Below are 57,671 nucleotides of genomic sequence, written 5' to 3' on the forward strand. Positions count from 1 at the left end.
AGAGCGGTTCCGCTCAACCTAACCGTGCTAAGATCGCTGAGATCACATGGGAGCAGGTGAAAGCTATCGCTGAAGACAAATTAGTCGATCTAAACTGCTTTACTGTCGAGTCAGCCATGAGAATGGTTGCGGGAACAGCCAGAAGTATGGGTATCACTGTTAAAGGGACATTCCCGGGTAATAATTAATAAACTTCAATTGAGATGAGTAAACTTACAAAGAATCAAAAGTTGGCTTTGGGCAAGATTGAAGCTGGGAAAGCATATACATTGAAAGAAGCTTCAGCTTTAGTGAAGGAAATTACTACAACTAAGTTTGACGCATCCGTAGATGTTGATGTCCGTTTAGGTGTTGACCCCCGTAAGGCCAATCAAATGGTGAGAGGCGTGGTTTCATTGCCTCACGGAACTGGTAAGCAGGTTAGGGTTCTCGCATTATGTACTCCGGACAAGGAAGCTGAAGCTACTGCCGCTGGAGCTGACTATGTTGGATTGGATGAGTATATTAATAAGATTAAAGGCGGTTGGACTGACATTGATGTTATCATCACTATGCCTTCTATCATGGGTAAGATCGGTGCTCTTGGTCGCGTATTAGGCCCTCGTGGTTTGATGCCTAATCCAAAGAGCGGTACGGTTACCAATGAGATCGGAAACGCGGTGAAGGAGGTTAAGCAAGGTAAGATCGACTTTAAGGTAGATAAGAGCGGTATCGTTCACACATCTGTTGGTAAGGTGTCTTTCACTCCGGAACAGATTCGTGACAATGCTAAGGAGTTTATTTCAACTTTGATCAAGTTGAAACCTACTGCGGCTAAAGGTGCGTATATAAAGAGTATTTATCTTTCTAGTACTATGAGTGCGGGTATTAAAATTGACCCCAAATCAGTTGAAGAAAACTAAAAAACAATTGAACAATGAGAAAGGAAGATAAAGGAACTGTTATAGGTCAATTAACTGAAACATTAAAGGAATATCCTAATTTCTATTTGACGGATATCGAGGCGTTGGACGCTGAGAAAACCAGCAAATTGAGAAGAGAGTGTTTCAAGCGTGAGGTTAAGTTAGTCGTTGTAAAGAATAACTTGCTTAAGAAAGCGTTGGAGAACATTGAAGGTGACTTCTCTGATCTTAACGTGGCTTTGAAAGGCAATACGGCTGTGATGTTCTCACAAGTCGCTAATGCTCCCGCTCGCCTGATTAAGGATTTTACTAAGGACGCTAAAAAAGGTGTAGTCGTTAAACCGGCTTTGAAGGCTGCTTACGTACAAGAAAGCTTCTATGTAGGTGCTGAGAATCTTGAGGCATTAGTAAATATCAAGAGCAAAAACGAACTTATTGCCGATGTTATCGCATTGTTGGAATCTCCGGCGAAGAACGTTATCTCTGCTCTTCAGTCATCAGGACAAACTATCCATGGTCTGTTGAAGACTTTGGAAGAAAGATAATTTTTCATTAAAACATTACACAGATAAATAATCATTTAAATCATACAAAAATGGCAGATTTGAAAGCTTTTGCAGAACAATTAGTAAACTTGACCGTTAAAGAAGTTAGCGAATTAGCTACTATCCTTAAAGAAGAGTACGGTATCGAACCTGCTGCTGCAGCTGTTGCTGTTGCTGGTCCTGCTGCTGGTGGTGCTGCTGCCGCTGCAGAAGAGAAGACTTCTTTCGATGTTGTATTGAAAGCAGCTGGTGCTAATAAATTAGCTATCGTTAAGTTAGTTAAAGAATTAACAGGTCTTGGCTTGAAAGAGGCTAAGGATATGGTAGATAGCGCTCCTAGTGCAATCAAGGAAGGTATCGCTAAAGCTGATGCTGAGGCATTGAAGAAACAGTTGGAAGAGGCTGGAGCTGAAGTTGAGCTTAAATAGTATTTATAACCTGGTAATCAGGTGATTTGGTTAAGAGTCTCCCTTAAAGGAGATTCTTAACCTTTTTGTGTCTATAATTTCAATAAGTTCAATAAATTTTCCAGGTGATTTGGTTAAGAGTCTCCGACTACGAAGACTCTTAACCTTTTTGTGTCTATAATTTCAATAAGTTCAATAAATTCCTTACTAGATGTCTTCAACAGCTGAAAACCAAAGAGTTAATTTTGCTTCGATAAAGAATCAGTTCCCGTATCCGGACTTTCTCGAAGTTCAATTGAAGTCGTTCCAAGACTTTCTTCAACTTGACACTCCTCCTGAAAAGAGAAAGAAGGAGGGATTGTATAAGGTATTTGCCGAGAATTTCCCGATTGCGGATACCCGTAACAATTTTGTGTTGGAGTTCTTAGATTACTATATAGATCCGCCTCGTTACTGTATCGATGAGTGTATCGCTCGCGGGTTAACCTATAGCGTGCCTTTAAAAGCGAAGTTAAAACTGTACTGTACGGACCCGGATCATGAGGACTTCGATACGGTGATCCAAGATGTATACTTGGGTCCGATCCCGTATATGACGGACAGAGGTACTTTCGTGATCAACGGCGCCGAGCGTGTTGTCGTGTCTCAGCTGCACCGTTCTCCGGGCGTATTCTTCGGACAAAGCACGCACGCAAACGGAACGAAGTTGTACTCCGCACGTATTATCCCGTTCAAGGGGTCATGGATCGAGTTCGCTACGGACATCAACAATGTGATGTACGCTTACATCGACCGTAAAAAGAAATTGCCTGTAACTACTCTTTTGAGAGCTATTGGTTTTGAAAGCGATAGAGATATTCTTGAAATCTTCAACCTTGCGGAAGAGGTGAAGGTAACGAAAGCAAACCTGAAGAAGTTTATCGGACGTAAGCTGGCCGCTCGTGTTTTGAAGACTTGGGTGGAGGATTTCGTAGATGAGGATACCGGTGAGGTGGTTTCTATTGAACGTAACGATGTTATCATCGACCGTGAGTCTGTACTGGATAGCGACAATATCGAGGCTATCTTGGATTCAGGCACGCAAAATATCTTGTTGCATCGTGAGGACCAGAATTTGTCCGACTATGCTATCATATATAATACGCTCCAGAAAGACCCGAGTAACTCCGAGAAGGAAGCTGTGTTGTATATCTACAGACAGTTGAGAAATGCGGAACCGGCTGATGAGGCTAGCGCACGCGAGGTTATCACGAACCTGTTCTTCTCAGAGAAACGTTATGATCTGGGTGAGGTGGGACGTTACAGGATCAACAAGAAGTTAGGCCTTACTACAAGCGCTGATGTTAAGGTTTTGACTAAAGAAGATATTATCGAGATCATCAAGTACCTGATCGAGTTGATCAACTCGAAGGCTATCGTGGATGATATCGACCACTTAAGCAACCGTCGTGTACGTACGGTTGGCGAGCAATTGTATAACCAGTTCGGTATTGGTTTGGCTCGTATGTCACGTACAGTTCGTGAACGTATGAACGTTCGCGATAATGAGGTGTTTACTCCGATTGATTTGATCAATGCGAAGACGATTTCTTCCGTGGTTAACTCTTTCTTCGGAACGAATGCCTTGTCTCAGTTCATGGACCAGACGAACCCGTTGGCGGAGATCACGCACAAGCGTCGTTTATCAGCCCTAGGTCCGGGAGGTTTGTCTAGAGAGCGTGCCGGATTCGAGGTTCGTGACGTTCACTATACGCACTATGGTCGTCTTTGTCCGATTGAGACCCCGGAAGGTCCGAACATCGGTTTGATCTCTTCTTTATGTGTATACGCTAAGATCAACGATCTTGGTTTCATCTCGACTCCGTACCGTAAGGTGGCAGATGGAAAGGTCGACTTCTCTGAGGAAGGCTTGCAATACTACACGGCGGAGGAAGAGGAAGAGTTGACAATCGCTCAAGGTAACGCTCCATTGGATGATAACGGTAAGTTTATCCGCGATAAGGTGAAGGCTCGTTTCGAGGCTGACTTCCCTGTTGTCCCTCCTTCTGAGATTGACTTGATGGACGTGGCTCCGCAGCAGATAGCTTCTATCGCGGCTTCACTGATCCCGTTCTTGGAACATGATGACGCTAACCGTGCGTTGATGGGATCTAACATGATGCGTCAGGCGGTTCCTTTGTTGCGTACGGACGCTCCGATCGTTGGTACCGGTATCGAGGCGCAGGTTGCTCGTGACTCTCGTACTCAGATTATGGCTGAGCGTGAGGGCGAGGTTGTGTTCGTTGATGCTACTTGTATCAAGATTAAATATGACCGCACGGAGGACGAGGAATTCGTTAGCTTCGAGGATGCGGTTAAGACATATAATATCCCGAAATGGCGTAAGACCAACCAAAGTACGACAGTCGATTTGAAACCGACCTGTCATCGCGGACAACGTGTGAAAGCCGGCGATATCCTTACCGAGGGTTACTCAACCCAGAAAGGCGAGCTTGCTTTGGGACGTAACGTGAAGGTGGCTTACATGCCTTGGAAGGGTTATAACTATGAGGATGCTATCGTGTTGAACGAGCGTATGGTTCGTGAGGACTTCTTTACGTCTGTCCACGTTGACGAATACATCCTTGAGGTACGTGAGACGAAGCGTGGTATGGAGGAATTGACTTCCGATATCCCTAACGTCAGCGAAGAGGCTACCAAGGATTTGGATGAGAGAGGTATCGTTCGTGTAGGTGCTCGCATCGAGCCGGGTGATATCTTGATCGGTAAGATCACTCCGAAAGGTGAGTCTGATCCATCTCCGGAGGAAAAGTTGTTGCGTGCTATCTTCGGTGATAAGGCGGGTGATGTGAAGGATGCTTCCTTGAAGGCTACTCCGTCTTTGCGCGGTGTGGTTATCGAGACCGCTTTGTTCTCGAAGGCTGTCAAGAAACGTAAATCCAGATTGACTGATAAGGCGATCTTGCCGAAGTTGGACGAGGAATACGAAGAAAAGATGGCTAGCTTGAAGACTTTGTTAGTTGATAAGTTGTTAGTGCTTACAAACGGCAAGGTTTCTCAAGGTGTTAAAGACTATATGAATACGGAGATTATCGCTAAGGGTGCTAAGTTTACCCGCAAATCTCTGGAAGAATTGGATTATAACTCCATCCAAGTAAGCAAGTGGACGGCAGACGCTCAGAAGAATGAGTTGATCAAGCAGGTTATCTTGAATTATTTGAAGAAGTACAAGGAGCTTGACGCTGAGTTGAGACGTAAGAAGTTCGACTTGACGATCGGTGATGAGCTGCCGACAGGTATCGTACAGATGGCTAAGGTTTATATCGCCAAGAAACGTAAGATTCAGGTAGGTGATAAGATGGCCGGTCGCCACGGTAACAAGGGTATCGTATCAAAGATCGTTCGTCAGGAGGATATGCCGTTCTTGGAAGACGGTACTCCGGTGGATATCTGCTTGAACCCGCTGGGTGTGCCTTCTCGTATGAACTTGGGACAGATTTTCGAGGCCGTGTTGGGTTGGGCCGGACGTGAGTTGGACGTTAAGTTCGCTACTCCGATCTTCGATGGTGCGACTTTGGATGATTTGAACGAATGGACAGACAAAGCTGGTATTCCTCGCTACGGTAAGTCTTACTTGTATGATGGTGGTACTGGTGAGCGTTTCGACCAACCTGCTACGGTGGGTGTGACTTACTTCTTGAAGTTGGGCCACATGGTTGACGATAAGATGCATGCCCGTTCAATCGGTCCGTACTCTTTGATTACGCAACAGCCGTTAGGTGGTAAGGCACAGTTCGGTGGTCAGCGTTTCGGAGAGATGGAGGTTTGGGCACTGGAAGCCTTCGGTGCCGCTCATGTTCTTCAGGAAATTCTTACGATTAAGTCTGATGACGTTGTAGGACGTTCGAAGGCTTATGAGGCGATCGTGAAGGGTGATCCGATGCCACAGCCGGGTATCCCTGAATCTCTGAATGTATTATTGCACGAGTTGAGAGGACTTGGTTTGAGTTTCACTCTGGATTAATTCAATAACAATAAAGAAGTAGGTGGGCTACGGCCCGTCTACTTTATCTATTGATAACTCTTTATAAATAAATAATATGGCCTTTAGAAAAGAAAACAAGATAAAGAGTAACTTTTCAAAAATAACCATCGGTCTGGCATCCCCTGAGGAGATCCTAGAGAACTCCAGCGGTGAGGTTTTGAAACCGGAAACAATTAACTATCGTACGTATAAGCCTGAGCGTGACGGTTTGTTCTGTGAGCGTATCTTTGGTCCGATCAAGGACTATGAGTGCCATTGCGGTAAGTACAAGCGTATCCGTTACAAAGGTATTGTCTGCGATCGTTGTGGAGTGGAAGTTACGGAAAAGAAAGTTCGTCGTGAACGTATGGGACACATCCATTTGGTGGTTCCTGTTGCCCATATTTGGTATTTCCGTTCTTTGCCTAATAAAATCGGTTACTTGCTAGGTCTTCCTACCAAGAAACTGGATTCCATCATCTATTACGAACGCTACGTCGTGATCCAGCCGGGTTGCGTAGACACGGTCGGTGAGTTAGACCTATTATCTGAGGAGGAATATCTGGATATTTTGGATAGCCTTCCAAGAGAAAATCAATTGCTAGAGGATACGGATCCGAATAAGTTCATCGCTAAGATCGGCGCTGAGGCTGTTTATGATCTGTTGGCTCGCTTGGACTTGGATTCTCTTTCTTATGAGTTGCGTCACCGTGCGAGCACGGACACATCTCAACAGAGAAAGAACGAGGCCTTGAAACGCCTTCAGGTAGTTGAGTCTTTTCGTGCGTCCAGAGGTCGTAACAAACCGGAATGGATGATCATGAAAGTGATCCCGGTGATCCCTCCCGAACTGCGTCCGTTGGTTCCGTTGGACGGTGGCCGTTTCGCTACTTCTGACTTGAATGATTTATATCGTCGTGTTATTATCCGTAATAACCGTTTGAAACGATTGATCGATATTAAGGCTCCGGAAGTGATCTTACGTAATGAGAAACGTATGCTTCAGGAGGCCGTGGACTCTTTGTTTGACAACTCTCGTAAATCGAGCGCGGTTAAGACAGATGCCAATCGTCCGTTGAAGTCCTTGTCCGACAGTTTGAAAGGTAAACAAGGTCGTTTCCGTCAGAACTTGTTGGGTAAGCGTGTTGACTATTCCGCTCGTTCGGTTATTGTCGTAGGTCCGGAATTAAAGATGCACGAGTGCGGTTTACCGAAGAATATGGCTGCCGAGCTTTATAAGCCTTTCGTTATCCGTAAATTGATCGAACGCGGTATCGTGAAGACGGTGAAATCTGCCAAGAAGATCGTTGACCGTAAGGAACCGGTTGTTTGGGATATTTTGGAGTACGTAATGAAAGGTCACCCGGTATTATTGAACCGTGCCCCGACATTGCACCGTTTGGGTATCCAAGCGTTCCAGCCGAAATTGATCGAGGGTAAGGCTATCCAGTTGCACCCGTTGGCATGTACGGCATTCAACGCCGACTTCGACGGTGACCAGATGGCTGTTCACTTGCCGTTAGGTAATGAGGCTGTTTTGGAAGCTCAAATGTTGATGTTGGCTTCACACAATATCTTGAACCCTGCGAATGGTGCTCCTATTACCGTACCTTCTCAGGATATGGTGCTTGGTTTGTATTATATTACCAAGTTGCGCAAGGGTACACAAGGCGAAGGTTTGACTTTCTATGGTCCGGAAGAGGCTACGATCGCTTACAATGAGAAGAAGTTGGATATCCATGCTCCGATCCATGTTTACGTGGAGGATTTGGATGCGAACGGTAACTTGGTGAAGACGATGGTAGAGACTTCTGTAGGTCGTTTGATGGTAAATGAGTTTGTTCCGAAAGAGATTGGTTATGTAAACGAGGTGTTGGGCAAGAAGTCTCTTCGTGACATCATCGGTCGGGTAATCAAGGCTTGTGGTGTGGCTCGTACCGCTCAGTTCTTGGACGATATCAAGAACTTGGGTTACTATATGGCATTCAAGGGTGGTTTGTCCTTCAACTTAGCGGACGTTCTGATCCCGCCTGAAAAGGATGAGTTGGTTCAGAAGGGATACGATGAGGTTGAGCAGATCATGGCTAACTATAATATGGGTTTCATTACCAACAACGAGCGTTATAACCAGATTATCGATACTTGGACACACGTTAATAGTAACTTGTCTAATATCTTGATTAAGCAATTGACGGCGGATAACGATGGATTCAACTCAATCTATATGATGATGGATTCCGGTGCCCGTGGTTCTAAGGAGCAGATTCGTCAGTTGTCCGGTATGCGTGGTTTGATGGCGAAACCGCAGAAGAGTGGTGCAGAAGGTGGTCAGATTATCGAGAACCCGATCCTTTCTAACTTTAAGGAAGGTTTGTCCGTGTTGGAGTACTTTATCTCTACTCACGGTGCTCGTAAAGGTTTGGCCGATACCGCTTTGAAGACTGCCGACGCCGGCTACTTGACTCGTCGTTTGGTTGACGTCTCTCACGACGTGATCGTAAACGAGGAAGACTGTGGTACATTGCGTGGCTTGGTTTGTACGGAATTGAAGAATAACGAGGAGGTGATCGCTTCCTTGTATGAGAGAATCTTAGGTCGTGTATCTGTTCACGATGTGATCCATCCGATTACGGGCGAGGTTATCGTTCGTTCCGGTGAGGAAATCCGTGAGGATGCCGCTAAGGCAATCCAAGACTCTCCGATCGAGAGCGTCGAGATTCGTTCCGTATTGACTTGTGAGTCTAAGAAGGGTGTCTGCGCTAAGTGCTATGGACGTAACTTGGCTACGAACCGCATGGTTCAGAAGGGTGAGGTTGTCGGTGTAATCGCCGCACAGTCTATCGGTGAGCCGGGTACACAGTTGACGTTGCGTACATTCCACGTCGGTGGTATCGCATCCAACATCGCTACAGAGAATAGTATTACATCTAAATATGATGGTATTTTAGAGATCGACGAGCTTCGTGCTGTTGAGGCGGTAGACGAGGTGAGCGGAAAGAAACATTTGGTAGTAGTAAGCCGTTTGGCTGAAATGCGCATTGTTGATCCGAACACGAAGATTGTGTTGTTGACTCATAATATACCTTATGGTTCTAAGTTGTTCTTCAACAACGGTGACTCAATTAAGAAGGGTGACGTGATCATCGAGTGGGACCCGTTCAATGCCGTAATCGTGTCAGAGGTTTCCGGTAAGATCGAGTTCGAGAGTTTGGTAGAGAACGTGACTTACAAGGTTGAGAGTGATGAGACTACCGGTTTGAAGGAGAAGATCATCATCGAGTCTAAGGATAAGACGAAGGCTCCGGCCGCTCATATCGTGGATGAGAATGGTAATTACTTGAAGAACTACTCTTTGCCGTTGGGCGCTCACGTCGTGAAAGACAATGGTGATGTAGTGAAAGCTGGTGAGGTTTTGGTTAAGATCCCTCGTGCCGTAGGTAAGGCCGGTGATATCACCGGTGGTCTTCCTCGTGTAACCGAGTTGTTCGAGGCTCGTAACCCGTCTAACCCTGCTGTCGTATCTGAGATCGACGGAGAGGTAGGATTCGGTAAGATCAAACGTGGTAACCGCGAGATCACCGTAACGTCTAAGTTGGGTGAGGTTAAGAAATATATGGTTCCTCTGTCTAAACAATTATTGGTTCAGGAGAACGACTATATCCGTGCGGGTATGCCGCTATCAGACGGTGCTACCACTCCTTCGGATATCTTGGCGATCAAAGGTCCGACGGCTGTACAGGAATATATCGTGAATGAGGTTCAGGATGTATACCGTCTACAGGGTGTGAAGATCAACGATAAGCACTTCGAGGTTATCGTTCGTCAGATGATGCGTAAGGTAGAGGTGGTTGATCCGGGAGATACTCGCTTCTTGGAGCAGCAGATTGTTGATAAGTTGGAGGTAATGGACGAGAACGATCGTATCTGGGGCAAGAAAGTTGTTACCGATCCGGGAGATTCTCAGACATTGCAGGCCGGACAGATCGTGACTGCACGTAAGTTGAGAGATGAGAATAGTATGTTGAAACGCCGTGATCTTAAGTTGGTCGAGGTACGTGACGCTATTCCGGCTACAGCCAACCAGATCCTTCAAGGTATCACACGTGCCGCTTTGCAGACGAACAGCTTTATGTCCGCCGCATCTTTCCAAGAGACGACGAAAGTATTGAACGAGGCTGCTATCAACGGGAAGGTAGATCGTTTGGAAGGTTTGAAAGAGAACGTTATCTGTGGTCACTTGATTCCTGCCGGTACCGGTCAGCGTGAGTTTGATAAGCTGATCGTAGGCGCAAAGGATGAGTTCGATCGTATCTTCGCTAATCGCAAGAACGTGGTTGATTTCAATGCCATGGACAAAGATGATGAAGAATAGGAACGTTTAATAAACTATAAAGAAAGGCCGGCAGAGCAATCTGTCGGCCTTTTTTGTTCTTCCTTATTTGCTTAATAAATGGATAAACTTTATTTTTGCGAGGTAACAAAGACCATAGATAAATACTGAGACATATAAGAAACATATAATAATCAATATCATGAAGAGAATTTTACTTTGTTTAATGGTGGCTTTATTTGCCACTGGTTGCTTATTCGCTAAAAACAACGATGAGAAAATGAATGTAATGTCTTATAACATCCGTTACGATAATTCGGGTGATAAGGATAATCAATGGAAATTCAGAAGAGATTTCGCTGCTGATTTAGTGAAATTCTATGAGGCGGATGTGTTCGGTGCGCAAGAGGTCTTGAATAATCAGCTGAATGATTTGCTTAATCGTTTACCGGAATACGCTTATGTGGGTGTTGGTCGTGAGGATGGCAAGACGAAAGGGGAGTACGCTCCGATTTTCTATCGTAAGGATCGTTTCTCCGTTGAGAAAAGCGGTAATTTCTGGTTAGCCGAAGATATAAATGCCATTGGTAAGAAAGGTTGGGACGCCGCATGCGAGCGCGTAGCTACTTGGGCGATCTTGAAAGATAAGAATACGGGAAAGAAATTCTTCTTCTTGAATACGCACTTGGATCATATGGGGAAAGTGGCTCGTCATGAAGGAGCTTCATTGGTGCTGGAGCAAGCGAAGAAATTATCCGAGAATTTGCCTATAATCGTGACTGGCGATTTCAATGCCGTGCCTTCTGATGAGCCGATACAAGTATTGACTAATCCGAGTGATCCTCGTCATTTGACTCATTCCCGCACGATCGCAGGGTTTATTTACGGCCCGGAATGGACATTCCATGATTTTGGAAAGATCCCTTACGACAAGCGTGAATGGATTGATTATATCTTCGTGAAAGGGAATATCAAGGTATTGCGTCATGGTGTATTGACTGAAACGTTGAATAACCTGTTCCCATCCGACCATTGCCCGGTAATCAGTACGTTGATACTCGAATAAAAAAGCTTTGTGTGTATGGGGAAAGTAGACGTATTGAAGGAAACTACCCCGCTTTCATCAGAAGATTGCTTCTTGGTCATGCAACGCCCGAAATCGGGGTTTAATTTTCCGTTACATGTACACATGGAGTTTGAGTTGAACTATCTGGAGAATGCCGCTGGCGCTATTCGGATAGTTGGCGATTCGGTCGAGGAAATCGATGATCTGGATTTGGTGTTGATCGCGGGAGGAACGAAGCATGCTTACTCGAACCATAAGTGTCCGTGTAATGGGATCTTTGAGATAACGATACAATTTCATAAATCGTTATTTGATAGCTTAATCAATAGACGGCATTTCAAGACCATGAAGGATATGTTTGATAACGCTTCCAGTGGTCTTGTTTTCAGCCGGGAAATGATACTTGGCATTCAAGATAAATTAAGAATGTTGTCGAACGATAACAAGCCGGATTCTTTCAAGAACCTGTTGCGTTTGGTCGAGATTCTTAAGATTCTATCTTTGGATAAAGCAGCCCGTCGGTTGAATGCCGTGAACACGGTAAAGAACTATAATAATAACGATACCGATCGTTTAGATAGTATCATGTTATATTTACACGAAAATTATCAAAAACGTATCACCTTGTCGGAAGTGGCTAAGTTAACAAATATGAGCGATGCCTCATTGATGCGTTTCTTGAAGAAGTGGACGGGAAAGACATTTATCGATAACTTGAACGAGATCCGGGTAGCTGAGGTGGTATGCCGTTTGACCGATACAAGTGACAGTATTTCTGAAATATGTTACAGGTGCGGTTTTAATAATCTATCGAATTTCAACCGGGTATTCAAACGGCGTAGGGGGAGTACCCCTACAGAGTACAGGGAGAAATATTCCCGTTCGAGGTTTATAATTTAAAACATGATTTAAAGCATGTTTACATTGATTTGTGTCAAGTGTTGATGATATAGTATTATTTATTGCACATATAGTATTTGGTGGTCTTTGCTAAAGCCCTTACTTTTGTAAAGTTCAAGTGAAAGAGATTAGCACTTAGACAAAACAAACCTTAACTAAAACGCCAAAACCAATTATATCAAACACAAAAGGTATTTTTACATTGGTCTAAAGAATTGAGAATTAAAAACACAACTAGAAAACGACTGCCTGAGAAGGTAGTCGTTTTTGCATTTATAGTCTTCAACCCCTTTGTAACCCGGAATAAATATGTATATTTGTCTTCGCAATTTTTAATCACCATAAATTTAAAAGAAGAAAGTATGGAAAACAACAAACCTGCCAATAACGAGATTCAGATCGAGTTATCTGAAGAGATGGCACAAGGAACTTACGCCAATTTGGCTATTATATCTCATTCAAGCTCTGAATTTATCCTAGATTTTATCCGGGTGGTTCCGGGAGCTCCTAAGGCACAAGTCAAAAGTCGCGTAATCTTAACTCCGGATAACGCTCAACGTTTGTTATTCGCTTTGCAAGACAATATCAAGAAATTTGGGGAGCAACTTCAAGCAGGAAATAATAATAACAAAACAGCTAATTTTGAGGACTTCGCAGGTCCGACAGGAGAGGCTTAATAGATTTGTTTTCAGCCATAGAAAGAGTACTTTTCTACAAGAGTAGGGGAGTACTCTTTTATTGTTGGGATGGCTCGTTTACATTGAAAAACCTTGATGCCTATTCTTAGATGCTTACAATGGGCATTCTAAGGTGTTAAGAATGCCTGTTATAAACACCTGAGAATGCCCATCGTAAAGAATACCCTATCTCTCTATCCTAAAGATTAGATAATCCCATCAATATTTTCTTCAATACGGTTTGCGCGGAGATCTCACGGTTCGCGGCCTCGGGGATTACGATACTTTGCGGACTCTCTATCACGTCATCGGTAACGATCATATTGCGACGAACCGGCAAGCAATGCATGAAATAAGCGTTATTCGTAAGCGCCATTTTCTCTGCGTCTACGGTCCAGCTACGATCTGTGCTGATTACTTGTCCGTAATTCGGATCTTTATAAGCGGACCAGTTCTTTGCGTAAATGAAATCCGCTCCTTCAAAAGCCTTCTTCTGATCGTATTCCACTTTAGCGTTGCCTACGAATCTAGGATCAAGCTCATAACCTTCCGGATGAGTGATAACAAACTCATAATCTGTAGCGTTCATCCATTCGGCAAAGCTGTTTGGAACGGCTTGCGGCAATGATTTCGGATGAGGAGCCCAAGTCATGACTACCTTCGGACGAGCTGTTTTCTTATATTCCTCTATCGTGATCAAGTCGGCGAAACTTTGCAACGGATGGCGTGTCGCCGCTTCCATGCTAAATACCGGCCGGTCGGAATGCTCGATGAACTGACTCAATATCTTTTCGTTATAATCATCTTCTTTATTCTCAAAGCGTGCGAAAGAACGGACCCCGATCACATCGCAGTAACAGCCCATTACAGGAACAGCTTCCAGCAAATGCTCCGGTTTATCACCATCCATGATAACACCTCGCTCTGTTTCCAGCTTCCATGCACCTTGGTTAACGTCCAAAACGATCGTGTTCATACCTAAGTTCATGGCAGCCTTTTGGGTGCTTAAGCGGGTACGTAGGCTTGAGTTGAAAAATATCATCAACAACGTCTTGTTTTTTCCCAGTTCACTAAACTGGAAACGATCTTTCTTGATCTCGAAAGCTTCATTAAGCGCTTGTTTCAAGTCACCTAAATCCTGTACGCAAGTGAAATGTCTCATATCTGTTACAATAATATTTTGTTAAAGGCAAAGATAATGACTACTTGTCAATTATCCTTTAGAAAGACCAAGGAATTGTTTAAGAGATCGTATCCGGAGGTGTTATGGGTAGTTTGAAACTGAAGGTAGAACCTTTCCCTTCCTCCGAGTTCACCCAGATGGTACCTCCCATGGCGGTGACCAGACCTTTACAGATCGAAAGCCCTAACCCGGTGCCCGGCTGGAATTCGTTCAATTGCACGAATCGTTCGAAGATATGTCCCAGTTTGTCCTTCGGGATGCCGTTACCTGTATCGGACACGTAAAATTGCACGCTGACCGGATACAACGATTGGTATCCGAAATGAATTTCTCCTTTCTCCGTATATCGGAGGGCGTTAGAAAGTAGTTTTTTCAAGATAAGCATAAGCTTATGTTTATCCGTGTGAAGAGATACGTTTGGAGAATCATCCAAGATTAACCGTACGTTTTTGGATATGCGGGGAGAGGCGTATTCGTATACATCGTGCATGATAGCGAGCGGATTTACATCCTCATATGACCAATTGATCGTATTGGACTCGATTCTGGACATCTCGAGCGTGTCATTGATTAATTCGAGCAAAGCCGTGTTATTTTCTTTAATCATGGAAATATACTGTTCACGCATTTCCGGATCATCTTCCAGTCCTAACATATCGGAGAAGCCGACGATGGCATTTAGCGGAGTCCGGATCTCGTGCGTCATATTTGCCAGAAACGTAGATTTCAATAGGGAAAGATCCTTGGATTTCTGATGATCTGCGATAGCTAGCTCGTCGTTTTCCTTTTCGATAATGCTACCTATAATGACATGTGGGGTGCCGCTTTCATCAATATCCATGCTTTTACCCGATATTTCATACATCTTATAAGTCCCGTCTTGATTCCTCAGGTGGAAGGTGACGTTGTGAGACGATAATTTCTCGTCCCGGATTTTATTGAACAGATAGAAGAAATCCAAACTATCCTCGGGCTTACGTACGGATGATAAAGCCCTGCATATAAACCTGTTTTTATCTAATAGAGTATTGGTCGTGCCGTAGAATTGAAAACAGCGGTTACAATGCCTTTTGTCGCAAGTGGAGAAACGGTCGAAGCTGAATGAGTAAGCGGCTAATTTACCGTCTTCCAACGCTTGCCGCATCAATATCCGGCTCTCGTTCAATTGTCCCATCAATAGTTTATTTTCCCTGTCAGTTTCTTTTTCTCCCTGCTGCGTAAGCCAAAGCGTATACCCGCTAAGCCCCTGTTCATCGGTATAGATGGGTTCTACTTTAAACGTGACGGGCTCTTCGCATATAATTGCGTCACCTTTTCTTAAAGATGACTTCAAGGAATCGGTTAGTACGATGTTATTAAATAGATGTTCTATAATAAAGTCATGCTTATCCGCCAAGGAAAAATGAGCGAACATCGCCTTATTCAAGTCTATCAGATTTCCTTCCGTATCATAGATAGCCCCTCCTAAAGGACAGGAATAGAATGTATTTGAAACTAAAGTGTTGAAAATATTTGAATCTATTACTGTTGACATTATTCGTTTAGATTTAAGTGTTGTTCAAGAAGAAAGAGACAGGCGAGTTCCTATATTCTCGTCTGCCCGTCTCCTTCTATGATGTATTTATAAGTCGTTAATTCAGGAAGCGCCATCGGTCCCCGGGCATGTAGCTTTTGGGTACTGATTCCGATCTCCGCCCCGAATCCGAATTGGGCCCCATCAGTAAAGGCGGTAGATACATTTGCGTATACGCAAGCGGCATCTACCAATTGCTGGAAGCGCCGGATAGTTTCCGGATCTTCGCTGATTATGCTTTCGCTATGTTTTGAACTGTAGCGGGCGATATGTGATAGAACCTCGTCTAAAGAGGATACGGTACGGATACTCATTTTGTAATCGAGGAACTCGGTACCGAAACTGTTTTCGTTAGCCTGTTGTAAAAGCGTCTCCGGATAATGTTCGGATAGAGCGGCATAAGCCGGTTCGTCCGCATAAATGATTACGTTGCTGTCCGGAAGCTTTTCACAGATATACGGAAGATCAGATAGACGTTCTCGGTGGATGATTAAGCAATCCAAGGCATTACATACGCTGACCCTCCGTGTCTTTGCGTTATTTACGATCTCACGTCCCTTGCCTTTATCTCCGGAGCGATCAAAATAGGTATGACAGATACCAGCGCCAGTCTCGATCACCGGAACTTTCGCATGTTCCCGGACAAAGTGAATCAAGGAACTGCTTCCACGAGGAATGATTAAGTCAACCAAGCCGACCGCTCCCAGTAATTCCGCCGTAGCCTCTCGATCCGGAGGTAGTAAAGTGCATACAGCCGGATTTATACCCTGACGCTCCAATACAGAATGGATGATGCGTACCAAGGCTCGGTTAGAGAAGTCCGCATCCGATCCACCCTTTAGTACGCAAACATTACCGCTTCGGAAACATAAGGAAAAAACATCGAAGGTAACATTCGGACGAGCCTCATAGATCACGCCGATCACCCCGAAAGGCACGGTTACTTTTCGGATAACCATTCCGTTCGGGCGGATAGTCTCACTCAAGACCTTATTTAATGGAGAAGGTAATGTCGATACATTCTCCATATCGGCGGCGATACCTTGTAGCCTTTCCTCTGTTAATTTCAGCCGGTCGTATTTCGGGTTCGCTGGGTCCATACGTTCCAGATCTTGGCGATTCGCGGCGAGTACCTCCTCCGTATGAGTCCGTAGAACCTGCGCTGTCTCCTTTAAGATCCCGATAATCGTTTGATCCGATAGCGTTATCAATTGTTTAGCCGCATCCGATGCCTGTCGCAGCATATCTTTTACATTCATACTTTTTAATCCAGATATAGATAATCATAATGTATAAGCGGTTTTAAATCCCGTTGCCCTATTTGCTTACGTGCTTCCTCGCTGTCATAGGCGGTACAGCCTACGCCGATTTGCACGCCTTCCTCATTCATTATCTTTACGATATCATCTTTTTCGAAATCACCCTCGATGCGGGTTACTCCAACCAATAATACGCTAGTCGCTTTCGGGGCGGTCAATGCCTCCTCGGCTCCTTTATTGATATGTATTTCCCCTTTGGCGAAACCCTCGGAGTGGGCGATCCATTTCTTTACGCTGCTGACGGGTTTCGAGGCCGGAATGAAACGGGTGCAGACCGTGTCGCTATCCACCGCCAATAACATCGGAAGGATATTATCCTTTTTGCCGTTGGCGATGATAACCGCAATACCTTCGTCCGCCACTTTTTGGGCGATATGACATTTCGTCAACATACCTCCCCGTCCAAAGGATGATTTGCTAGTCTGTACATATTCCGACAAATCTGTTTTCCCACATTCGATTTCCCGGATCACGGAACTATCCGGGTCCGACGGATTTCCATTGTAAATCCCGTCTATATTACTGAGAATCACCAAGGCATCCATTCCCATCATCGTAGCGATCAAGCCGGATAACTCATCATTATCCGTGAACATCAGCTCGGTTACGGATATCGTATCATTCTCATTTACGATGGGGATCACCTTGTTTTCAAGCATTACCTCCATGCAATGCTTCTGGTTCAGGTAATGCGTACGACTCCCGAAATTCTCTTTTGTAGTAAGCACTTGCCCGCAAGTCATGCCATGCTCCCGGAATAACTCGTAATACCGGTTGATCAACTTGGCCTGTCCTACCGCCGAATACAGTTGCCGGGCTGATACGGGATCCAGCTTTTTGCCGGCTTTTATCTCGCTTCGTCCAGAAGCCACGGCACCGGAGGAGATCAAGACGATCTCCATACCTTGCCGGTGCAAGTCCGCTACTTGGTCAACCAACGCGGACATGCGGGTGATATCTAGCGTCCCATCCTTGCGGGTCAGGACATTGCTTCCTATTTTTACAGCGATCCTTTTCAAGAAAGTTATGATTTATTATTTATTATCTTTATCCCGGATCTCTACCCGTCGGATCTTTCCGCTGATTGTTTTCGGCAGTTCGTCCACGAATTCGACAACACGGGGATATTTGTAAGGAGCGGTGACACGTTTCACGTGATTTTGCAATTCTTTGACCAAGGCATCACCCGCTTTATCCTTATAATCCTTCGCCAATACGATCGTGGCCTTTACTACCTGTCCGCGGATCTCGTCGGGGACACCGGTGATAGCACATTCCACTACCGCAGGGTGAGTCATCAAGGCACTTTCCACCTCGAACGGCCCGATACGATAGCCGGAACTCTTGATCACGTCGTCCGCGCGGCCAACGAACCATAAGTAACCATCCTCGTCACGCCAAGCCACGTCTCCCGTGTAATACAGGCCATCGTGCCAAGCTTCCCGGGTACGTTCTGCGTCCCGGTAATATTCCTTGAATAACCCGATAGGCTTGCCATTTGTTGTGTGGATCACGATCTGTCCTTGCTCGCCATCCTCCGCACGGCTTCCGTCCGGACGCAATAAATCGACATCGTACTGCGGGTTGGGAACACCCATAGAGCCCGGTTTCGGCTCCATCCACGGGAAAGTGGCGACTGTCAGCGTAGTCTCTGTCTGGCCGAAGCCTTCCATCAATTTAATGCCGGTCAACTTATAGAACGTGTCGAACACGGCGGGGTTCAAGGCCTCGCCGGCGATCGTACAATATTGTAAAGATGATAAATCGTATTTAGTCATATCCTCACGAATTAAGAAACGGAAGATCGTAGGAGGAGCGCAAAGCGAGGTGATCCGGTAATCCTGTATCATCTGCAACATATCAGCAGGCGTGAATTTCTCGTGGTCGTAAACAAATACGGTCGCTCCGGCGATCCATTGCCCATATAGCTTACCCCAAACTGCCTTGCCCCAGCCCGTATCTGCGATCGTCAGGTGAAGGCTGTCCTTATGCAAGTTGTGCCAGAAACTACCGGTCACGATATGCCCCAGCGGATACGTAAAGTCGTGGGCCACCATTTTCGGGTTTCCAGTCGTACCGGAGGTGAAATACATCAAAGAGATATCGTCATTGCTATTTGGGTGAGACGGGCGGACGAAAGGAGCGGCGTTTTGGATACCCTGTTGGAAATCCTCGAAACCTTCCGGTATTTCCGGCCCTACGGATACAACACTTTTTACGGTCGGTGAGTCCGGCAAAGCCTCTATGATATGTTTCGTTATCACTTCCTCTCCGGCGCAAACGATCATCTTGATATCGGCGGCATTCGCACGATAAACGATATCTTTCTTGGTCAGTAAGTGTGTAGCCGGTATCACGACAGCCCCTAATTTATGCAATGCGATGATAGAGAACCAGAACTCATAACGGCGTTTGAGTATCAGCATCACCATATCGCCATGTCCGATCCCCAAGGATTGGAAATAAGAAGCCGTCTGGTCCGTATACCGTTTCAAGTCGGCAAACGTAAAATCAATATGCTCTCCATGATCGTTTGTCCAACATAACGCTTTCTTATCAGGTTCTTCCTCCGCCCAAGCGTCTACCACATCATATCCGAAGTTGAAGTTCTCCGGAACCTTGATCTTGAAGTTTTTAATAAAATCTTCTTGCGACTCAAACGTCGTTTTATCTATAAATCTTTCTAACATGCTGTTGATCGTTTATAAAATGACGGCCAAGAAACTGACCTTTTCCCCATCCAGCGCTTTCATACCGTGAGGAAGCTCTGAGTTAAAATAAATACTATCACCTTCTTCTAAGATAAGATCTTTATTGTTGATCTGTAGTAACAGACGTCCTTTTAATACCATATTGTATTCTTGCCCCGGATGGGAATTGAGATACATCGGCTCATCCTCTGGTTTGGGATGTACGGTTACCAAGAAGGGGTCCGCTTTACGTCCGACGAAACCGGCGGCCAATGATTGGTACTTATAGGCTTTCGTACGCTCTACGGCAACACCTTTTCCGTTACGAGTAATAAAGTACGTACTCATTTTAGGCTCGTCGCCAAACATCAACGTGGTTAATTCTACGCCATAAGCCTGTGAGATCTGGTGCAATACGCTAACGGAAATATCAACCGTGCCGCTTTCCAGCAGCAAATATTGCTCAGTCGTGAGGTTGCAGACCTTTGCCATTTCTTCCGGCGTAATCTCCAGTGCGTCCCGTAATCCGGCCAGACGCTCTGCGATTTGTTGTATCTGTTCGTTCATTTTGCTGAAGTTATTGTATTATGTCGCTCCAAAGATAGGAATAAAAAGCAAAAAGAAGGTGAAAGCCCTTGTTTTCTTTTCTAATTAACAGGTATGGATAGGATGGTTGAGGATTATAATGAATAGGCGCTTCATTTGCTTCCGGATGGAGAATGGTGATTTATATATATGGGCGATTATCATTTTGACATTTTGTAAACTCAAGTGCCGGAGAGTCGCATATTCCGGACGGAGGTACACCTTGTTGCTAAAAACGGGAAAAAATAACAGCAACTACTTGTTCCCTTGATTATTATCGAAAAAAGGGTGTTTATTCTAGCTGAAGGAATTCATCCTAGTTCATATTTATTAGAGCGCAAGCCTTGTTTTTATCCGGATCGGAGCGTATTTACATACGGTTATATCGCTTCATGAGACTAAATGTATCGCTTTACGTCTCCTATTGTATGGGATAACGCCGCTAGTCGCATCACTTTACGCCGGTATCCGTGTGAAAAAGCAAGGCTTTTTGAGTGGAAAATGGCCTTCAAACGTGCTTTTTACCATCTTCTAGTATCTGATTGAGCCCTTTTTAAAAAGAGATGTGTCAGAATTATTCCATTAATTTAAGCAAATAGATAGGATTACCTCATCAATATAATCTCCTTCACCTCATGATCCTTGATAAGGGCATACATGATATGTCCGGCAATTATAAGCTATTCGGCATTTTTCTTTAGCCATTCTAACCGGCGCTGATCCGGGAGGTGTTTTACCTTGAAATGCTCGAATGTCACATTAAATCCTTTCCCGTCGGGACAAGCGGCCATAAACCCGACTTGTACGGGGATATTGTCTTGTAGCCAAGCGTTACGCATAAGGGTGTATTCCTTATCATCGAATGAGTAGAAGATCTCCACGGCGTCCAATCTCCGGACAGCTTTTATCCATACATAAGGGATCGCTTTGTCTAAGGTGATAACGCTCCAGTCGGAGGTCTTATGCGTAACGACCGCGCTTAGGTTGTATTTACCATCCACGAACTCTATACCGGCTTTTATATAATTTTCATGATTGATGCGAAGCATCAGGCCGGCTTGGTCAAAACGCTGCTTGTAATCGCCGGTTATCTTGACTTTCACTTCGAATTCACCCCCATAAGTCGCATAATAAAAAGGAGCGTCATCTACCGTAAACCCGTAATGGGAAATCCTCCAATAGTCACTTTGGGGAGTGACCTGCATGGAAAGTGACTTGTCTTTAATCTCCCATTGCTCCGGCTCGTTGAACCATTGCATCTTATCTAATGATTGCGCCCCGCAAAATTGCAAAGAGGCGACAATAACAAAACTCAGTAATACTAATTTTCTCATTTTACTTCTTATTTCTTATTTTGATTCTTTCTATTCCCGTAAGAAGTTAATGTTATTAACCTTATCTCCGCAAAGGTAACGTGTTATTATAGATCGCGCAATGATTCTGTGATTTTATCTAGGAAGGAAAAGTAAGGGTTAATGTGTTTTCGTCTATTCGTATTTGATAACCTCGACCGGGCAGCTTTCGGCAGCCTCTTTAATACCCGCCTCGAAATCATCGAAATTAACTCCTTCGTTTACACGTGAACGATCTGTAACAGTGAATACTTCCGGGCAAATGCCCTCGCATGTACCGCAAGCGATGCAATCCTCTTCAATCCAAACTCTTTTAATTGCCATAATTTTATTCCTTTAAGATGATTAATATGTTAATGTAACAAACAACTTTCGCGGATTGTTTTCGGGAGAGGTCTTTTAGATCATTGTATAGACCGTGAAATGAGCTTATCTTTGGTTGATATATATTAACGTTTACACGCCACTGTTTTAAAATAAATTTGCTACGTTTACAGCAGAAAGTTTCATTGAATAACCATTTAAAAAATCTGAAGTATTATGGATAATGCTATTTTTAGATTTCCTAAACCCATTAATGAGCCGGTAAAAGCGTATGCTCCCGGATCAAGTGAAAAAGCATCCTTAAAGAAAGCGTTGGCGCAGATAAGTTCCGAGGAATGGGATATACCTCTGGTAATTGGCGGAAAAGAGATCCGTACGGGTAATACCGGTAAGGTCGTTATGCCTCATGATCATCATCATGTATTGGCTACTTATCATAAGGCGGGCGAGAAAGAAGTACAAATGGCTATCGACGCCGCCATGAAAGCGCATAAGGAATGGTCAGAACTTCCATGGGTGGAACGTGCGTCTATTATGCTTCGTGTAGCTGAGTTGTTGGCTACGAAATATCGTTATATCCTGAACGCTTCGGTTATGTTGGGACAGAGCAAGAATCCGTTCCAAGCGGAGATCGACGCTCCCTGCGAATTGATCGATTTCTTGCGTTTCAGTACCTTCTACGCTAGTCAAGTATATGCCGATCAACCCTATTCCGAGACGGGTATATTGAATCGTATGGAATACCGAGCCTTGGAAGGTTTCGTGTTCTCGCTCACGCCGTTTAATTTTACGTCGATCGCTTCCAACCTGAATATGGCTCCGGCTATGATGGGTAACGTGGCGGTATGGAAACCGTCTACTACGGCGATCCATTCGAACTATTTCTTGATGAAGGTTTTCCAAGAGGCCGGCTTGCCCGATGGCGTAGTGAATTTCATCCCGGGACAGGGTAGCGTGATCGGTAAGGTGATTACGGGTAGCCGTGATTTGGCGGGATTCCATTTTACGGGCTCTACCTCTACGTTCAATACCTTGTGGCGTCAGATCGGAGAGAACTTGGGGCATTATAAATCTTATCCGAAGATCGTAGGCGAGACAGGTGGCAAGAACTTTATCTTCGCTCATCCTTCCGCTCCGGCGTTGGATGTGGCTACCGCTATCGTACGCGGCGCGTTCGAGTATCAGGGGCAGAAGTGCTCGGCGGGTTCCCGGGCCTATATCCCGGCTTCTCTCTGGAAAGAGGTGAAAGATTACGTGGGCGATATGCTGAAAGAGATCAAGATGGGTGACGTGCAGGATTTCACGAACTTTGTCAATGCCGTGATCGATGAGGCTTCGTTCGATAACATCATGAGTTATATCGATTATGCGAAACAGTCTCCGGACGCAGAGGTTCTTTTTGGTGGTAACGGGGACAAATCTGTAGGTTATTTCGTGGAGCCAACGGTTATCCAGACCACGGACCCGATGTTCAAGAGCATGGTAGAGGAAATCTTCGGGCCGGTGATTACGATCTACGTATATGACGACGCTAAATATGAGGAGACTTTGGAACTTTGTGATCGTACTTCTCCGTACGGATTGACGGGTTCTATTTTCGCCCGTGATCGCTATGCGATCGATAAGGCATTCAATACCTTGCGCTATTCGGCCGGTAATTTCTATATCAATGATAAACCGACCGGCGCCGTGATCGCCCAGCAACCGTTCGGCGGTTCCCGTGCGTCCGGAACGAATGACAAGGCCGGTGGCCCGCTGAACTTGATTCGTTGGACGAATCCTCGTTGTATCAAGGAATGTTTGGTTCCTCCGACGAGCTACGGGTATCCGTTCTTAGGTGAGAAATAATTGTCATAATTAAGAAATACCAACTGATTGTGGGGGAGACGGGGCGTGCCCCGTCTCTACGCTATGACGTTACCTTTATCTACATACAATATGTTAGACTTTAACAATACCGAGATCGCTTTCTCGTCGAAGTCGCGGGGAGAACTACAAAATGCTTACTGGCTTTTTAATACGATAAAATATCCTTGGTTGGTAAAATGCGCTAAAGTAGCCACGAGTATAGCCTTGAAAATACATTTCCCGCTGGCTTGGGCGGTGAAGCCTACCTTATATAAACAGTTCGTTGGGGGAGAAACTTTACAAGACTGTTCCGCAGCCATCAACCACTTGATGAAATACAACGTGAAATCGACGCTCGATTATTCGGCGGAGAGCGAGCAGACCCCGGAGGGCATACAGGCGACTTTCGAGGAAACCTTGCGCTCGATAGATTTTGCGAAAGGAAATACGAATCTGGCCTATGCCGTATTCAAACCATCCACGATCACGACCGATGAGTTACTGGCCAAAGCTTCCGAGAAACGGGAAGAGCTTACGATAGACGATGTCCGGCATTTCCGCGAGTTCCGCGAGCGTTTTATGGCGCTTTGCCAACGGGCTTACGATAACGACGTACGTATTTTAGTGGATGCGGAGGATTATTGTTTCCAAGATGCCATTGATGCGTTGACCGATGAGGCGATGCGTAAGTTCAACAAGAAACGTGCGATCGTATTCGCTACCTTGCAAATGTATCGTCATGACCGGATGCCTTATCTGCGTCGTATCTACGATGATGCCGTGGCGAAAGGTTATATTGCGGGCGTGAAATTCGTGCGCGGGGCTTATATGGAAGCGGAGCGTGCCCGTGCGGCGGCGTTGGATTATCCCGATCCGATTTGTAAAGATAAGCAGGCCACGGACGAGAATTATGATGCGGCGGTCCGTTTCACCATGGATCATTTAGATCGTTTTGAGATGTTTATGGGAACTCATAATGAGGAGAGTAATTATAAGTTGGCGAAATTGATGGACGAGAAGGGGATCGCCCGCGATGACTCCCGTGTTTTCTTTGCGCAGCTATTGGGAATGAGCGATAATATTTCCTTCAATTTAGCCCATGCGGGATATAACGTAACCAAATACGTACCGTACGCCTCGGTAAGGGATGTACTGCCGTATTTGATCCGGCGTGCGGAAGAGAATACTTCTGTCGCGGGGCAGACCAGCCGGGAACTCCGGATGTTGGAGATGGAAATGACTAGGCGGAAAGAACATAAACCTGCCGAGGGCAGGTAAAGTAGTTTGTCAGCATATTTCGGGGCGTATTGGTGCTGGCAAACTACTTTGTCTGCCTATTTTTATTTACTGGCCTTCAGTCCCCGGATCACGGAAGAGGTAAAACCGGAAAGTTCCATCTCATTTAGACCCTTGATCGTGATTCCGCCCGGAGTTGTTACCTTATCGATTTCCATCTCCGGGTTACTTTTGTTCTCGAGCAATAAATCAACGGCGCCTTTCACGGTATGCACCACGATCTCTTGCGCTTGTTTCGGATAGAAACCCAATTCCACGCCGCCTTCTATCGCCGCGCGGATATAACGCAAGGCGAAAGCGATGCCGCTGGAAGCCAATGCTGTTCCTGCGCCCATCAACCGTTCTTCTACCAACATGGCGTTGCCAAGCTCGTTGAAGATATGGATGATTAGATCCGTTTGCTCCTTGGAGGCGTTGCGGGCGGAAACGAAAGTCATGCTGCTCATCACCTCGATAGCCGTGTTGGGCATGATCCGGAAGATCGTGGGAGTAGCCAGACAATCGAAGTCTGTATTCTTGGTCAAATAAGTATTCAACAGGTCGAAAGTCACGCCAGCCGCTACGGATACGATGATTTGTTTCTCGAAGTCGAGCACCGACTTAATCTCATCTATAATCATTTCTACACGCCAAGGTTTAACGGCGATGATGATGATATCAGCGTTTCGTGCCGCTTCCACGTTATCATGGGTCAAGATAAAGTCCGGATCGATCTTTCTCATCTTCTCCAAGGTCTCGTCCGATTGGGCGGTACAAGTGATATCAGAGGCTTTGAACATGGTTCCTTTCGCTAAACCTCGGGCGATCGCTCCACCGATATTACCCGAACCGATAATAGATATTCTCATTTTGCAGATAATTAGTTATATATTATGTTTTCTGAAGAGGCAAACTTAGATAAAATATCTCAAATACGTACGACTTTGTAGAGTTAGCTACGGATAAAAAACTTACATTTGCGGTCGATACGGACTTAATACTAATATAAATATATAAAATTACATGAAAAAGACAATTCTAGTTTCAAGCATGCTATTCGCTCTGACTATGTCCGCTACGATCCAAGCGCAAGACACGGAGAAGAAGGTGAGTGAGGAGGGATTCGTGTTCACGACCGTGAAAGAGAACCCCATTACATCTGTTAAGAACCAAAATCGTGCGGGTACGTGCTGGTGCTACTCCTCGTACTCTTTCTTGGAGTCGGAGTTGCTTCGTATGGGAAAGGGCGAGTATGACTTATCCGAGATGTTTACGGTATATAACACCTATCTGGATCGTGCCGACGCTGCTGTGCGTACGCATGGGGATGTTTCGTTCTCGCAAGGTGGATCTTTCTATGATGCGCTTTATGGAATGGAAACATTCGGCTTGGTTCCGGAAGAGGAGATGCGCCCGGGCATGATGTATGCCGATACGTTGAGTAACCATACCGAGCTTTCCGCCTTGACGGACGCTATGGTGGCCGCTATCGCCAAGGGAAAGTTACGCAAATTGCAGTCTGATGAGAATAACGCCATGTTATGGAAGAAGGCGGTCGCTGCGGTACATCAGATCTACTTGGGGGTTCCTCCTGAGAAATTCACGTATAAAGGGAAGGAATATACACCGAAATCTTTCTTCGAGTCTACAGGTTTGAAGGCTTCGGATTATGTCTCATTGACTTCTTATACGCATCATCCGTTCTATACCCAGTTCCCGCTAGAGATTCAGGATAACTGGCGTCACGGTATGTCGTATAACTTGCCGCTGGATGAGTTTATGGAGGTCTTTGATAATGCGATTAATACGGGTTATACGATCGCTTGGGGTTCCGATGTGAGCGAATCTGGTTTTACTCGTGACGGAGTGGCCGTTATGCCTGATGATGAGAAGGTACAGGAGTTGAGCGGTTCCGATATGGCTCATTGGTTGAAATTGAAACCGGAGGAAAAGAAGCTGAACACAAAACCGCAACCTCAGAAATGGTGTACCCAAGCAGAGCGTCAGTTGGCTTACGATAATTACGAGACGACAGACGACCATGGTATGCAGATCTACGGTATCGCCAAGGATCAAGAGGGGAACGAGTATTATATGGTAAAGAACTCTTGGGGAACCAACAGCAAGTATAACGGTATTTGGTATGCTTCCAAGGCGTTTGTCCGTTATAAGACCATGAATATCGTGGTTCATAAAGATGCCTTGCCTAAAGCGATCAAAGCCAAGTTAGGTATCAAATAACCGATCTGCCAAGGAGGGTTCAAATAAAAACTAAACCCCGATAGCTTCCGGCGATCCGGTAAGTCTATCGGGGTGATCTATATATACAAAGATGTGCTGCCTATAAATTTATTGGACAAGTCTTAGCGTGTAGTTAAGATCTGCCGCCGCTTTTTGCAACGCGTCGTTCATCAAGGTCAAGTTATCCCCTTCTACTAGGAAATAGATGACGGGTTCGCCATCACTGGGAATCAACTCGTAGATTACTGCGCTAGCGTCATCGGGAGTTCCGTGCTTTACTTTTTGTTTACCGGTTGTAATGGCTTTCTGAGGAGCTTTCTTCGCCGCTCCGGTACTTGAGGCTACTGCTTCCGGTACGGTATAAAGAGCATCCAACTCGAATACGCCTTCCTCGTCTGCGTTATCTTGTTGATAATACAAGGTTAAGTCATAATCTACGTTCACGCTATCCGGAGAAGTCAGGGTTCCCTTATACTTTTTTTGGATAACCGGTCCCTTTTTAGGATCAGCCTTCAAGGAATCCCTCATATTCACGGGCTTTGCCGGTTGGGTCGCCTTAACAGAATGGATCAGTGGCAAAGACGGAGCGTCCGGAGCCGCCGACATTATGGCGAATTCTTCTTCCTCTACTTCTACGGGTACATCCTTTTGGGCTTGCTTCCCGCTACATGCGGCCAAAAATGCCATAGCCGCTACTGCGATAAAATACTTTTTCATTACCATTATTTATTTTATTAGTGACGTTTGGACATATAACATAAAATCCCCCACGATTTGTTTCGTGAGGGATCATTTTTAACTATTTACCGTGAAATATTTATTTCTTGGAAGGCTCTACCCAGTCATCCGGATAGGGAGCGGTCGGGATCGTGGAAGCGCTTCCGTCTCGTCCGGCGAAATAGTGCGGTGACATGATCTCTACGCCAGCCTCATTGAATACGTCCTGTATGTTTTGATGCAGGTCGGAATAGATATCTCCGAGTTTATCGGCGTCCTTTATATAAGCGTTGATTTGATAACAGGGATAGTAATCGCTTAGTTCGGTCTCCAATACGAAAGGCTTCGGCTCTGGCAATACCCCGGTGGTCTGGCGGGCGGCATTGATCAATAATTGATGAACTTGCCGCCAAGGTACGTCGTAGCCGATCGTAACCGTGCTGTGGATGATTAATCCGTATTGCCGTGCGGATACGCTATAATTTGTTGTATGGGAGGACATGATAAAGGAGTTCGGGATGGTCACTACCTCATTCTTAGGGGTACGTAAACGGGTTACAAACGGAGTCTTCTCGATCACGTTGCCAGTCGTCTCGTTTAGTTGGATACGGTCACCCAATTTAAAGGGCCTCATATAAGTAATGACCAGCCCTGCGATGATATTTCCGATCACCGTACTGGAACCCAACGATATGATCAAACCGACAAATACGGATATGCCTTGAAATACCCCCGAGTCCGATCCCGGCAGATAAGGATAGATCATGGCGATCATAAAGGCGTATAGCAGGAAACGGATGATATTAAACGTCGGTTGCGCCCAATCCGGGTAAAAACCTGATATTTTCAGGTTCTCGCTCTCTATCTCGTTGGCTATGTATTGGATTCCTTTTACGATGTATTTGATGCAGTAATAGATCACCAAGATGATAAACAAGTTCGGAATATAGGAGGCTACCGATTTAAAGATCATCTTTACCGGCTCCAACAAATAGGAGAATATCTTCAAGGCTAGATCTTCTGTTTGCGGGAAGATAGCGAAAAGGATCGGTACACTGATGGTTAATTGGATTAGTAACACGATCCATCGTATTACGTTGGTGAAAAACATCAATACACGTCCTTGGCGATGTGTGTTGAGAAATTCATAATCCCGGATGGTAATAGATCTGAGTCGGTTCTGCTTTAACCAGATAATTTTCCTGCGTAGCTTCTTAAACAGATAGTTGGTCAGCTTAAACAGGAAATATTGGATGATAATTACGAGGATGAACAATAATACCCGTTTCGCTATCTGCAAGATACTATGTTGCTCCCTTAACTCTTGTATCTTGTTTTGGATAATCGGTTGATATTGTTCAGCGAGGGCTATACGACTGAGATTTTGCCATAGGGCATCTTGATCGGTGATACTTAGGATAACCTTGTCTCCGTACATGATATCCGTTACGTATTCGCTGTCATAGATATAGATGGAATCCTTCTTCAAGGAATGCGAGGTCCCGATCTTTACCATGATATTGAGGATGTCCTCAGCCCGGTCAACCGGGGTGCGGCCTCCGCGCTTGGCGTAAAGGTGAAATAAGGTATCCCCCTCCACGACTACAGGTACGCCGGGAGTCAGTGCCCGAAGGGAATCGATACGGTTTCGTTGCTCGGACCTTTTTAGGGAGTCGGCGGTAGCGTTGCTGTTTTTCGTGCTTTCCAGCTCGTCTTTCAGTAAGATCTCGTTTAGTTTCATCTCTTGCAACTGGAGGGCTAGCTCCTGCATCTTGATGGAATCCTTCCGGTGCTGCTCATCGAGCGAAAGCGTATCGGTTGGGGTAACTGGTTCCTCCGGATCATTGCCTAATGTCGTAGACAATAGTTCTTCGGCCTTTTCCCTTAATTGGGCGTTGGACACCGTTGGCAGGAAACTGATTCCTGCCAAGATCACTAATCGCAATAAAAATTGTTTCATCGAATCGTGGATTAACTATTTACCACCGGCCGGAAGATGTTCCAGCCAGTATTTAGCCATTGTCTTACGTAGGTGAAGAGTTGTTCCTTCCCTTTCGTTGATGCTATGGCTACGCATCGGGTAACTGATTTGCGTAAACATCTTTCCGTTCTTGATCAACTTGTTCACCAGCATCTCGCAATTTTGGTAATGCACGTTATCATCTCCCGTACCATGAATAAGCAGCAGATTACCTTCCAGTCCCTCGGCATAGGTAATCGGGGAACCTTTGTGGTAGCCTTCCGGATTGTTCTGCGGAGTATTCATGTAACGTTCTTGGTAGATCGTGTCGTATAAACGTTGGTCGGCTACAAAAGCGATCGCTATACCAGTATGGAATATTTTCGGATAACGGAACATGCAGTTTAAGGTCTGGCTACCACCACCGCTCCATCCGGTAATACCGATCCTGTTGGCATCGATAAACGGATATTGACGGGTCATATCCAGAATACCCCTGCTCTGGTCTTCGGAAGCGAAAGTACCCACTTCCCCGTAAATACATTTCCGCCATTCACGTCCACGGGGAGTATTCGCACCCCGGTTCTCGATACTTACCACGATATAACCTTGGTTCGCCATATATTGTTGCCATAAATCTCCGTTACCCCATACATCTTGTACGGTGGCGCTCGCCGGCTCGCCGTATACCTCTATGATAACCGGGTATTTCTTGGATGCGTCGAAATCGACAGGTTTTATCATCCATGCGTCCAAGGTTAGATTGCCGGACTTGACCTTGATAAATTCTTTCGGGTTTAATCCTAAGGCGGCGTATTGGTCCTTGGCTTGGGCATTATCCTCAAGCATGCGTACGGATTGATGTTTCGGGAAAGAAACCATGTCGATAACGGATGGGGTAGAGGCGTTACTATACGTATGTATGGCCCATTTGCCGGTGGGTGACATATTGTAGCGGTGCTGTCCGGATTGTTCCATGGGGCTTACACGCTCCACTTCCCCATTGCCGAATGCTTTAGCCCGGTACAAGTAACGTTGGGTGAAATTGTCCGGGGAGGCGATGAAATAGACCCAGCCCTTTTGTAGATCGGTCCCGACCGGCGAGATATAATCAAAATCACCTTTGGTGATGGGTTGTATCTCTTTTCCGTCCCGGCTTATCCGGTATAAGTGTCGCCAGCCACTACGCTCGCTTTCCCATGTGAAATAGCGGTTGTCCTTTAACCATTGTATGTTATCATTCGTGTCCAGCCATGCGGCATCCGTATCAGTGAAGATATTATTCAGCGAGTTATCGGATATCTTGGCGATCCATACCTTATTTGTATTCTGCGGGCGGTTTAGTTGCTGTATGAACAACTCGTCGCTTTCGGGGATGAATTCCATACGGGGCAGGTAGTTGTTCCGGGGATCTCCGGGTATGGCGATCCAAGTGGTGTTCCCGCCGGTAGAGGAAACGTAGCCTACTTTTACGGCTGAATTGGTGGTTCCTGCCTTGGGGTATGGGAAATGGATTACCTTTGCGTAGATGGAGTCTACATTATTAATAATGTCGAACACTCCCGTTCCTTTCGTATCGCTTTGCCAATAGGCGATATGCTTTCCGTCCGGGCTCCAGCGGAAACCATCCCGGCAACTGAACTCCTCCTCATATACCCAATCGAAAGTTCCGTTGACAATCGTATCGCTTCCGTCTTTTGTTAGCTGCGTGATTTTCCCGGAGTCTATATCTTCTACATATATATTATTGTTGGAAACATAGGCCACACGTGTGCCATCCGGAGAGAATTTAGCGAACATCATGGAGGATTCCGGCATTCCTTTTCCCAATTGACGTAAAGCGCCGTCCTTTAGGTTTAATACCCAATAGTCACCCCGGGTATCATAACGCCATACCCGTTGGGTATTGTTATAAATCAAGACTTTCTCATTATCCGCACTCCAAGAGATACTACGTGCGGGAATAGGCTTTCCTGTAGATTTGTCTGTCAATAGGGATGAGGGGATAATGACTTCACGGGAGTTATCTTTTGCTTGATAGGCGACGATATCCGTGCCTCCGGTTTGCTTATTATTTTCCAAGCGGCTATAACGTTCACCGTCTTTTAGCCAAGTCATGCTTCCGATGCCTTTTGTTTGTATGACGTTACCGGCAACGATATCCTCAAGATTCAACGCTTTTTGTGCCATGCTTATACCTCCCGACAGAAGGCTGATCGTGGCGATCGCTATTAATTTATTTAGTTTCATGTTGTATTAGTTGGTTACTACTATATTTATGCAAAGAACGGAAAGTTAGTTGATATAACAAAATGGATTTGTATATTCGCGCCTCGGAAATCAAGAATAATTATAATTTAATTTTATATAGAAATCGGAATGAAAGCACTTTCAATGTATGTATGGTCACTTTTAGTGATCATGATGATGGGACTTACTTCTTGTGGGGATGATGATGAGCTTCAATTCTCGGAAGAACAATTGGCTTATATCAACAAAAACAAGGAATACATCTGGGAAAAGAAAACAGAGAAAGATGAGATGGGTGAATTAAGATATAAGCAAGTTGTTCTAGGGGGTGATACCGCCTTATACCGGATCATTCGGAAAGAAAATGAGTGGACAACAACACCCACGATGACTTCCGTGGTCTATTTGCTAGGTCTGGAAGGGAAGTTTATAGATGGACAGGTCTTTCAAAAGAAACTGGATAGATCAAGTTTTTCTATGAACGGCATTATCCCGGGCTTAAGCGGTGTCTTATTGAATATCCATCTGGATGAGACCGTGGAGGCGATTATCCCGGCTTCGCTAGGTTATGGATATGGAGATTATAGCGGTATCCCCGGAGGTTCTACTTTAATCTTTACTTTTACCTTGGATAAGGTCGAATGAATATTATCAGACTAAAGGCACATTTGGTTTGATCTGACTTTTATCTTTATAAGATTTGGCACGGTTACTTAATTCCGCCAACGGGTTAATAGTATAAGTAGGTGTGGTGTAATTGCTTTATTTTGAATATGCATACGATTTGTTCGTAAATATTCGATAGTTTCGTTGCTTATCTCCTTTTTTCTTTTTAATTTGGCGGATTATAAACATAATCTTGATATTATGAAGACTGCCATTGTTCCTTTCTTGTTGCTTCTGAATGTTCTTGTCGCTGTAAATGCACAGACTAAGGATTCTGTTATCTTGGTGAAAGATAGTATTACGGTAAAATTGCCGGATGTCTACGTTACTTCCGAGCGTCCTTTGGTTACGGTTACGGACGATGCCTTATCTTTCGACGTGCCTAACTTGATCATGGCCAAACCGGTGAATACTGCATTTGATATTTTAGGAGAGATTCCCGGATTGGTGAAAGAAGGGGACAACGTTAGTATCATCGGCGTCCCTGCTACGAACATTATTATTAACGGACGTAGAAGCTCAATGTCATTGTCCCAGATTGTAGAGCTTCTGAAATCTACCTCGGCCAGCAAAGTAAAGAGTATAGAGCTTTTGTATAGCTCTCCTCCAAAATATGGCGTAAAAGGAGGTAGTATAAATATCATTATGGAGAAGAAAGTGAATGAGGATTTAAGTGCCGATATCTCTTTGACCGGAAAGCAAGCTTTCTACTTCTCGCCAACCGGATTAGTGAATTTATCCTACTCCAAAAAGAAATATAGTCTGGATCTATCTTATTCCGCTAATTATAACCATTCCCGTTCAACCGAGGATATGAACGCCTATCCTATCGTGAAGGATCGCCCTTATGAGATCCTGCAAGAAAATACGGCGGTAGGTCGTTCTATGAACCATACGATTGGGGCGAGTGCCAATTGGTTTATGGATAAGGGGCGTGAGGTGGATATTTCTTATTATGCCAAGATAACGGATTCTAATTCCAAACGATATTCGAACACTCTATTTGTGGGTATTGAGAATGCGGAAAGTAATAATAAGTTATCGGGCCCGAAGAATCTTCAAAATGTACGATTGAATTATGCACATTCCAAGAACTTGAGCGCAGGGGTGGATTATACCTATTATAAGGATCGCAGGGATCAATATATGATCTCGGATTATCCCGATACGAAACAAGAGGTGGAGGCTACCTCCCGGCAAAATATCCATTTGGCGAATGTATTCGTCAACTACGAACGGGTATTTGGAAAAGGATGGAAAATTAACGCGGGCACGAATGTGCAGTTATCCTTTACGGATAATAGCTCCTTTACCTACCAAGATAAACAGGAGGATCTGTCAGCTACGTTTGCCCAAAAAGAAAAAGAGTATACGGCGGGATTGTATGCCGGTTTCTCTAAGCGTTTTGGCAAGAAACTGGTGTTGAGCGCTTCTCTTTCGGCGGAGTATAATAAGGCGGTGATTGATTCGGCGGGCCGGAAGTGGACCTTATGGTCTGGGGTAAATCTCTATCCACAATTGAACTTGAGTTATACGATCGATCCATCGAATATGCTTCAAGTCAATTTTTCCAGCGATAAGAAGTATCCGGCGTATTGGGCCATGAGCTCGAATGTTTCTTATTTGAATGTGTATAGTCAGGTACGGGGAAATCCTTATTTGGAACCGGAACGTATTTATATGGCTAGGGCTAATTATATCTTGAAAAAGAAATATGTTTTTGGACTATTTGCCAATCATCATGTGAATTATATTCGCCAATTGTATTATCAAGATACGAAAGCGTTGAGAGCCTATTACCAATCGGTTAATTTCGATAAGCATAATACTTTCGGGGCGATGGCAGTTATCCCGTTTCGGATCGGTGGGGTGGTTAGCTCACGGTTCGTGGCATCGGGCTTCTTAATTCAAGATGAGGGAGTGTTTATCGATATTTCGTTTGATCGGAAAAAGTTATTCGGGCAGTTGATGTTGTTCAATACGTTTACTTTATCAAAGAAGAAGAACTTATCGCTGGAAGTGAATGCTCGCTATAGTGCGCCTTCGATACAAGGTATCTATGATGTGGATGGTAATTATAATGTATCGGCAGGGCTTGTCTGGAATCCGATACCGAAAAAGTTAAGTGTAATGCTGCGAGGTGAGGATTTGTTAAAGGGCTTACGTGCGAAAACGCATATTGATTATCCCAGCCAGAAGAGTGATATGACGATCTATTCGGATACTCGTTCAGTATCGCTCACTTTAAAGTATACATTGGGCAAGATGAACCGGAAGAATAAGAAAGAGATCGATTCTTCACGGTTTGGTCAATAATGTTCTTATGGAATCCATTCGATAACGCCTGTGACTGGATGTTGTTTTTTCCAGTCCTCTAATTCTGCATACGTACGCACGCCGTCTTGAATGACTGCTAGGTAATATTCCACGCCCATGATTTTCGCTGTATCCGGTGTCTCATATTTCAGTTTTAAGATGGCCTGTCGAGTCTCGTCAGTCAGTACGGCGGTTATACGTTCGGCCATTTTCTCGAAATAACCGTCATAACGGGAACCTTTTACGATATGGATCATATCAATTTGCCAGAGTTCGTTATTCGGATCTTGGAACCATGCGTGCCATTCTACACATCGTTCTTCCGTATCGAGCGAGTTTCCGTATTCGATTCGTTTAATGAGCGGGTTCTCCGCTAGCCGGGCCATCGCTTGGAAGCTGTCGGATATACGGAAGGGAGAGGTGTAAATATGGAAGTCGATATCCTTATGTTTCATGAGTAGTCCCATATTTAAGGAGCCTACTAAGTTTATTTCCGCCCCGACAGATTTCCAGATATTTATAATGTCGGTTTGCCGGATCACTTCCCAAGCTCTTTCTTGGTTTCTTTTCGCTAATTCTAATAGATGTTCCATGATTTAAATAATTTGGGATGCGAAGTTAAAAAACGAAATGGAATAAGGAAATAGCTATTTATAGCTAGGTTGATATATTATATAGGTGTACTATTTTCAGTTGTAGAGACGGAGCGTGTCCCGTCTCTACAATTTGTACAATATATATTTATCTTTTGGATAACCTGAATAACTCACCGATCCATAAAACTAGAGAGGAAGATCCGATAATAATCGCCCAATCTCTCAAGGACAAAGGTATTACGCTAAACATCTCGCCTCCAAAAGTGACGATCAGGTATTGACCGATCAAAATCAGTAATGCAACTAGCAAGAAACTTTTACTATCCTTTAAATTGGCGAAAGCGGAACGTCCTTCCATAAAAGCCTTCGCGTTAAACATATTCCAGAACTGTAGCATCACGAAGAAGCTGAAGAACCATGATAAGTCGTGTGGCGTTAAGCCGTCTTGCGCATGGAAATAGAACAACAAGCCCATCAAGATTACGACAAATGCGAATCCGACACCGAAAATATTGTAAGCCATCGGGCGAGTGATAATGAAATCTCCATCCTTACCGCTCCGGCGAGGTTTATCTTTCATCACTCGTTCATTCGGTGGGAGAGAGGCCAATGCTCCGGCTGCGAATGTATCCATGATCAAGTTTACCCATAACATCTGCGTGATGGTCAAAGGTGATTCCGTACCTAATAAGGAACCTAATAATACGATCAGACAAGCGGCAACATTGATGGTCAATTGGAATAACAGGAATTTCTGGATATTCCGGTACAAGGAACGTCCCCACATCACCGCACGGGTAATGCTACTGAACGAGTTATCGATAATCGTGATGTCGCTGGCTTCCTTGGCGACGGAAGTACCGTCTCCCATGGAGAGGCCGACTTGAGCAGCTTTCAAGGCTGGGGCATCGTTTGTCCCGTCGCCGGTAACCGCTACCACAGCGCCTTTTTGCTGTAATAATTGTACCAAACGCTGTTTGTCCGTAGGACGGGCACGACACATGATCTTCAAGTCTAAGACACGCTCCAAGGCCTCTTGGTCGCTAAGCGCCTCGAATGCGGGACCTGTTATAATGTTCCTGTCGCTATCATCCGTTTTCCACGTACCGATCTGCCGTCCGATTTCTTTGGCCGTACCCGGTGTATCTCCCGTAACGATCTTCACGTTGATACCTGCGTTCAAGCAACTTTGAACAGCGGGCGGCACGTCCGCACGTACCGGATCGGAGATCGCTACAATACCTAAATACGTTAAATCCGTATCATGCAAACGACCCTCTACGAAGAAAGTCTCATCCTTTCCATCCTCGATAATTTGGTAAGCGAAGCCAAGCGTACGCATCGCTTGGTTCTGGTAATCCAATAATTGTTTTTCGATGCCGGCTTTACATTCCGCCACCGGTTTGCAAGTTCCGTCTATCGCCACCCGGTTACTTTTGGCCAGTACGATTTCGGGAGCACCTTTCACGTAAAGTACCTTCTTGCCGAGTAACGGTGATTGTACGATTGTAGCCATATATTTCCGTTCCGTAGAGAAGGTCAATTGATCTAGGATCGTAGCGTTCTCTCTTAATTCCAGATAATTTTGGTGTTGTCCGTTCAACCAGAGTAAAAGGGCGGCCTCCGTCGGGTTTCCAAGGGTTTTTACCTTTTCTTCCGAGAAATCGAGGAATGCCGTGGAGTTCGTGGAGATACCTTCTTTGATCAGGTTACTTAACTCATCCTCCCCAAGCTTTTGTTCTTTCAGGTTGTAGAAATTCGTTTGGTAGACTTGCATTTGATTCTGTGTCAACGTTCCGGTTTTGTCCGTACAAATTACGGTAGTTGCTCCCATGGTCTCGCAGGCATGCATTTTGCGGACAAGATTATTCGTCTTCAACATACGGTTCATGCTTAGGGCCAAACTTAGCGTGACACTCATCGGTAATCCTTCCGGAACGGATACCACGATCAACGTAACCGCTACCATAAAGTAGTTGAGGATATGGGCGATGATGTCCATCGCCGGCATCCCGGGGAAGCTATCCGATAAAAGGAATTTTACGGTCAAGGCGATGAACGTCACTCCGGCGATCGTATATCCGGCTTTGCTGATCACTCCGGCCAAACCTTTCAATTGGATCTGTAAGGGAGTCTCTACATCGCTCTCGATTTGCGAGCCTTCGTAGACCTTACCGTATCCGGTAGCATCACCCACTTTTTCCACTTGCATGACGCCATGTCCGTCCACGACCGTCGTTCCTCGCATGACTACATTGGACGGATAAGTCGCTTCCGTATCGAAATCCGCCTCGTTTGTTGTCTTGCTAATAATCGGTTCACCGGTTAGTGTGGATTCGTTGATCTGTAGGGAAATGGCTTCAAGCAAATGTCCATCTGCGGGAATTTCCTCACCTGTCTCCAAAACAACGATATCGCCTACGACGACCTCTTTTTTCGGTATTTGGCAGATATTCCCGTCACGGATTACCTTCACTAAAATATCATCATTGACTGTATTCAAGATATCGAATGCCTTGTTCGCTTTCACCTCGAAGAAAAAGCCCACGCAACTGGCAAGCATGATAGCGAAGAAAATGCCGATCGGCTCCAAGAAGGCCGTAAAACCTTTCGCCTCAGGTCCCCAGCAATGTACGCCAGCGATTATCATGGACAAGAGCCATGCCACTAATAATATACGAATAATAGGATCTTCGAATTTCTCCAAGAATTGGCTCCATAACGAAGCTTTCTGGGGCGGGGTAAGTACATTCTCGCCGTGAAGGCGCCTGCTCTCTTCTACTTCTTGTTTGGTTAATCCTCGGTACTGATGTTTTTTCTCCATAAATTTATTAATCTGATTAAGAAAATAGGATAGCAAATTACGTAAAGTTATACGACATATACAAGGGTTTAACCTTTTTGCATATATTTGTGTTGTATAACGAATTAATTTTTAATTAAAAGATGAAGAAAGTACTATTCATGTTATTGGTTATGTTCGCTTTGAGCGCCTGCCAATCAAAGGATTCATATGTGAAGGAGTTTAGTGATTTTGTAGATAAGGTGGAAATGGAGGCCGCTGATTATACCGATAAGGACTGGAAGAAGGCGGATCTGAAATTCTCGGATCTATCCACGAATCTTTACGCCAAGTTCGAGGAAGAGTTAAGCGCTGATGAGAAAGCGGAGATCATTAAATTGCAAGCGACATACGCCGGATTGAAAATGAAAGCGGGCGTGAAAGACGCTGCCAAGAAAGTGGATAAGTTCTTGGATGGTTTGAAGGAAGGAACAAAATAACCTCTAATACGAAAATAAGATGAACAGAAATTGGGTGTATTCGCTATTTGCTTTATGGATCGTCTGCTCGTTCGCTTGTACGCAGCCTAAACCTGTGGCGAATGTGGAAGTTCAGAAAGAGAATTTCGTATTCTCTATAAAAGGGACAGATACATTGTCCTTGGACAAGTATGAGTTGCCTTCTATATCGCCCGCCTTAAAAAAGCCTGTGATGATTTTTGCTTTTGGCGGTGGGTTTAAAGGGGGAGATAAGGCGGATAAAGGATATATTCCCTATTTCGAGTTCCTCGCCCGAAACGGATTTGTGGTCGTTTCTACGGATTATCGTACCACCTTGAAGAATCTGGATCCTTCTAAAGTCTCTTCTCCGATGGACTTTATCGCGGCCTTGCAGCATGCGATCGATACGGCGGTAGAGGATTTTTATGATGCTACCGGTTTTGTGATCAACCAAAGCTCGGATTGGAACATCGATGTGGAGCAGATCGTAGCGAGCGGTTCGAGTGCCGGGGCGATTACGGTATTGCAGGCAGAGTATGATTTATGTAACGGACATGAGTTGGCGAAAAGGCTACCGGCAGGTTTCAACTATGCCGGTGTGATCTCATATGCCGGTGCGGTCTCTGGTGTGCTTCCTCCACATTGGGAAAAGATGCCTTGTCCGATTATGCTATTCCATGGCGATGCGGATAAAACCGTTCCTTTTGAACAAGCCGCTATGGAGAACCTCGGCGGTTTATGGGGATCATCCGCTGTAGCGAAAAGTCTGGAAAATCTTCAAGCTTCCTATTATTTTTATAAGGTAGAGAATGCGGGGCATGAGATCTCTGGGCTCCCTATGTCCCGGAACCAATACGATATCATGAGCTTCTTGAGCCGTCAAGTCTTAGGCGATGAGAATTTAGCGATCACGACAGACGAACGTGTTCCCGGTGATACGATCGTACGGAAAGATTTTACCGTACAGGATTATATCTTGGATAATTTGCGTTAATATGATAATGAAATATAAACAGCCTTAATTTGACCTTTTTAGATTAAACTATTCACCCGAAGGATTGTCTTTACTATATAGAGTGATTAATAGTGTGTTTAGTTTATTAAGGTTATGAGATTAACAAGGTTAGTTGGATTTTTAGGGATTGTCCTTTTTTGTGCAGGGCAATCCCTTTTTGCTCAAAGTAAGCAAGAGCGGAAGGAGCAAAAAGAGAGAGTAGTGAGGGAGATCGTGGATAGCGGTCGTATTAAGATCGATGTGGATCGTGCCGTACCGATGGCCGGGAGATCCGTCAATCTTACTTCCCCCTACTCATTGGAAATACATGGTGACTCGATCCTGTCTTATCTTCCTTACTTTGGACGTGTTTACTCTGCTCCTTATGGTGGTGGAGAGGGCTTGACGTTTAAAGAAGTGGCGGCAGAGAAGGAGCAAACCTCTGAAAAGAAAGGTAGTTCCGAAATCAAGTTCCGTGTAAAGACCAAAGAGGATGTATACATGTTTCGGGTGGAAGTCTATCCGAATGGCTCGGTGACAATCAATGTGACACCCGTGAATAAACAGGCTATTACCTTTTATGGTGATGTCGCCTTAGACTTGAAATAGTCGTCCTTGCCGTGTATCTCTTTCCTCGATCCGCTTATTTACCTTAGCGGTAAATTCGAAATTCTTTAAACCCCAATCCGGTGCGATCAGTAGCTCTTTGGGGGATTGTGATACGAACCTCTCTACTACGATAGAGGGGTTCAGTCGTTCTATGAAGTCAATCACTAATTCGATATATTCATCAGCCGTATATAAATGGAAATCAGAAGGATCTTCCTTGAACTCTTTCGCCATGCGGGTATTCTTGATTAGCTGCAATTGGTGCAGTTTAAGTGTCGTGATCGGGAGGCGTGATAAGACATCCGCATGGTGTAATATTTCATCCCTACTTTCTCCCGGTAGTCCGAGTATCAGGTGTGCCCCGGTGTAAATACCTTTTGCCGCCGTACGACGGATAGCGGATTCCGATTCTTCATGGGTATGCCCTCTGTTTATGCGGACTAAGGTCTTATCAAGCGTACTTTCCAATCCATATTCAATCATGACGAATTTTCGCAGGGAAAGCTCCGCAAAATAATCCAATAAACCTTCCGGCATACAGTCCGGACGAGTGCCGACAATCAATCCTTCTACTCCGGGATAGGCAAGCGCTTCCTCATATTTGAGAATAAGAGAGTCTAATCGGTCGTATGTATTCGTGTAGGCTTGGAAGTAGGCCAGATACCGCATATCCGGATATTTGCGGGAAAAAAAACGTACGCCTTCCTCTAATTGCTCGGTAACGCTTTTCTCCGTATGACAGTATTCTGGACTGAATGTTTGGTTATTACAATAGGTGCAACCGCCCCATCCTTTAGACCCGTCTCGGTTCGGGCAGGTGAAGCCTGCGTTTATGGAAATCTTCTGAACCTTGAATTTGAATAGATCCCGTAGAAAATCCCCAAATTCATAATATCGTTTAGTTTTTTTCATAAGACAAAGATACGATTTCTCGCAATTTGAATCACTTTTTTATGCTAACTTCGCGTTTCAATCTGAAATAAAGAGTATAAATGAAACGATTAGGTTTTAGTTTATTGCTTTCGTTGGCCGTATTCGGAAGTGTGGCCGCACAAACCGGAAGCAAGCATGTTGACTTAAAAGAAATAACCGATGGGAAATTTCGTCAAGTGACGGCTATCGGAGAGATGCGATCCCTGCCGGATGGAGAACACTACACAGCCATGAACGCCGATAAGAGTATGATCATTAAATATTCCTATCGTACGGGAAATCCTGTGGATACATTGTTTAATGCCCGTAAAGCTCGTGAATGTACCTTTACGGATTTTGATGGATATACAATCAGCAGCACCGGGCATCATATCTTGGTTTGGAGGGATACGGAGTCTATTTATCGTCGCTCTACCAAGGCTGTGGTTTATGATTATGACGTACGTCGTAATTATGTGAAGCCTATTTCCGATGCCAAGGGTAAGCAAATGATCCCGACATTCTCGCCGGATGGTCGTATGTGCGCTTATGTACGGGATAATAATATTTGGATACGTAAGTTTGATTTTGATACCGAGGTACAAGTTACCAAGGACGGTGAGTTGAATAAGATATTGAATGGTATCACGGATTGGGTGTATGAGGAAGAATTCGCGGTGACAAATCTAATGGCGTGGTCTCCCGATAGCGAGTATCTGGCCTTTGTCCGTTTTGACGAGTCCGAGGTGCCCGAATATTCTATGCAGATGTATGGTGAGGGACTTTATCCGGGGTATTACGAATATAAATATCCGAAGGCCGGGCAGAAGAATTCAAAGGTCTCCGTACATTCTTATAGCGTAGTCACCAAAGACACGAAAGAGATGAAGGTCCCGGTAGAAGGCGACTTCTATATTCCCCGCATTACTTTCACGCAGAATCCGGATCAGTTGGCTATCATGACATTGAACCGCCAGCAGAATGTATTCAATATGTATTATGCAAATCCGAAGAGCGGTGTGTTCCGTTTGATCTTGCGTGAGGAAAATAAATGCTACGTGGATTCTGATTGGTTGACTTCCATCCAGTTCTTGAACAATGGGTTTACCTATGTGAGTGAACAAGATGGCTATTCCCATATTTATTTGTATTCCCCGACAGGTGTTATGCAACGTCAGGTAACTCAAGGGAACTGGGATGTCACGGCCTTTCTAGGTGTGGATGAGAATACGAAGACTTTCTATTACGAGTCTGCCGAGGAAAGCCCGATCCGCCGCTCTATCTATAAGATCGACGCGAAAGGCGTGAAGACAAAACTCTCCACGGAAGAGGGTATGAACAAGGCGGTCTTTAGTGACAATTTCGCTTATTTCGTGAATACCTATTCCAATGCGAATACCCCGGCGAAGATTACGGTGAATGAGACGAAGACCAAAAAGGAACTACGTGTTCTGCAAGATAACGCAGCATTGAAGAGTAAGCTGAAGGAATATGTTTTTGCTAAGAAGGAATTTATGAAGGTACATACGGCTTCGGATTATGAGTTCAACGCTTGGATCGTAAAACCCGCTGATTTTGACCCGTCGAAGAAATATCCGGTGATGATGACGCAATATAGTGGCCCTAACTCCCAGCAAGTATTGGATCAATACGGTTTCGATTGGGAGCAATATCTGGCCTCAAATGGTATTATCGTGGTATGTGTGGATGGTCGTGGAACCGGTGCCCGTGGTGAGGCATTCCGTAAATGTACTTATTTGAGAATGGGCGAGCTGGAATCCAGAGACCAAGTGGAGGCTGCGCAAGCGTTAGGCAAGTTACCTTATATCGATAAGGATCGTATCGCGATCTGGGGTTGGAGTTTCGGAGGTTATAACACGTTGATGGCCTTGAGTACCGGAAACGGAACGTTTAAGGTGGGTATCGCTGTAGCTCCTCCGACGGACTGGAAATATTATGACTCCGTTTATACGGAGCGTTTCATGCGTACCCCGCAAGAGAATTTCGAGGGCTATGCGGCTACCTCTCCGTTACGCCGGGTGAAAGACTTACAAGGCAAGTTATTGCTGGTTCATGGAACCGCCGATGATAATGTTCATTTTATGCAAACAATGGAATATGCCGAGGCTTTGGTTCAAGCCAATAAGCAGTTCGATATGCATGTTTATAAAGATCGGAATCATAGCATATATGGTGGTAATACCCGTTACCATTTGTATACGAAGATGGCTAATTATTTATTCAATAATTTGTAAGACATGGCGCAGCATTTAAGAAAGCCGGATTGGTTGAAGATCCGGCTTGGCGGAAATGAGCAATTCACGAAGACAAAAAGTATTGTTGAATCTCATTGCCTTCACACAATATGCACAAGTGGTAAATGCCCGAATATGGGTGAATGTTGGAGCTGGGGAACAGCTACATTCATGATCGGTGGTGAGATCTGTACTCGCTCTTGTCGTTTTTGTAATACGCTAACGGGTAAACCTCTTCCGTTGGACCCGAAAGAGCCTGCGAATGTAGCGGAGAGCATCCGTTTAATGAATCTCAAGCATGCGGTGATCACGTCCGTTGATCGTGATGACTTACCAGACTTAGGCGCTTCTCATTGGGTAAATACGATCCGTACGATCAAAGAGGTGAATCCTCAAACGACCGTGGAAGTCTTAATCCCGGATTTTCAAGGACGATTGGATCTGGTTGATCAGGTCGTGGATGCGGCGCCTGAGATTATCTCCCATAATATGGAGACTGTACGCCGTATCAGTCCGCAAGTGCGTAGCGCCGCTAAGTATGACGTGAGCTTATCCGTTTTGCGACGAATCGCTGAGCGGGGTGTGGTAGCCAAGACTGGTATCATGGTCGGACTGGGGGAGACTGAGGATGAGGTGCTTGAATTAATGGATGATGTTTTGCAGGCGGGTGTTTCTGTTTTGACAATCGGGCAGTATTTACAGCCCTCTCGCAAGAATATTCCCGTCTCTGAATATGTGACTCCTGAACGCTTTGAATATTATAGACAACAGGCCGTTAACAAAGGTTTTAAGAAAGTAGAGAGCGCTCCGCTGGTGCGCTCGTCGTACCATGCGGAAAAGCATATATGATTCATGAACTTTTGACAATCTTTGTTGTTATTAATATAAAAGTGGACTAAAGGGGGGGAAGGAATGAACAGAGTAAAGAAAGGTCTAGATAATCAGGCGATAGGTTTATTGCCGTTGTTGTTGTTCATGTTTTTGGACAATTATTTTTCTTATTTATTATCCTTTATAATTGGGGTTACTTTCTGTTTTGTTTGTATTTTTTTGTTTCAAGTGTTGAGTAAGGATAAGGTGTACCAATTTATGCTTCTGCCATCGGCGGGCACATTGGTCTTATATTCCGTATTTCTTTGTCTCAAGCTTGAACCTGTGTTGTTTATATACTCTCCTCTTATCACGGAAGTATTACTGGTCGTGGCGTTAGCGATCGTGGGGTTCACGAGGAGAACGGTCATACAACGTATACGCGATTCGAAACGTCCCTCTTTTAAACGTACTTTGCTTCGTACTACCTTGAACGAATTTTATTTCCTCGCTCAGTTGGTACAGAACCTGTACACGTTGCATCTTTTCATCATCTTGTTATATAGCATCTTGCCGGAAACGATGCAGAATATGCGTACCGAACGTTTCTTATACCGGGAGTTGGGATTGGTAATCGGTGTTTTGGTCATTGTTTATGAGCAAATACGTTTGTCCTTGATGCAAGGTAGCTTGAAAAAGGAAATGTGGGTTCCCGTATTGAATGACAATGGGAAGGTGATCGGTTGTATCGCACGTTCGGTCAGCCGCTCTTTACCGAAGAAATACTATCATCCGATCGTGCGTATCGCCGTTGTTTATAATGGTATGTTATATCTGGTGAGACGAAGTAAGGATGAGTTTGTCTCTCCGGATACGATGGATTATCCGTTCCATAATTACGTGCTCTTCCGACATAGTATAGATAGCACGGTCAAAGAGACTCTCGGAAGTTTGGCGCAAGATAAATCAATTGCTCCACGCTTCCTGATCCGTTATACATTTGAGAACGAGAAGGTGAAACATTTGGTATCTCTCTATGTTATTTGTTTACGTACGGAAGAGCAATTAAATCAATGTAAGCGCCGTAGCGGAAAGCTTTGGACAGCGAAACAAATCGAGGAGAACTTGAGTTCCGGGGTATTTAGCGAATATTTTGAGAAAGAGTTCGCTTATTTGCAAAATACGATTCTTTTCGCCGAGAGTTTCTGTTGCGGTAACTAATCATCTTATAATGCCCGATTCCCTAGCTCTATAACTTCCAAATCTTTGATATCCTTTCCCTCAATAACGAAACGTAATAAGGTACGTACTTGATGAAAGCCACTTTTTCCAGCCGCTCCCGGATTCATATGCAGACACTTCAAGCTTCGATCGAATACTACTTTCAGGATATGCGAATGTCCGGAGATGAATAGATTTGGCCGTGTATCGTATAATTCTTTGCGGATCTCGGGATTGTAGCGGCCCGGATAACCTCCGATATGAGTCATCATAACGTTCACGTCTTCTACCTTGAAATGAGCTACTTTAGGATATTGCAGGCGAATGGCTTGTCCGTCTATATTTCCGTATACGGCTTTGAAAGGTTTCAAAGCCTCGAATTTCGCGGCCAAAAGATCGGAGCCTATATCGCCCGCATGCCAGATTTCATCGCAATCTTTAAAATATTCGGCGTACTTATCATCCCAGTACGCATGGGTGTCTGAAAGCAATCCAACTTTAATCATAACAATTTCTTTTATTGCTCGAAAGTATCTATATTTACACGCCTAAGATAAGAATATTATGGAGAATTCATATCAATATTTTAAACGGGACTTAAGCTGGTTGTCGTTTAACTACCGTGTCTTGCTGGAAGCGGAAGATGATACGCTGCCTATTTATGAGCGTATTAAGTTCCTTTCTATCTATTCCTCGAATCTGGAAGAATTTTATGAGATCCGGGTTGCGGAACACCGGGGGGTAATCATGAAAAAGAATTATTCGGAGGAGAGCGCAGCTGAGGCGGAAGAGACCTTGGCGGCTATTACCCGGGAGGTTAACCGCCAGCAACGGGACTATTACCGTATTTTCTCGGAGAAGATATTGCCGGAATTGAATCGCCAGAATGTTTACTTATACCAGAATGAGAAGCCGGAACCTTTCCATGAAGAGTTTGTCCATAATTTCTTTAATGAGGAGGTTTTCCCATTCCTGTCGCCGGTCATGATTCAAGCCGGTGATATACGTACGTTCATCCGGGATCGTCGGCTTTACCTTGTGATCCGTATGATTAAGCGGAGCAAGCGGATGAATGAGCCGGGCTTCGTACCCGAGTATCATTATGCGTTGATGAAGATTCCTTATGCGAAAGTTCCCCGTTTTATCGAGTTGCCTCCGCATGACGGGAAATATTATATCATGTTTATCGACGACATTATCCGTGCGAATTTACAGAATGTTTTTCCCGGTTATATTATTGATGGCTGTTACAGCATCAAGATTTCCCGGGATGCGGATATTTATTTGGATGATGAGAGCCGGGCGAATATCGTGGAGAATATCCGTAAGAAGGTAAAGAAACGCAAGATCGGAGCCTTGAGCCGTTTTATGTATGATCAAGCGATGCCGGATGATTTTCTGGCTTTTGTTTGCGATGCCTTTGGTATTACGTCGGAGGACTTGGTGTTAGGTGGACGATATAATAATTTGCAGGACTTGATGAAATTGCCGAATCCGGCGGGAAAGCATTTAGAGCAGCAGCCACCGGTGCCTATGCGTGTGCCTTTCCTCGATGAGATGGGGTCGGTATTCAAGGCCGTGAAGAAGCGGGATATCTTATTGCATTTCCCTTATGAGTCGTTTGATTATTTGATCCGCTTTTTGATGGAGGCGGCCTTTGATCCGAAGGTGGATGAGATCAAGATTACCCAGTATCGAGTGGCAGAGAATTCGGCCGTGATTAATACGCTGGTCAGCGCTGCCCAGAATGGTAAGAAAGTGACGGTATTTGTGGAATTGAAAGCCCGTTTCGACGAGGAGAATAATATGAGTACGGCAGAGCGTATGGAGCAGGCCGGTATTCGTATCATTTATAGTATTCCGGGCTTGAAAGTACATGCGAAGGTTGCGGTCATTCTTCGGAAGGATACGTCCGAGGGACTTAAACGGCGTGATTTCGCCTATTTGAGTACCGGTAATTTCAATGAGAAGACGGCTAAGATCTATTCGGATATGGCGCTGTTGACTTCGAATACGGAGATTATTACGGATATCAATAAAGTATTCGCTGTTTTGGAAGGGCGTATGAAAGAACCTACTTTCCGCCATTTGTTGGTGGCCCGTTTCAATATGGTCTCGGAATTGACTGGTAGGATTCGGCGGGAGATCGAGCATGTGCGGGAAGGCCGAAAAGGACGGATCATATTAAAGATGAACGGACTGCATGACCAACATATGATCGAGGAACTCTATCATGCGAGTGAGGCGGGGGTAGAGATCGATCTGATTGTTCGGGGGATTTGTTGCCTGGTACCGAACCAACCTTATAGCGCAAACATCCGGGTTACTCGTATCGTGGATATGTTTTTGGAGCATTCACGGGTTTGGTATTTTCTGAATGATGGTCAGGAGGATCTTTTCCTTACCTCGGCTGATTGGATGCGTCGGAATTTGAACCGACGGATCGAGACGGCTTTCCCGATCCTCGATCCGGATCTGAAGAGGGAGATAATCGATATCTTGAATATCCAGCTAAGTGACAACGTGAAAGCTTGTTATTTGGATGGCGAGTTACGTAATAATTTTAAGTGTGATGATAATCCGGTAAAAGTGCGTTCGCAATTGGCTATCTATGATTATTTGAGAAATAAATCCATACGGTAACCGGGATGGGGGAGTTTTGGGGATTTGTTGATTGGGGGGCTGGTTGCTTAGCCTTGATCGTGGCGGTGGTATTTAGCTTTTTGTTGGGAGTACGTACGGGACGTATCCGGGAGAGAAATGAATCTGTCCGTTCTCGCATTCGGCAGAATAAAGCGAATATGTATCGCTATAAACAACAATTAGCCTCCTATCAAGAGCAAGTCGTACGCTTGGAGCGGGAACGGGATTCTCTGGTCATCCGCTCGGAGGCTTATGACCGGATCGAGACGGAGCTGACGGCCTATCGCCAGAAGATGGAGCAGTTGGAGAGAGATCCTTGTTCTTTCCGGCGATAATAACTTATTGGACAATGCTACCGGAAAAGTAGATGTGGATGTACCTAAGCTTTTATGTGCCCTTAAAGATGATCCTCTCCATGTGAATCCAAGTAAAGAGGAATGGGCTGAGATTATTGGTATGACCGATCTTCTGTTTAATAACTTCTTAACCGATCTGAGAAATAAATACAGTATTACCCGCCATGAGCAGGAAATATGTTGCTTGATCAAATGGAATTTCTCCCGAAAGGAGCAACTAGCCGTGTTTAATAATACTCCGGATGCGTTAACCAAATCGAAAGGCCGTTTAAAAAAACGTCTAGGCTTGGATGAAAAGACGGATTTGGATGCCTATGTCCGTTTATTATAAAGCTTAAAGTTATTTTGTTTGTCGTGATTGTCCGGCAATATTATCCGTTTATCTCCCATTGCGTGGTTTATATGTGTGATTATTAGTTGTTTGATGTTCGCTTGTTTTGTCCGGTACCATTTCTTTCCTCTTTACGATCCTTCCTGTACTTTTGCGGTGTGTGATTTAATTTTTAAGAACGAATAATCAGGAATGCTATGAGAACACAAACTGTACTACTATGGATCAGCCTTAGCCTAATGGTGGAGCTTTCCGCTTGTGATTGGACTTCGTCCTCTCCGGTGGCCTCGCTACGGCGGGCTACCGGATGGCCTTTCGAGGTGGTGGTTGTAATGGATCGAGACGCATGGAATGGTGAGGTGGGGGAGTTGCTGCAAGAACAATTGCGAGCGCCGATACCTGCTTTGCCTCAAGCGGAAGCATCTATGCGTGTCACCTATTCGGAGCCATCGGGCTTTTCCGGTTTATTACGATACGTACGAAATATCTTGATCGTATCCGTAGATCCTAACCGGTATACGAAAGCTGGAACAAGAGAGAGTCCCGATGAATGGGCCAGCGGTCAGAATGTTGTGACTCTGTATGCTCCGACTACCGCTGCTTTAACCGAGTTCCTTTTATTAAATGAAGGACGGTTGGTCAACCATTTCAATCGAGTGGAAAGGGAACGTTGGATAGTTGGACTTTCTAAGAGCCATAGCAGTTGGATCAATGAGAAGTTGAAGTCCCGTTTCGGTATCTCGCTGTTCGTGCCGGAAGATATGTCGGCCTATAAGGAAGAGACCGATTTCTTTTGGGGCTCGAATAACGCAAATCGGGGACGGACTGATATCTTGGTATATAGTTTTCCCTATACGGCTCAAGAGGCATTTACCGAAGATTATCTGGTCGCTATGCGTGATTCTGTAGTGAGGCGGAACGTACCGGGCTCTTTCCCGAATTCTTATATGAAGACAGAGAAGCGCTTCGAGCTTTCTTACGAGCCGATCACCTACCGTGGCGAATACCGCGGCGTATTGCGTGGTCTTTGGCGTATGGAAGGAGATAAGATGGGCGGCCCGTTTGTCAGCCATGCCCTGCTCGACAAGAAAAAAGGGCGGGTTATCGTAGCGGAAAGCTTTGTCTATGCCCCGGAATCAAAAAAGGCGAACTTGATCCGCCGGATGGAGGCCGCCTTGTTTACGTTGCGATTCGTGGATTAGGATTGATTCTCTCACGTATATAGGCGTAACCTCATGCGTATATACGCATCGGCCTACACGTACGTAAGTGTGGTCTTATACGTATATACGTGTGGCTTTATGCCTGTATAGTGGTCTTATCGTCCTAAAAATAGTTTGATTTCCTCCGGAATATATCCCGTCCGTATACGCCACTCTTGCGGATACAGGTTATTGGCCCGGTTGCCAAGGTTCTTTACAAAACCTAGCGGAAGTCCTTGGTAGCGTACCAACACATATCCCTTATCTGTACCGGAGGGTAAGACGAGCGCCTCTTTCTTTAAGAATTTAATAGCGTCTTCCCATTCCAGTTCCACGGATGGAAATGCATTGGGGGTTAAGGCAGTACTTAAAGCCAGCTCTTGAGATGGGATAAAGTCTTTCCCTTTCGCTTCTCCTAGGCAAATACCGGCGGAAAGTACCCGTAAAGGCTTGGCATTGATGAGTGAAAATAGATCCGAATGGGCTTTGGGATACGCTCGAAGGAAACTGCCGTTCCATTCGAGAGAAAACGAAGTTTCATCCGAAAGGAACAGACGGGCCTCCTGTGGGATGGACGGAGCGGCTTTTCCTCGCTCTTTTTTCCCTTTGGACTTGACACGAATTTCCTCGATCTCGCCTTCCGCTTTCCGGAGGGCGGCGAGGAAAAAGCCTTCGCCCCGTGTCTTATGCGGGAAGAAGCGGTAAACCGGATGTTCAAACCGGAGGGCGCCGGTGATCTGCCATTCCTCTTGGGTAGGGATAGGCAATGCCTCGGCTCCCAGCTCCTCTATTATATAATGTATGTTCTCCTCATCCTCTTCCGTATTATAGGTACATGTACTGTAGATCAAGATACCTCCGGGTTTCAAGGCGTTCCAGATATCATGGATGATGCGCCGCCCACGGGAGGCGCAAAGCCGTACGTTATCTACGCTCCATTCGCCTGTGCTATCCGTATCTTTCCGGAACATGCCCTCACCGGAACAAGGTACGTCGGTGACGATCACGTCGAACAGATGAGGCAATGCCTCGCCGATCTCCTCCGGGTCATTATTGATAACGATCGTGTCCGGGTGGCCCCATTTAGCGATATTCTCGGCCAATACATAACTCCGGCTGCGGATCACCTCATTGCTCACTAACAGGCTTCCATCCGGCAATAAGCTCGCCAGATGCGTGGACTTGCCACCCGGGGCGGCGCATAAATCCAGGCAACGTACCGGCTCTTTCACGTATGCCTTGATCGCTTGTTCCAGAAACATGGAAGACGCTTCCTGCACGTAATAGGCCCCCGCATGGAATAGAGGATCGAAGGTGAAAGACAACCGTTCCGGCAAATAAAAACCGCTCTCGCACCAAGCGACTGGAGCACCTGCTTTGGGAGCGGGAGTCCCTTTCATCGGGTTGATACGGATACTTACGGGAACATCAGCGCTTAACGCTGCCTCTAAACGATCGAACTCCTCGCCAAGTAAAGCCCGTGTACGGGTAATAAAATCAATAGGAAGTGCCATGATTATTCTGTTAGTTTGCGGCAAAAATACTACTTTCGCGGAAAACAAACAGTATGCGAGCATCTCTTTTCCTTATACCAGTTACCTTGGGCGATACGGAACATCGCCGTGTTTTACCAGAGTACAACCGTGACGTGATCTTATCCATCCGGCATTTTATCGTGGAAAACGTGCGTACGGCACGCCGTTTCTTGAAAAAGGTGGAGCCGGGGATCGTGATCGATGACTTGACATTTTATGAGCTGAATAAACATACCTCACCGGAACAAGTAGCTGGTTATCTGGCTCCTTTGGCGAAAGGCGAGAGCGTTGGCGTGATCTCGGAGGCGGGTTGTCCGGCGATCGCTGATCCGGGTGCTGACGTAGTGGCTATCGCCCAACGGAAGGATTATCCGGTGGTACCGTTGGTCGGGCCTTCGTCTATCTTGATGTCGGTGATGGGATCGGGCTTTAACGGACAGAGTTTCGCTTTTCACGGTTATCTGCCGATTGATGCTTCCGAGCGAACGAACACGATCAAGAAATTGGAGGGAAGAATTTATTCCGAGCATCAGACGCAATTGTTTATCGAGACTCCTTACCGGAATAATAAACTGGCCGAGGAGTTGATCCGTACGTGCCGTCCGTCTACGAAACTGTGTATTGCCTCGAATATAACGTGTGAGGATGAGTATATCCATACTCGCCCGGTCAAGGAATGGGCGGGTAAAGTTCCCGATCTGAGCAAGAAGCCCACTATTTTCCTAATCTATAAATAAAAGGATTGATATGAGTTATCAAGCGCACGAGACAGCGGTAATCGATGCCGGTTGTGAGATCGGGGAAGGAACCCATATCTGGCATTTTTCCCATATCATGACGGGATGCGTGATTGGCAGGACGTGTAATATCGGCCAGAATGTAGTCGTATCGCCGGGCGTGGTCTTAGGGAATAACGTGAAGGTACAGAACAATGTGTCTATTTATACGGGGGTGATTTGCGAGGATGATGTGTTCTTGGGGCCTAGTTGCGTGTTTACAAATGTAACCAATCCGCGTAGCGCTATCTCTCGGAAAGACCAGTATAAGGAGACGGTGATTGGCAAGGGGGCCTCGATCGGAGCTAACGCTACGATTATTTGTGGACATACAGTCGGGCGGTATGCCATGATCGGTGCCGGGGCGGTGGTAACGAAGGATGTTCCGGCTTATGCGCTGGTCGTAGGAAATCCATCCCGCCAGATCGGTTGGGTAAGCGAGTACGGCCATCGCCTTGTATTTGACTCCGAAGGATTCGCCACCTGTCCGGAAAGCGGCCAACGTTACCGCCTACACAATCACCAAGTTGATGAGACGGGGCACGCCCCGTCTCATCAATACAGACAATATTAATATTCTATACAAACATGAAAACATCTTTTTTCAAGAAAGGAATCTTAGCGATGGGGATAGCTTGCTGCATGCAGCTTTCTGCCGTGGAGAATCCTGTGGACTACGTGAATACGTTAGTCGGTACCCAATCCAAGTACGAATTATCTACCGGAAATACCTATCCGGCCACGGCCATGCCTTGGGGTATGAACTTCTGGACTCCCCAGACCGGCGAGATGGGGAATGGCTGGACCTATCGTTACGATGCGGATAAGATCCGGGGGTTCAAGCAAACCCATCAACCGAGCCCGTGGATGAACGATTACGGGCAGTTCTCCATTATGCCTACTACCGAAGGCTTGGTCTTCGACGAGGAGAAACGGGCTAGCTGGTTCTCTCACAAAGGGGAAGTGGCTACACCTTATTATTATAAGGTCTATCTAGCCGATCATGACGTGACTACCGAGTTGGTTCCGACGGAACGTGCGGCTAAGTTCCGCTTTACATTCCCGGAAACCAAGAAAGCGTATATCGTCATCGACGCTTTCGATAAAGGCTCTTATATAAAGGTATTGCCTGCGGAACGTAAGATCATCGGTTATTCCACGAAGAACACGGGCGGTGTTCCCCGTAACTTCAAGAATTATTTCGTGATCCAATTCGATAAGCCATTCACGTTCTCCTCTACGGTTAAGAACGGGGCGATCCAGTTGGATGAGTCGGAGGTGAAGACAAACCATGCCGGCGCTATCATCGGTTTTGAGACAAAGGCCGGCGAGGTGGTGCATGCCAACGTGGCTTCTTCTTTCATCAGCACCGAGCAGGCCGAGTTAAACTTGCGTGAGGTGGGAGATACTGGTTTCGATCAGCTAGTGACCAAAGGGAAGGAAATCTGGAACCGGGAATTAGGTAAGATCGAGGTAGAGGATACGAACATCGATAACTTGCGTACTTTCTATTCTTGCTTGTATCGTTCCTTGCTTTTCCCTCGTAGCTTCTATGAGATCGATGCCAAGGGCCAAGTCGTACATTATAGCCCTTATAACGGTGAGGTCTTGCCGGGCTATATGTTTACCGATACCGGTTTCTGGGATACGTTCCGCTGTCTTTTCCCCTTCTTGAACCTGATGTATCCGGAGATGAACCAAAAGATGCAGGAAGGTTTGGTGAACGCTTATAAAGAGAGCGGTTTCTTGCCGGAATGGGCAAGTCCGGGCCACCGGGATTGCATGGTCGGCAATAACTCCGCTTCCGTGGTAGCCGACGCTTATATCAAAGGCTTGAGAGGATACGATATCGAGACGCTTTGGGAAGCCTTGAAGCATGACGCGAATAGCCAACTGCCGAGAACGGCTTCCGGTCGTGTCGCTTACGAGGAGTATAATAAACTGGGTTATGTACCGAATAATATCGGTATCGGACAAAACGTGGCTCGTACCTTGGAATATGCTTATAATGACTGGACGATTTATACCTTGGGCAAAAAACTTGGCAAGCCGGCAAGCGAGATCGATATCTTCAAGCAACGGGCTAACAACTATAAGAATGTGTACGACCCAAAATATAAGTTGATGGTCGGACGCTCTGATAAGGGCGAGTTCAATCCGACTTTTAAAGGTACGGACTGGAGCCGTGATTTCTGCGAGGGAAACAGCTGGCATTGGAGTTTCTGTGTTTTCCACGACCCGCAAGGCCTGATCGACTTAATGGGAGGAAAGAAGGAATTCAATCATATGATGGATTCCGTCTTCAAGATGCCTAGTCGTTTGGGTATGGATAGCCGCGGTATGATCCATGAGATGCGTGAGATGCAAGTAATGAACATGGGACAATACGCCCATGGCAACCAACCCATCCAGCATATGGTGTATCTATACAACTATTCCGGCGAGCCTTGGAAAGCCCAATACTGGGTGCGCGAGATCATGCATAAGCTCTATACCGCTGAGGCGGATGGTTATTGCGGCGATGAGGATAACGGACAGACTTCCGCATGGTATGTATTCTCTGCCTTAGGCTTCTATACCGTATGTCCGGGTACCGACCAATATGTATTAGGTACCCCTTTGTTCAAATCCGTAAAACTCCATCTGGATAACGGAAAGCAGGTGTTGATCCAAGCGGACAAGGCTGATCGGGAGAACCGTTACATCAAGGGTATGAAAGTAAACGGCAAGACATATACCCGCAATTTCTTGACACACGAGCAGTTGCTAGGTGGTGCGAAAATTCAATACCAAATGAGCGATACCCCTAATAAACAGCGAGGTACGCAGGATAGTGATCGCCCCTATTCTTTCTCGTTGGAATAAGAAAACCATGATGCCCATTGTAAGCCTGTTACAATAGGCATTCTAAGCACCTTACGATGCCCATTGTAAAGACCTTACGATGGGCATTGTTGTTTCTTGTAGACTACCGCTTAAAATAATAGCGGGCGGGAATTGTTTTTTATTAGTGATTGATTACCTTTGTAGCGACTTATCCGTCTTTCTTAAATCCTTTTATTTGTTAGATGTATGGCAAACTCAAAAGAGATGACGGGGGGAGCTGTATTCCCTCTTCTATTCAGTTTCACGATGCCGTTATTGCTAGGGAACTTACTTCAGCAGACTTATTCTCTGATCGATGCCGCTATCGTTGGTAAATTCCTAGGTATTAATTCGCTGGCTGCCGTAGGAGCCAGTACCTCGGTGATTTTCTTGATTCTGGGATTCTGTAACGGATGTTGCGCCGGTTTTGGCATCCCGGTAGCTCAGAAGTTCGGGGCGAGGGATTATGCGACGATGCGCCGTTACGTGGCGGTGGGGTTGCAATTGGCTACGGTGATGTCCGTGGTGATCGCCGCTGTCTCCGGTTTCTATTGCCGGGATATCTTGCGGGGGATGCAGACACCCGGGAATATCTTCGATGGGGCCTATGATTATTTGTTTGTTACTTTTATCGGTATTCCTTGTACATTCTTCTATAATTTGTTGGCAAGTATCATGCGGGCTTTGGGGGATAGCAAGACTCCATTCTGGTTCTTGTTGTTCTCTACGGTCTTGAATGTTTTCTTGGATTTATTCTGCATCTTGGGGTTAGGATGGGGTGTGATGGGAGCGGCTATCGCTACGGTTTTCTCGCAAGGGCTTTCCGCCATTCTATGTTATTTATATATGCTTCGGAAATTCCCGATCTTACGGGCTACTTCCTCCGAGGACCGAAGGTTCCATGCCGGGCTGGCCCGTACCTTGTTGGCGATGGGGGTCCCGATGGGATTACAATTCTCTATTACCGCCATCGGCAGTATCATGTTGCAGAGCGCCAATAATGCGTTAGGTACGGCCTGTGTCGCCGCCTTTACTTCCGCCGCCCGTATCAAGATGTTCTTCATTTGTGCTTTTGAGAGTTTAGGTATCGCCATGGCTACGTATTGCGGACAGAATTATGGGGCGGGAAAGCCGGAGCGTATTTTGCGGGGAATTAAAGTAAGTGCGTTGATGATGCTTACGTATGCCGCCGCTACATGGATGATCTTGATGCTGGGATCTCGTTCGTTGGCTTTGTTGTTTGTAGCTCCATCCGAGGTCGAGATACTGGACTATACGGAGCAGTTTTTGCATATTTCTTGCTGGTTCTTCCCGGCTGTCGGGCTACTGTGCATCTTGCGTTACGCGATACAAGGGGTAGGTTTCAGCAACCTTGCGATGCTCTCGGGTGTTTCAGAGATGATCGCACGTATCTTGGTGAGCTTGTATGCGGTTCCCGCTTTTGGATTCTTAGGCGTTTGCTTCGGTGATCCGTTGGCTTGGGTCGCCGCTGACTTATTCTTGATACCGGCGTTTTTGTATGTTTATAAAAAGATAAAGAAAAGATTAGATGATGAGAAAGTATCGGTGTCCGCAGTGTGATATCCCTTCTATGTATGTAAAGAATGCGGACGGGGAACGTCTTTTAGTGTATGTTTACGAGAATGGGGAGGTCGTTCCCAAAGATCCTACTGCGGATCTGTCCGGATTTGACTTGACAGAGGTATTTTGCCTAGGATGCTCATGGCATGGAGCGCCTAGGAAATGCCGGTGATTTTAATGGGTGGCAAGTTCTTATAAGTCTTCTTTGGGTAACTCTCTGATCACTCTACATGGGTTACCGACGGCCACGCTATAGGTGGGAATGGATTTTGTCACTACACTGCCTGCCCCGATCACGCTGTTCCGCCCGATCGTGATGCCGGGTAAGACGATCGTTCCACCACCAATCCAAACATTGTCTTCAATGGCGATGGGGAGGGCTTTTGTCCTGAAAAATAAATCCCCCGATCGTTCGTCCCAATCATTCACGAAGCGTTCGTTCGCATTTATCGGGTGCGTAGCCGTATATAATTGTACGTTGGGGGCGATGAGGACGTTATTTCCTATTTTGATAATATTATCGTCTAAAAACGTACAGTTCATATTGATAATG

At 45.4% G+C, this 57,671-nt stretch carries 47 protein-coding genes (1 of these 47 cut by a window edge); 29 read left to right on the top strand and 18 right to left on the bottom strand.

The annotated features are described in order from the left end of the window. The 9 genes from QVP94_RS13355 to QVP94_RS13395 all read left to right on the top strand — a co-directional run. Positions 1 to 188 (top strand): uL11 family ribosomal protein (locus tag QVP94_RS13355; protein WP_502685447.1); only part of this gene is annotated, 188 nt, incomplete at its 5' end. Between the two features lie 15 nt (positions 189 to 203). Further along, positions 204 to 902 carry a 50S ribosomal protein L1 gene (gene rplA / locus QVP94_RS13360; RefSeq protein WP_005854218.1) on the top strand — a complete coding sequence of 233 codons (699 nt, stop codon included), beginning with the start codon at positions 204 to 206 and terminating at the stop codon, positions 900 to 902. 14 nt (positions 903 to 916) lie between these two features. Then, positions 917 to 1,447, top strand: coding sequence for a 50S ribosomal protein L10 (gene rplJ, locus QVP94_RS13365; RefSeq protein ID WP_005867245.1), 531 nt, complete (start codon positions 917 to 919; stop codon positions 1,445 to 1,447). Between the two features lie 50 nt (positions 1,448 to 1,497). Continuing rightward, complete coding sequence (gene rplL, locus QVP94_RS13370; RefSeq protein ID WP_005854220.1) at positions 1,498 to 1,875, top strand: 50S ribosomal protein L7/L12; 378 nt, start codon at positions 1,498 to 1,500, stop codon at positions 1,873 to 1,875. Positions 1,876 to 2,065: 190 nt separating this feature from the next. After that, positions 2,066 to 5,878, top strand: a complete 3,813-nt coding sequence (gene rpoB, locus QVP94_RS13375; RefSeq protein ID WP_005854221.1) for a DNA-directed RNA polymerase subunit beta — start codon at positions 2,066 to 2,068, stop codon at positions 5,876 to 5,878. 76 nt (positions 5,879 to 5,954) lie between these two features. After that, entirely contained in the window at positions 5,955 to 10,250 is a 4,296-nt protein-coding gene (gene rpoC / locus QVP94_RS13380; protein ID WP_009018020.1) for a DNA-directed RNA polymerase subunit beta', read from the top strand. A gap of 160 nt (positions 10,251 to 10,410) precedes the next feature. Beyond that, positions 10,411 to 11,274, top strand: coding sequence for an endonuclease/exonuclease/phosphatase family protein (locus QVP94_RS13385; protein WP_005854223.1), 864 nt, complete (start codon positions 10,411 to 10,413; stop codon positions 11,272 to 11,274). 15 nt (positions 11,275 to 11,289) lie between these two features. After that, the gene (locus tag QVP94_RS13390) at positions 11,290 to 12,174 is read left to right on the top strand and encodes an AraC family transcriptional regulator (protein WP_022192798.1); all 885 of its coding nucleotides are present in this window, start codon (positions 11,290 to 11,292) and stop codon (positions 12,172 to 12,174) included. 362 nt (positions 12,175 to 12,536) lie between these two features. Beyond that, positions 12,537 to 12,851 carry a DUF3467 domain-containing protein gene (locus QVP94_RS13395; RefSeq protein WP_005854225.1) on the top strand — a complete coding sequence of 105 codons (315 nt, stop codon included), beginning with the start codon at positions 12,537 to 12,539 and terminating at the stop codon, positions 12,849 to 12,851. 199 nt (positions 12,852 to 13,050) lie between these two features. Here QVP94_RS13395 and QVP94_RS13400 read toward each other — a convergent pair whose 3' ends face one another. The 8 genes from QVP94_RS13400 to QVP94_RS13435 form a co-directional block, all read right to left on the bottom strand. Next, positions 13,051 to 14,013, bottom strand: coding sequence for an N-acetylornithine carbamoyltransferase (locus tag QVP94_RS13400; protein WP_022192799.1), 963 nt, complete (start codon positions 14,011 to 14,013; stop codon positions 13,051 to 13,053). Positions 14,014 to 14,092: 79 nt separating this feature from the next. Continuing rightward, the gene (locus QVP94_RS13405) at positions 14,093 to 15,568 is read right to left on the bottom strand and encodes a sensor histidine kinase (protein ID WP_011966793.1); all 1,476 of its coding nucleotides are present in this window, start codon (positions 15,566 to 15,568) and stop codon (positions 14,093 to 14,095) included. A gap of 50 nt (positions 15,569 to 15,618) precedes the next feature. After that, a complete protein-coding gene (locus QVP94_RS13410; protein ID WP_005854228.1) occupies positions 15,619 to 16,866 on the bottom strand; it encodes a glutamate-5-semialdehyde dehydrogenase in 1,248 nt (415 codons plus the stop codon). Positions 16,867 to 16,871: 5 nt separating this feature from the next. Next, the gene (gene proB, locus QVP94_RS13415; RefSeq protein WP_005854230.1) at positions 16,872 to 17,945 is read right to left on the bottom strand and encodes a glutamate 5-kinase; all 1,074 of its coding nucleotides are present in this window, start codon (positions 17,943 to 17,945) and stop codon (positions 16,872 to 16,874) included. 15 nt (positions 17,946 to 17,960) lie between these two features. Further along, the gene (locus QVP94_RS13420; protein WP_005854232.1) at positions 17,961 to 19,616 is read right to left on the bottom strand and encodes an AMP-binding protein; all 1,656 of its coding nucleotides are present in this window, start codon (positions 19,614 to 19,616) and stop codon (positions 17,961 to 17,963) included. Between the two features lie 12 nt (positions 19,617 to 19,628). After that, positions 19,629 to 20,183 carry a helix-turn-helix domain-containing protein gene (locus QVP94_RS13425; RefSeq protein WP_005854235.1) on the bottom strand — a complete coding sequence of 185 codons (555 nt, stop codon included), beginning with the start codon at positions 20,181 to 20,183 and terminating at the stop codon, positions 19,629 to 19,631. Positions 20,184 to 20,881: 698 nt separating this feature from the next. Continuing rightward, positions 20,882 to 21,535, bottom strand: a complete 654-nt coding sequence (locus QVP94_RS13430) for a DUF1349 domain-containing protein (RefSeq protein WP_005854236.1) — start codon at positions 21,533 to 21,535, stop codon at positions 20,882 to 20,884. Between the two features lie 153 nt (positions 21,536 to 21,688). Further along, entirely contained in the window at positions 21,689 to 21,877 is a 189-nt protein-coding gene (locus QVP94_RS13435; protein WP_005854237.1) for a ferredoxin, read from the bottom strand. A 216-nt stretch (positions 21,878 to 22,093) separates the two neighbouring features. Here QVP94_RS13435 and pruA point away from each other — a divergent pair, with 216 nt between their 5' ends. Further along, the gene (pruA, locus tag QVP94_RS13440) at positions 22,094 to 23,725 is read left to right on the top strand and encodes an L-glutamate gamma-semialdehyde dehydrogenase (RefSeq protein WP_005854238.1); all 1,632 of its coding nucleotides are present in this window, start codon (positions 22,094 to 22,096) and stop codon (positions 23,723 to 23,725) included. A 90-nt stretch (positions 23,726 to 23,815) separates the two neighbouring features. Next, positions 23,816 to 25,003: a proline dehydrogenase family protein gene (locus QVP94_RS13445; RefSeq protein WP_008779995.1), complete on the top strand. Its 1,188-nt coding sequence runs from the start codon at positions 23,816 to 23,818 to the stop codon at positions 25,001 to 25,003. Positions 25,004 to 25,065: 62 nt separating this feature from the next. On the opposite strand, the gene proC is transcribed toward QVP94_RS13445, so the two are convergent. Continuing rightward, on the bottom strand, positions 25,066 to 25,869 hold the full coding sequence (gene proC / locus QVP94_RS13450; RefSeq protein WP_005854240.1) for a pyrroline-5-carboxylate reductase: 804 nt from the start codon (positions 25,867 to 25,869) through the stop codon (positions 25,066 to 25,068). A gap of 154 nt (positions 25,870 to 26,023) precedes the next feature. Here proC and QVP94_RS13455 point away from each other — a divergent pair, with 154 nt between their 5' ends. Continuing rightward, on the top strand, positions 26,024 to 27,241 hold the full coding sequence (locus QVP94_RS13455; protein ID WP_005854242.1) for a C1 family peptidase: 1,218 nt from the start codon (positions 26,024 to 26,026) through the stop codon (positions 27,239 to 27,241). A gap of 108 nt (positions 27,242 to 27,349) precedes the next feature. Here QVP94_RS13455 and QVP94_RS13460 read toward each other — a convergent pair whose 3' ends face one another. The 3 genes from QVP94_RS13460 to QVP94_RS13470 form a co-directional block, all read right to left on the bottom strand. Then, on the bottom strand, positions 27,350 to 27,958 hold the full coding sequence (locus QVP94_RS13460) for a hypothetical protein (RefSeq protein WP_005854244.1): 609 nt from the start codon (positions 27,956 to 27,958) through the stop codon (positions 27,350 to 27,352). Positions 27,959 to 28,058: 100 nt separating this feature from the next. Beyond that, positions 28,059 to 29,918, bottom strand: a complete 1,860-nt coding sequence (locus QVP94_RS13465; protein WP_005854246.1) for a mechanosensitive ion channel family protein — start codon at positions 29,916 to 29,918, stop codon at positions 28,059 to 28,061. A gap of 15 nt (positions 29,919 to 29,933) precedes the next feature. After that, positions 29,934 to 32,168, bottom strand: a complete 2,235-nt coding sequence (locus QVP94_RS13470) for a S9 family peptidase (RefSeq protein WP_009018026.1) — start codon at positions 32,166 to 32,168, stop codon at positions 29,934 to 29,936. A 129-nt stretch (positions 32,169 to 32,297) separates the two neighbouring features. Here QVP94_RS13470 and QVP94_RS13475 point away from each other — a divergent pair, with 129 nt between their 5' ends. Both QVP94_RS13475 and QVP94_RS13480 read left to right on the top strand, forming a co-directional pair. Next, on the top strand, positions 32,298 to 32,813 hold the full coding sequence (locus tag QVP94_RS13475; RefSeq protein ID WP_011966791.1) for an FKBP-type peptidyl-prolyl cis-trans isomerase: 516 nt from the start codon (positions 32,298 to 32,300) through the stop codon (positions 32,811 to 32,813). A 222-nt stretch (positions 32,814 to 33,035) separates the two neighbouring features. Further along, positions 33,036 to 35,150, top strand: coding sequence for an outer membrane beta-barrel family protein (locus tag QVP94_RS13480; RefSeq protein WP_022192800.1), 2,115 nt, complete (start codon positions 33,036 to 33,038; stop codon positions 35,148 to 35,150). Between the two features lie 5 nt (positions 35,151 to 35,155). On the opposite strand, the gene QVP94_RS13485 is transcribed toward QVP94_RS13480, so the two are convergent. Both QVP94_RS13485 and QVP94_RS13490 read right to left on the bottom strand, forming a co-directional pair. Beyond that, positions 35,156 to 35,743 carry a hypothetical protein gene (locus QVP94_RS13485; protein WP_009018029.1) on the bottom strand — a complete coding sequence of 196 codons (588 nt, stop codon included), beginning with the start codon at positions 35,741 to 35,743 and terminating at the stop codon, positions 35,156 to 35,158. 148 nt (positions 35,744 to 35,891) lie between these two features. After that, on the bottom strand, positions 35,892 to 38,570 hold the full coding sequence (locus tag QVP94_RS13490; protein ID WP_005854258.1) for a calcium-translocating P-type ATPase, PMCA-type: 2,679 nt from the start codon (positions 38,568 to 38,570) through the stop codon (positions 35,892 to 35,894). Positions 38,571 to 38,692: 122 nt separating this feature from the next. Between QVP94_RS13490 and QVP94_RS13495 the strand changes: the two genes are divergently transcribed. From QVP94_RS13495 to QVP94_RS13505, 3 genes are all read left to right on the top strand, one after another. Then, positions 38,693 to 39,028 carry a DUF6565 domain-containing protein gene (locus tag QVP94_RS13495; RefSeq protein WP_009018031.1) on the top strand — a complete coding sequence of 112 codons (336 nt, stop codon included), beginning with the start codon at positions 38,693 to 38,695 and terminating at the stop codon, positions 39,026 to 39,028. Positions 39,029 to 39,047: 19 nt separating this feature from the next. Beyond that, positions 39,048 to 40,022, top strand: a complete 975-nt coding sequence (locus QVP94_RS13500; protein ID WP_005854262.1) for an alpha/beta hydrolase family protein — start codon at positions 39,048 to 39,050, stop codon at positions 40,020 to 40,022. Positions 40,023 to 40,136: 114 nt separating this feature from the next. Further along, positions 40,137 to 40,631, top strand: a complete 495-nt coding sequence (locus QVP94_RS13505) for a DUF4251 domain-containing protein (protein WP_022192801.1) — start codon at positions 40,137 to 40,139, stop codon at positions 40,629 to 40,631. Here the strand turns inward: QVP94_RS13505 and mnmL are convergent. Further along, entirely contained in the window at positions 40,617 to 41,543 is a 927-nt protein-coding gene (gene mnmL, locus QVP94_RS13510; protein WP_009018032.1) for a tRNA modification radical SAM protein MnmL/YtqA, read from the bottom strand. The genes QVP94_RS13505 and mnmL overlap by 15 nt on opposite strands. 80 nt (positions 41,544 to 41,623) lie before the next feature. Here mnmL and QVP94_RS13515 point away from each other — a divergent pair, with 80 nt between their 5' ends. From QVP94_RS13515 to QVP94_RS13525, 3 genes are all read left to right on the top strand, one after another. After that, positions 41,624 to 43,798 carry a S9 family peptidase gene (locus QVP94_RS13515; protein ID WP_022192802.1) on the top strand — a complete coding sequence of 725 codons (2,175 nt, stop codon included), beginning with the start codon at positions 41,624 to 41,626 and terminating at the stop codon, positions 43,796 to 43,798. 3 nt (positions 43,799 to 43,801) lie between these two features. Beyond that, complete coding sequence (gene lipA, locus QVP94_RS13520; RefSeq protein WP_022192803.1) at positions 43,802 to 44,647, top strand: lipoyl synthase; 846 nt, start codon at positions 43,802 to 43,804, stop codon at positions 44,645 to 44,647. A gap of 63 nt (positions 44,648 to 44,710) precedes the next feature. After that, positions 44,711 to 45,829 (top strand): hypothetical protein, encoded by a 1,119-nt coding sequence (locus QVP94_RS13525; protein WP_005854270.1) that lies wholly within the window; start codon positions 44,711 to 44,713, stop codon positions 45,827 to 45,829. 5 nt (positions 45,830 to 45,834) lie between these two features. Here QVP94_RS13525 and QVP94_RS13530 read toward each other — a convergent pair whose 3' ends face one another. Next, positions 45,835 to 46,335, bottom strand: coding sequence for a metallophosphoesterase family protein (locus QVP94_RS13530; protein WP_005854271.1), 501 nt, complete (start codon positions 46,333 to 46,335; stop codon positions 45,835 to 45,837). Positions 46,336 to 46,393: 58 nt separating this feature from the next. On the opposite strand from QVP94_RS13530, the gene QVP94_RS13535 reads away from it, so the two are divergent. The 4 genes from QVP94_RS13535 (at position 46,394) to QVP94_RS13550 (ending at position 50,361) form a co-directional block, all read left to right on the top strand. Next, complete coding sequence (locus QVP94_RS13535; protein WP_005854272.1) at positions 46,394 to 48,472, top strand: RNA degradosome polyphosphate kinase; 2,079 nt, start codon at positions 46,394 to 46,396, stop codon at positions 48,470 to 48,472. A gap of 5 nt (positions 48,473 to 48,477) precedes the next feature. Further along, on the top strand, positions 48,478 to 48,807 hold the full coding sequence (locus tag QVP94_RS13540) for a hypothetical protein (protein WP_022192804.1): 330 nt from the start codon (positions 48,478 to 48,480) through the stop codon (positions 48,805 to 48,807). A gap of 82 nt (positions 48,808 to 48,889) precedes the next feature. Next, positions 48,890 to 49,159 carry a hypothetical protein gene (locus QVP94_RS13545; protein ID WP_259341681.1) on the top strand — a complete coding sequence of 90 codons (270 nt, stop codon included), beginning with the start codon at positions 48,890 to 48,892 and terminating at the stop codon, positions 49,157 to 49,159. Between the two features lie 197 nt (positions 49,160 to 49,356). After that, a complete protein-coding gene (locus QVP94_RS13550; RefSeq protein ID WP_022192806.1) occupies positions 49,357 to 50,361 on the top strand; it encodes a DUF4837 family protein in 1,005 nt (334 codons plus the stop codon). 116 nt (positions 50,362 to 50,477) lie between these two features. Here the strand turns inward: QVP94_RS13550 and QVP94_RS13555 are convergent, their stop codons facing one another. Further along, positions 50,478 to 51,875, bottom strand: a complete 1,398-nt coding sequence (locus tag QVP94_RS13555) for a methyltransferase RsmF C-terminal domain-like protein (protein ID WP_009018035.1) — start codon at positions 51,873 to 51,875, stop codon at positions 50,478 to 50,480. A 53-nt stretch (positions 51,876 to 51,928) separates the two neighbouring features. Here QVP94_RS13555 and QVP94_RS13560 point away from each other — a divergent pair, with 53 nt between their 5' ends. The 5 genes from QVP94_RS13560 to QVP94_RS13580 all read left to right on the top strand — a co-directional run bounded on the left by QVP94_RS13560 (position 51,929) and on the right by QVP94_RS13580 (position 57,290). Next, positions 51,929 to 52,633 (top strand): SAM-dependent methyltransferase, encoded by a 705-nt coding sequence (locus QVP94_RS13560; protein WP_005854278.1) that lies wholly within the window; start codon positions 51,929 to 51,931, stop codon positions 52,631 to 52,633. Positions 52,634 to 52,643: 10 nt separating this feature from the next. Beyond that, entirely contained in the window at positions 52,644 to 53,246 is a 603-nt protein-coding gene (locus tag QVP94_RS13565) for an acyltransferase (RefSeq protein WP_022192807.1), read from the top strand. A 14-nt stretch (positions 53,247 to 53,260) separates the two neighbouring features. Further along, positions 53,261 to 55,537, top strand: a complete 2,277-nt coding sequence (locus QVP94_RS13570; protein WP_008780005.1) for a GH92 family glycosyl hydrolase — start codon at positions 53,261 to 53,263, stop codon at positions 55,535 to 55,537. Between the two features lie 207 nt (positions 55,538 to 55,744). Further along, positions 55,745 to 57,118 carry an MATE family efflux transporter gene (locus QVP94_RS13575; RefSeq protein WP_036618493.1) on the top strand — a complete coding sequence of 458 codons (1,374 nt, stop codon included), beginning with the start codon at positions 55,745 to 55,747 and terminating at the stop codon, positions 57,116 to 57,118. After that, positions 57,087 to 57,290: a hypothetical protein gene (locus QVP94_RS13580; RefSeq protein ID WP_005854287.1), complete on the top strand. Its 204-nt coding sequence runs from the start codon at positions 57,087 to 57,089 to the stop codon at positions 57,288 to 57,290. Before QVP94_RS13575 ends, QVP94_RS13580 begins: the two co-directional genes overlap by 32 nt. 20 nt (positions 57,291 to 57,310) lie before the next feature. Here the strand turns inward: QVP94_RS13580 and QVP94_RS13585 are convergent, their stop codons facing one another. Further along, positions 57,311 to 57,671 carry the 3' portion of a sugar O-acetyltransferase gene (locus QVP94_RS13585; protein ID WP_022192809.1) on the bottom strand. Its footprint extends 242 nt past the window's final position, so 361 of the gene's 603 nt are visible here — the last part of the coding sequence; the start codon falls outside the window, past its right edge — the gene reads right to left on this strand; it ends in the stop codon at positions 57,311 to 57,313.

It is taken from the genome of Parabacteroides sp. CAG:2 (assembly GCF_000436315.1).
Taxonomy (GTDB): domain Bacteria; phylum Bacteroidota; class Bacteroidia; order Bacteroidales; family Tannerellaceae; genus Parabacteroides; species Parabacteroides distasonis.

Bases quoted from the DNA above. Each gene is read 5' to 3' on its own strand.
- QVP94_RS13565 (WP_022192807.1), top strand. From the start codon at position 52,644: ATGAGTTATCAAGCGCACGAGACAGCGGTAATCGATGCCGGTTGTGAG.
- proC (WP_005854240.1), bottom strand. From the start codon at position 25,869: ATGAGAATATCTATTATCGGTTCGGGTAATATCGGTGGAGCGATCGCC.
- QVP94_RS13445 (WP_008779995.1), top strand. From the start codon at position 23,816: ATGTTAGACTTTAACAATACCGAGATCGCTTTCTCGTCGAAGTCGCGG.
- QVP94_RS13465 (WP_005854246.1), bottom strand. From the start codon at position 29,918: ATGAAACAATTTTTATTGCGATTAGTGATCTTGGCAGGAATCAGTTTC.
- QVP94_RS13505 (WP_022192801.1), top strand. From the start codon at position 40,137: ATGAGATTAACAAGGTTAGTTGGATTTTTAGGGATTGTCCTTTTTTGT.
- QVP94_RS13455 (WP_005854242.1), top strand. From the start codon at position 26,024: ATGAAAAAGACAATTCTAGTTTCAAGCATGCTATTCGCTCTGACTATG.
- QVP94_RS13470 (WP_009018026.1), bottom strand. From the start codon at position 32,168: ATGAAACTAAATAAATTAATAGCGATCGCCACGATCAGCCTTCTGTCG.
- QVP94_RS13400 (WP_022192799.1), bottom strand. From the start codon at position 14,013: ATGAGACATTTCACTTGCGTACAGGATTTAGGTGACTTGAAACAAGCG.
- rplJ (WP_005867245.1), top strand. From the start codon at position 917: ATGAGAAAGGAAGATAAAGGAACTGTTATAGGTCAATTAACTGAAACA.
- QVP94_RS13555 (WP_009018035.1), bottom strand. From the start codon at position 51,875: ATGGCACTTCCTATTGATTTTATTACCCGTACACGGGCTTTACTTGGC.
- QVP94_RS13435 (WP_005854237.1), bottom strand. From the start codon at position 21,877: ATGGCAATTAAAAGAGTTTGGATTGAAGAGGATTGCATCGCTTGCGGT.
- QVP94_RS13460 (WP_005854244.1), bottom strand. From the start codon at position 27,958: ATGAAAAAGTATTTTATCGCAGTAGCGGCTATGGCATTTTTGGCCGCA.
- rplA (WP_005854218.1), top strand. From the start codon at position 204: ATGAGTAAACTTACAAAGAATCAAAAGTTGGCTTTGGGCAAGATTGAA.
- QVP94_RS13410 (WP_005854228.1), bottom strand. From the start codon at position 16,866: ATGAATGTAAAAGATATGCTGCGACAGGCATCGGATGCGGCTAAACAA.
- QVP94_RS13490 (WP_005854258.1), bottom strand. From the start codon at position 38,570: ATGGAGAAAAAACATCAGTACCGAGGATTAACCAAACAAGAAGTAGAA.
- rpoC (WP_009018020.1), top strand. From the start codon at position 5,955: ATGGCCTTTAGAAAAGAAAACAAGATAAAGAGTAACTTTTCAAAAATA.
- QVP94_RS13560 (WP_005854278.1), top strand. From the start codon at position 51,929: ATGCGAGCATCTCTTTTCCTTATACCAGTTACCTTGGGCGATACGGAA.
- QVP94_RS13550 (WP_022192806.1), top strand. From the start codon at position 49,357: ATGAGAACACAAACTGTACTACTATGGATCAGCCTTAGCCTAATGGTG.
- QVP94_RS13580 (WP_005854287.1), top strand. From the start codon at position 57,087: ATGATGAGAAAGTATCGGTGTCCGCAGTGTGATATCCCTTCTATGTAT.
- QVP94_RS13575 (WP_036618493.1), top strand. From the start codon at position 55,745: ATGGCAAACTCAAAAGAGATGACGGGGGGAGCTGTATTCCCTCTTCTA.
- QVP94_RS13525 (WP_005854270.1), top strand. From the start codon at position 44,711: ATGAACAGAGTAAAGAAAGGTCTAGATAATCAGGCGATAGGTTTATTG.
- rpoB (WP_005854221.1), top strand. From the start codon at position 2,066: ATGTCTTCAACAGCTGAAAACCAAAGAGTTAATTTTGCTTCGATAAAG.
- lipA (WP_022192803.1), top strand. From the start codon at position 43,802: ATGGCGCAGCATTTAAGAAAGCCGGATTGGTTGAAGATCCGGCTTGGC.
- QVP94_RS13425 (WP_005854235.1), bottom strand. From the start codon at position 20,183: ATGAACGAACAGATACAACAAATCGCAGAGCGTCTGGCCGGATTACGG.
- QVP94_RS13420 (WP_005854232.1), bottom strand. From the start codon at position 19,616: ATGTTAGAAAGATTTATAGATAAAACGACGTTTGAGTCGCAAGAAGAT.
- pruA (WP_005854238.1), top strand. From the start codon at position 22,094: ATGGATAATGCTATTTTTAGATTTCCTAAACCCATTAATGAGCCGGTA.
- QVP94_RS13500 (WP_005854262.1), top strand. From the start codon at position 39,048: ATGAACAGAAATTGGGTGTATTCGCTATTTGCTTTATGGATCGTCTGC.
- mnmL (WP_009018032.1), bottom strand. From the start codon at position 41,543: ATGAAAAAAACTAAACGATATTATGAATTTGGGGATTTTCTACGGGAT.
- QVP94_RS13570 (WP_008780005.1), top strand. From the start codon at position 53,261: ATGAAAACATCTTTTTTCAAGAAAGGAATCTTAGCGATGGGGATAGCT.
- QVP94_RS13480 (WP_022192800.1), top strand. From the start codon at position 33,036: ATGAAGACTGCCATTGTTCCTTTCTTGTTGCTTCTGAATGTTCTTGTC.
- QVP94_RS13385 (WP_005854223.1), top strand. From the start codon at position 10,411: ATGAAGAGAATTTTACTTTGTTTAATGGTGGCTTTATTTGCCACTGGT.
- QVP94_RS13405 (WP_011966793.1), bottom strand. From the start codon at position 15,568: ATGTCAACAGTAATAGATTCAAATATTTTCAACACTTTAGTTTCAAAT.
- QVP94_RS13530 (WP_005854271.1), bottom strand. From the start codon at position 46,335: ATGATTAAAGTTGGATTGCTTTCAGACACCCATGCGTACTGGGATGAT.
- QVP94_RS13485 (WP_009018029.1), bottom strand. From the start codon at position 35,743: ATGGAACATCTATTAGAATTAGCGAAAAGAAACCAAGAAAGAGCTTGG.
- QVP94_RS13540 (WP_022192804.1), top strand. From the start codon at position 48,478: ATGGGGGAGTTTTGGGGATTTGTTGATTGGGGGGCTGGTTGCTTAGCC.
- QVP94_RS13430 (WP_005854236.1), bottom strand. From the start codon at position 21,535: ATGAGAAAATTAGTATTACTGAGTTTTGTTATTGTCGCCTCTTTGCAA.
- QVP94_RS13475 (WP_011966791.1), top strand. From the start codon at position 32,298: ATGAAAGCACTTTCAATGTATGTATGGTCACTTTTAGTGATCATGATG.
- QVP94_RS13515 (WP_022192802.1), top strand. From the start codon at position 41,624: ATGAAACGATTAGGTTTTAGTTTATTGCTTTCGTTGGCCGTATTCGGA.
- QVP94_RS13390 (WP_022192798.1), top strand. From the start codon at position 11,290: ATGGGGAAAGTAGACGTATTGAAGGAAACTACCCCGCTTTCATCAGAA.
- QVP94_RS13495 (WP_009018031.1), top strand. From the start codon at position 38,693: ATGAAGAAAGTACTATTCATGTTATTGGTTATGTTCGCTTTGAGCGCC.
- QVP94_RS13535 (WP_005854272.1), top strand. From the start codon at position 46,394: ATGGAGAATTCATATCAATATTTTAAACGGGACTTAAGCTGGTTGTCG.
- QVP94_RS13395 (WP_005854225.1), top strand. From the start codon at position 12,537: ATGGAAAACAACAAACCTGCCAATAACGAGATTCAGATCGAGTTATCT.
- rplL (WP_005854220.1), top strand. From the start codon at position 1,498: ATGGCAGATTTGAAAGCTTTTGCAGAACAATTAGTAAACTTGACCGTT.